47 protein-coding genes, 1 rRNA gene, 1 pseudogene and 2 riboswitches (2 of these 51 only partly in view) are annotated in these 57,671 nt (G+C 44.1%); of the genes and pseudogenes, 3 read left to right on the top strand and 46 right to left on the bottom strand.

Annotation, left to right across the window (positions count from 1 at the left end):
* The 6 genes from ACIRUQ_RS01495 to ACIRUQ_RS01470 form a co-directional block, all read right to left on the bottom strand.
* Window positions 1–806: the 5' portion of an O-acetylhomoserine aminocarboxypropyltransferase/cysteine synthase family protein gene (locus tag ACIRUQ_RS01495; RefSeq protein WP_055290478.1), read on the bottom strand. The gene continues 478 nt to the left of window position 1, outside the view; only the first 806 of its 1,284 coding nucleotides appear in the window; its start codon is at window positions 804–806; its stop codon lies beyond the left edge, outside the window.
* Between the two features lie 27 nt (window positions 807–833).
* Window positions 834–1,448, bottom strand: a complete 615-nt coding sequence (locus ACIRUQ_RS01490; RefSeq protein WP_021740381.1) for an ECF transporter S component — start codon at window positions 1,446–1,448, stop codon at window positions 834–836.
* Window positions 1,449–1,470: 22 nt separating this feature from the next.
* Window positions 1,471–3,057, bottom strand: coding sequence for an AarF/ABC1/UbiB kinase family protein (locus ACIRUQ_RS01485; RefSeq protein WP_055290477.1), 1,587 nt, complete (start codon window positions 3,055–3,057; stop codon window positions 1,471–1,473).
* 43 nt (window positions 3,058–3,100) lie between these two features.
* Entirely contained in the window at window positions 3,101–3,421 is a 321-nt protein-coding gene (locus tag ACIRUQ_RS01480) for a phasin family protein (protein WP_055290476.1), read from the bottom strand.
* Window positions 3,422–3,581: 160 nt separating this feature from the next.
* A complete protein-coding gene (locus ACIRUQ_RS01475) occupies window positions 3,582–4,691 on the bottom strand; it encodes a sulfotransferase (protein ID WP_022035109.1) in 1,110 nt (369 codons plus the stop codon).
* A gap of 21 nt (window positions 4,692–4,712) precedes the next feature.
* Window positions 4,713–5,891 carry a transglutaminase domain-containing protein gene (locus tag ACIRUQ_RS01470; protein ID WP_172679896.1) on the bottom strand — a complete coding sequence of 393 codons (1,179 nt, stop codon included), beginning with the start codon at window positions 5,889–5,891 and terminating at the stop codon, window positions 4,713–4,715.
* A gap of 175 nt (window positions 5,892–6,066) precedes the next feature.
* Between ACIRUQ_RS01470 and ACIRUQ_RS01465 the strand changes: the two genes are divergently transcribed.
* Window positions 6,067–6,573, top strand: coding sequence for a DUF5721 family protein (locus ACIRUQ_RS01465; protein ID WP_055290474.1), 507 nt, complete (start codon window positions 6,067–6,069; stop codon window positions 6,571–6,573).
* Here the strand turns inward: ACIRUQ_RS01465 and ACIRUQ_RS01460 are convergent.
* The 11 genes from ACIRUQ_RS01460 to ACIRUQ_RS01410 all read right to left on the bottom strand — a co-directional run bounded on the left by ACIRUQ_RS01460 (window position 6,566) and on the right by ACIRUQ_RS01410 (window position 19,050).
* A complete protein-coding gene (locus tag ACIRUQ_RS01460) occupies window positions 6,566–7,024 on the bottom strand; it encodes a signal peptidase II (RefSeq protein WP_055290473.1) in 459 nt (152 codons plus the stop codon). The two genes, ACIRUQ_RS01465 and ACIRUQ_RS01460, sit on opposite strands and share 8 nt — an antisense overlap.
* Window positions 7,021–8,436 carry a nickel insertion protein gene (gene larC, locus ACIRUQ_RS01455; RefSeq protein ID WP_022035113.1) on the bottom strand — a complete coding sequence of 472 codons (1,416 nt, stop codon included), beginning with the start codon at window positions 8,434–8,436 and terminating at the stop codon, window positions 7,021–7,023. The genes ACIRUQ_RS01460 and larC overlap by 4 nt, the downstream gene beginning before the upstream one ends.
* A 326-nt stretch (window positions 8,437–8,762) precedes the next feature.
* On the bottom strand, window positions 8,763–10,451 hold the full coding sequence (locus ACIRUQ_RS01450; protein ID WP_022035114.1) for a S8 family peptidase: 1,689 nt from the start codon (window positions 10,449–10,451) through the stop codon (window positions 8,763–8,765).
* A gap of 150 nt (window positions 10,452–10,601) precedes the next feature.
* A complete protein-coding gene (locus ACIRUQ_RS01445; RefSeq protein ID WP_022035115.1) occupies window positions 10,602–11,528 on the bottom strand; it encodes a PhzF family phenazine biosynthesis protein in 927 nt (308 codons plus the stop codon).
* Window positions 11,529–11,572: 44 nt separating this feature from the next.
* A complete protein-coding gene (locus ACIRUQ_RS01440) occupies window positions 11,573–12,448 on the bottom strand; it encodes a DMT family transporter (protein WP_022035116.1) in 876 nt (291 codons plus the stop codon).
* 3 nt (window positions 12,449–12,451) lie between these two features.
* Window positions 12,452–13,237 carry an OAM dimerization domain-containing protein gene (locus ACIRUQ_RS01435; RefSeq protein ID WP_021740393.1) on the bottom strand — a complete coding sequence of 262 codons (786 nt, stop codon included), beginning with the start codon at window positions 13,235–13,237 and terminating at the stop codon, window positions 12,452–12,454.
* A 3-nt stretch (window positions 13,238–13,240) separates the two neighbouring features.
* Window positions 13,241–14,794 carry a lysine 5,6-aminomutase subunit alpha gene (locus tag ACIRUQ_RS01430; RefSeq protein ID WP_022035117.1) on the bottom strand — a complete coding sequence of 518 codons (1,554 nt, stop codon included), beginning with the start codon at window positions 14,792–14,794 and terminating at the stop codon, window positions 13,241–13,243.
* A 141-nt stretch (window positions 14,795–14,935) separates the two neighbouring features.
* Window positions 14,936–16,192: a lysine 2,3-aminomutase gene (gene ablA / locus ACIRUQ_RS01425; RefSeq protein ID WP_021740395.1), complete on the bottom strand. Its 1,257-nt coding sequence runs from the start codon at window positions 16,190–16,192 to the stop codon at window positions 14,936–14,938.
* Between the two features lie 68 nt (window positions 16,193–16,260).
* Window positions 16,261–17,301, bottom strand: coding sequence for a hypothetical protein (locus ACIRUQ_RS01420; protein WP_021740396.1), 1,041 nt, complete (start codon window positions 17,299–17,301; stop codon window positions 16,261–16,263).
* A 226-nt stretch (window positions 17,302–17,527) separates the two neighbouring features.
* Window positions 17,528–18,346 (bottom strand): 3-keto-5-aminohexanoate cleavage protein, encoded by an 819-nt coding sequence (locus ACIRUQ_RS01415; RefSeq protein ID WP_022035118.1) that lies wholly within the window; start codon window positions 18,344–18,346, stop codon window positions 17,528–17,530.
* A gap of 84 nt (window positions 18,347–18,430) precedes the next feature.
* Window positions 18,431–18,607, bottom strand: a riboswitch (Lysine riboswitch).
* 62 nt (window positions 18,608–18,669) lie between these two features.
* The gene (locus ACIRUQ_RS01410; protein ID WP_055290498.1) at window positions 18,670–19,050 is read right to left on the bottom strand and encodes a hotdog fold domain-containing protein; all 381 of its coding nucleotides are present in this window, start codon (window positions 19,048–19,050) and stop codon (window positions 18,670–18,672) included.
* A gap of 211 nt (window positions 19,051–19,261) precedes the next feature.
* A riboswitch (Lysine riboswitch) is annotated at window positions 19,262–19,436 on the bottom strand.
* 318 nt (window positions 19,437–19,754) lie between these two features.
* On the opposite strand from ACIRUQ_RS01410, the gene ACIRUQ_RS01405 reads away from it, so the two are divergent.
* Complete coding sequence (locus ACIRUQ_RS01405; RefSeq protein ID WP_021740399.1) at window positions 19,755–21,335, top strand: Na+/H+ antiporter NhaC family protein; 1,581 nt, start codon at window positions 19,755–19,757, stop codon at window positions 21,333–21,335.
* Between the two features lie 159 nt (window positions 21,336–21,494).
* Here the strand turns inward: ACIRUQ_RS01405 and ACIRUQ_RS01400 are convergent, their stop codons facing one another.
* The 10 genes and pseudogenes from ACIRUQ_RS01400 to aspS all read right to left on the bottom strand — a co-directional run bounded on the left by ACIRUQ_RS01400 (window position 21,495) and on the right by aspS (window position 32,493).
* Window positions 21,495–23,021 (bottom strand): MutS-related protein, encoded by a 1,527-nt coding sequence (locus ACIRUQ_RS01400; protein ID WP_022035120.1) that lies wholly within the window; start codon window positions 23,019–23,021, stop codon window positions 21,495–21,497.
* Complete coding sequence (locus tag ACIRUQ_RS01395; protein ID WP_022035121.1) at window positions 23,018–24,058, bottom strand: hypothetical protein; 1,041 nt, start codon at window positions 24,056–24,058, stop codon at window positions 23,018–23,020. Before ACIRUQ_RS01395 ends, ACIRUQ_RS01400 begins: the two co-directional genes overlap by 4 nt.
* Window positions 24,059–24,075: 17 nt before the next feature.
* A complete protein-coding gene (locus ACIRUQ_RS01390) occupies window positions 24,076–24,600 on the bottom strand; it encodes a cob(I)yrinic acid a,c-diamide adenosyltransferase (RefSeq protein WP_021740402.1) in 525 nt (174 codons plus the stop codon).
* Between the two features lie 619 nt (window positions 24,601–25,219).
* A complete protein-coding gene (locus ACIRUQ_RS01385; protein ID WP_404856519.1) occupies window positions 25,220–25,318 on the bottom strand; it encodes a hypothetical protein in 99 nt (32 codons plus the stop codon).
* Between the two features lie 125 nt (window positions 25,319–25,443).
* Window positions 25,444–26,970 (bottom strand): ATP-dependent Clp protease ATP-binding subunit ClpX, encoded by a 1,527-nt coding sequence (gene clpX, locus ACIRUQ_RS01380; RefSeq protein ID WP_022034973.1) that lies wholly within the window; start codon window positions 26,968–26,970, stop codon window positions 25,444–25,446.
* Window positions 26,971–27,252: 282 nt separating this feature from the next.
* Window positions 27,253–28,686: an Asp-tRNA(Asn)/Glu-tRNA(Gln) amidotransferase subunit GatB gene (gatB, locus tag ACIRUQ_RS01375; RefSeq protein WP_022034974.1), complete on the bottom strand. Its 1,434-nt coding sequence runs from the start codon at window positions 28,684–28,686 to the stop codon at window positions 27,253–27,255.
* A gap of 15 nt (window positions 28,687–28,701) precedes the next feature.
* Window positions 28,702–30,165: an Asp-tRNA(Asn)/Glu-tRNA(Gln) amidotransferase subunit GatA gene (gene gatA / locus ACIRUQ_RS01370; protein WP_022034975.1), complete on the bottom strand. Its 1,464-nt coding sequence runs from the start codon at window positions 30,163–30,165 to the stop codon at window positions 28,702–28,704.
* A 17-nt stretch (window positions 30,166–30,182) separates the two neighbouring features.
* Window positions 30,183–30,479: an Asp-tRNA(Asn)/Glu-tRNA(Gln) amidotransferase subunit GatC gene (gene gatC, locus ACIRUQ_RS01365; RefSeq protein WP_336302969.1), complete on the bottom strand. Its 297-nt coding sequence runs from the start codon at window positions 30,477–30,479 to the stop codon at window positions 30,183–30,185.
* 222 nt (window positions 30,480–30,701) lie between these two features.
* Window positions 30,702–31,022, bottom strand: a pseudogene (locus ACIRUQ_RS01360) (GNAT family N-acetyltransferase); the annotation flags it as partial.
* A gap of 139 nt (window positions 31,023–31,161) precedes the next feature.
* Window positions 31,162–32,493, bottom strand: coding sequence for an aspartate--tRNA(Asn) ligase (gene aspS, locus ACIRUQ_RS01355; protein ID WP_022034977.1), 1,332 nt, complete (start codon window positions 32,491–32,493; stop codon window positions 31,162–31,164).
* An 898-nt stretch (window positions 32,494–33,391) separates the two neighbouring features.
* On the opposite strand from aspS, the gene ACIRUQ_RS01350 reads away from it, so the two are divergent.
* Window positions 33,392–35,641 (top strand): LTA synthase family protein, encoded by a 2,250-nt coding sequence (locus ACIRUQ_RS01350; protein WP_055290471.1) that lies wholly within the window; start codon window positions 33,392–33,394, stop codon window positions 35,639–35,641.
* A gap of 285 nt (window positions 35,642–35,926) precedes the next feature.
* Here ACIRUQ_RS01350 and ACIRUQ_RS01345 read toward each other — a convergent pair whose 3' ends face one another.
* The 19 genes from ACIRUQ_RS01345 to ACIRUQ_RS01255 form a co-directional block, all read right to left on the bottom strand.
* Window positions 35,927–36,625, bottom strand: a complete 699-nt coding sequence (locus tag ACIRUQ_RS01345; protein WP_156330984.1) for a hypothetical protein — start codon at window positions 36,623–36,625, stop codon at window positions 35,927–35,929.
* 28 nt (window positions 36,626–36,653) lie between these two features.
* Window positions 36,654–37,562, bottom strand: coding sequence for an XdhC/CoxI family protein (locus ACIRUQ_RS01340; RefSeq protein ID WP_055290469.1), 909 nt, complete (start codon window positions 37,560–37,562; stop codon window positions 36,654–36,656).
* Between the two features lie 69 nt (window positions 37,563–37,631).
* Window positions 37,632–38,273, bottom strand: a complete 642-nt coding sequence (locus tag ACIRUQ_RS01335) for an NTP transferase domain-containing protein (protein WP_070103973.1) — start codon at window positions 38,271–38,273, stop codon at window positions 37,632–37,634.
* Between the two features lie 7 nt (window positions 38,274–38,280).
* A complete protein-coding gene (udp, locus tag ACIRUQ_RS01330) occupies window positions 38,281–39,051 on the bottom strand; it encodes a uridine phosphorylase (protein WP_022034982.1) in 771 nt (256 codons plus the stop codon).
* A gap of 339 nt (window positions 39,052–39,390) precedes the next feature.
* Window positions 39,391–39,534, bottom strand: coding sequence for a FeoB-associated Cys-rich membrane protein (locus tag ACIRUQ_RS01325; protein WP_021740424.1), 144 nt, complete (start codon window positions 39,532–39,534; stop codon window positions 39,391–39,393).
* Between the two features lie 73 nt (window positions 39,535–39,607).
* A complete protein-coding gene (feoB, locus tag ACIRUQ_RS01320; RefSeq protein ID WP_055290467.1) occupies window positions 39,608–41,767 on the bottom strand; it encodes a ferrous iron transport protein B in 2,160 nt (719 codons plus the stop codon).
* Window positions 41,768–41,848: 81 nt separating this feature from the next.
* On the bottom strand, window positions 41,849–42,070 hold the full coding sequence (locus ACIRUQ_RS01315) for a FeoA domain-containing protein (protein ID WP_021740426.1): 222 nt from the start codon (window positions 42,068–42,070) through the stop codon (window positions 41,849–41,851).
* Between the two features lie 28 nt (window positions 42,071–42,098).
* Window positions 42,099–42,311: a FeoA family protein gene (locus tag ACIRUQ_RS01310; RefSeq protein ID WP_021740427.1), complete on the bottom strand. Its 213-nt coding sequence runs from the start codon at window positions 42,309–42,311 to the stop codon at window positions 42,099–42,101.
* 427 nt (window positions 42,312–42,738) lie between these two features.
* The gene (locus ACIRUQ_RS01305) at window positions 42,739–45,261 is read right to left on the bottom strand and encodes an HD domain-containing phosphohydrolase (RefSeq protein WP_055290466.1); all 2,523 of its coding nucleotides are present in this window, start codon (window positions 45,259–45,261) and stop codon (window positions 42,739–42,741) included.
* 9 nt (window positions 45,262–45,270) lie between these two features.
* The gene (locus ACIRUQ_RS01300; protein WP_021740430.1) at window positions 45,271–46,890 is read right to left on the bottom strand and encodes a GH3 auxin-responsive promoter family protein; all 1,620 of its coding nucleotides are present in this window, start codon (window positions 46,888–46,890) and stop codon (window positions 45,271–45,273) included.
* The gene (locus tag ACIRUQ_RS01295; protein ID WP_021740431.1) at window positions 46,887–47,489 is read right to left on the bottom strand and encodes a hypothetical protein; all 603 of its coding nucleotides are present in this window, start codon (window positions 47,487–47,489) and stop codon (window positions 46,887–46,889) included. Before ACIRUQ_RS01295 ends, ACIRUQ_RS01300 begins: the two co-directional genes overlap by 4 nt.
* Window positions 47,490–47,763: 274 nt before the next feature.
* On the bottom strand, window positions 47,764–48,366 hold the full coding sequence (locus ACIRUQ_RS01290; RefSeq protein ID WP_022036134.1) for a TIGR04100 family radical SAM protein: 603 nt from the start codon (window positions 48,364–48,366) through the stop codon (window positions 47,764–47,766).
* A 120-nt stretch (window positions 48,367–48,486) separates the two neighbouring features.
* Window positions 48,487–49,323 (bottom strand): pyridoxamine kinase, encoded by an 837-nt coding sequence (locus ACIRUQ_RS01285; protein WP_055290496.1) that lies wholly within the window; start codon window positions 49,321–49,323, stop codon window positions 48,487–48,489.
* Between the two features lie 119 nt (window positions 49,324–49,442).
* Window positions 49,443–49,907, bottom strand: a complete 465-nt coding sequence (locus ACIRUQ_RS01280; protein ID WP_022036136.1) for a small multi-drug export protein — start codon at window positions 49,905–49,907, stop codon at window positions 49,443–49,445.
* A gap of 224 nt (window positions 49,908–50,131) precedes the next feature.
* Complete coding sequence (locus tag ACIRUQ_RS01275; RefSeq protein WP_022036137.1) at window positions 50,132–51,625, bottom strand: TrkH family potassium uptake protein; 1,494 nt, start codon at window positions 51,623–51,625, stop codon at window positions 50,132–50,134.
* 16 nt (window positions 51,626–51,641) lie between these two features.
* Window positions 51,642–52,988: a Trk system potassium transporter TrkA gene (gene trkA, locus ACIRUQ_RS01270; RefSeq protein ID WP_242853618.1), complete on the bottom strand. Its 1,347-nt coding sequence runs from the start codon at window positions 52,986–52,988 to the stop codon at window positions 51,642–51,644.
* Between the two features lie 346 nt (window positions 52,989–53,334).
* Window positions 53,335–54,216, bottom strand: coding sequence for a DMT family transporter (locus ACIRUQ_RS01265; RefSeq protein WP_022036138.1), 882 nt, complete (start codon window positions 54,214–54,216; stop codon window positions 53,335–53,337).
* 24 nt (window positions 54,217–54,240) lie between these two features.
* On the bottom strand, window positions 54,241–54,789 hold the full coding sequence (locus ACIRUQ_RS01260; protein ID WP_022036139.1) for a prolyl-tRNA synthetase associated domain-containing protein: 549 nt from the start codon (window positions 54,787–54,789) through the stop codon (window positions 54,241–54,243).
* A 399-nt stretch (window positions 54,790–55,188) separates the two neighbouring features.
* Window positions 55,189–57,671, bottom strand: a 23S ribosomal RNA gene (locus ACIRUQ_RS01255) (it continues 411 nt past the right edge of the window).

Below are 57,671 nucleotides of genomic sequence, written 5' to 3'. Positions count from 1 at the left end.
ATCAGCTGTGCCGTACATTTTGTGATAAACGCTCCAGCCTGTCCGAATTTTTCTGCATAAGTGATTCCATGATAAGATTCATCCGGTGTGCAAAGTCCCGGGAATTTGTCCGCATGTGCCATCCAGTCAAAATTACCGGAATCTACGATGGCTCCACCTACTGCAGCACCGTGCCCGTCCATATATTTTGTCGTGGAATGAGTTACGATATCTGCCCCCCATTTGAACGGATTACAGTTTACCGGTGTCGGGAACGTATTATCCACGATCAGCGGCACTCCATGTGCATGTGCTGCTTTTGCAAATTTTTCGATATCCAGAACTGTCAGTGCCGGGTTTGCAATCGTCTCACCAAATACAACTCTTGTATTATCCCGGAATGCTGCATTCAGTTCTTCTTCTGTGCAGTCTGGTGCTACGAATGTCGCTGTAATCCCCATTTTTTTCATTGTCACTTCGATCAGATTGAACGTTCCTCCATAAATAGCGGAAGACGCTACAATGTGGCTGCCACACTCGCACACATTAAATAGTGCGAAAAAGTTTGCTGCCTGTCCGGAAGATGTCAGCATTGCTGCGGTTCCACCTTCCATCTCTGCGATTTTTGCTGCTACCGTGTCATTGGTCGGATTCTGCAGACGGGTGTAAAAGTACCCGGTATCTTCCAGATCAAATAATCTGCCCATTGCCTCACTGGTTTCATAACGGAAGGTGGTGGACTGAACGATCGGAATCTGTCTCGGCTCACCGTTTCCCGGACGATATCCCCCCTGTACACAAGTTGTGTCTAATCTGTACTTACTCATTTTTTTGTTCTCCTTTTTCTATACTGTTTATTCGCTGCGTTTGTTCATCGTTAGGATCGGTACCAGATGATTGTATACCAAAAACGTAATGACCACGCTGATCATCGCCTTTACAAAAGTAAATGGCATATTGAAGACGATCAGACTTTGCAAGATGCTTTTTACTCCCGGAAAGATTGCCTGATAAGCGGCCAGGATCGTGTCTGCCGGCATGAAGTTATAATATACCGGATAAACCACAAAATAGTTCGATACCACACTGACCAAAGCCATTAAAATGGCACCCAGGACTGCTCCTCCACAGGCACTCTTTTTTGATTTCTTTTTCTTATATAATAATCCTGCCGGCAGGATAAATACTGCATTCAGAATAAAATTTGACAGTTCTCCGACTCCACCGGTAGATGTGACAGTCAGATGAAGCAGATTTTTGATCAGTGCGATGATAATACCACCTGCCGGACCAACTGCGAGACTTCCGATCAGTGCCGGGAAATCAGACAGATCCATTTTAATAAATACCGGCATCAGCGGAACACTGAATTCCATAAACATCAGTAAATAGGCGATTGCAGACAATACGCCCACGATCGCCATTTTCGCAATATTTGATTTTGCCGGTTTATTTGCTTTTGTTTTCATAACTTATAAATCTCTTTTCTCTCTATCGTTTTTTCTTTTTGGACCGAATATGACTGATAAACACCAGCGCAGTAAAAATAATGGCGAGGAAATAACCGATTGCGCCTAATGCCGGAATTCCCAGCAGTTTCGGTTCCATATTTGTGGTGCATATAATACTGGAACTGATCAGCAATGCCATAATCAGAAATCCCATAACCAGGCGCCGCACCAGTGCATTCAGCATCAGTGTCAAATCATCTGTGGCATGCAGATCCAGATTGATACTGGTCTGCCCATGCATATAACTGCGCAGCAGATCGGAAATATAGGACGGGATCTTAATCCCCTTCTGCAATGCCTGCCACACTTCCTTCGCACCAATGTGCAGTTCCTCTTTCATATTAGAAGTGGAAAACCGGTTTCCTGACATCCGTGCCGCCGCCACCTGCACCACATTGATATCCGGGGCGATTTCTGCAATGACACCCTCTATGGTTGTCAACCCGCGTACGAGCATGGTCAGACTGTGAGGCATGGATACTCTGTTTTCTTTCATAATATCCATCAGATCCTGCATCAGCGTTCCCATGTTCAGTCCGCCAAAATTTGCATTGCCATATTTGGTCAGCCAGTCTCCGATATCCGAATACAGCAGTTTCTGATCCGGCTTGTCATGAAAATCTCCCAGTGAAAGTACGGCTTCCACGATCAGACTCACATCATTCGTAGCCACTCCTTTGATCACTTTTCCTAACAACACCTGATCACGCTGAGAAAAACGTCCCATCATCCCCATGTCGATCCAGACAATTTTTCCGTCCCGGATACGCATGTTACCCGGATGTGGATCTGCATGGAAAAATCCGTCTTCCATTATCTGCTTCACATAGTTGTCTGCCATTTTAGATCCAATCTCATCCAGATCATAGCCCGCTTCCAGAAGTTTTTCTTTTTCATCTACTCCGATACCGTCAATGTACTCCATCACCAGCACCTGGGTGGTCGTATATTCCCGATACAGCATCGGGCTTGTGACAAATGCCACATTTTTGTTCAGTCGCGCAAACTCTTCCATGTTCGCAGCTTCTGCCAGGAAGTTCATCTCATCCTGTGCTACTACCCACATTTCATCCAGCACCTGATTCATATCCACCAGACCGGCCATATTGATTGGCGGCATCAGTTTGACAGCCCGATGCAAAAATGCGATGTCCCGGGACATGGTCTCGTAAATGCCCTTGCGTTGCACTTTTACTACTACTGTCTCACCGCTTTTCAACTTTGCTTTATGCACCTGTGCAATGGATGCCGAACCGATAGGAGTTTCCTGAATTTCTTCAAACACGTCCTCCAGCTTCGTACCGTAAGCATGCTCAATGACCTCACGGACTTCTGAAAATGGCATCGGTGTCACTTCCGATCTCAGACGCATAAATTCGTCACAGATTTTTTTCGGAAAAATATCAGAGCGCATGGACATAATCTGGCCCAGCTTAATATAAGTTGGGCCAAGATCCTCCAGGATAAGGCGCAGCTTTTCCGGCGTTACCCCCCTGGCAATTTGATGTTTGTGTATGACTGAAATTATTTCCCGTAAACGGGTTCCGTTTGATTCTTTTTCACTCATATTTTCCTATTATTTATTCCGGTAAAGCTGTCAAAAACACTCTCTACGCTTCGTCCGGTGCTTCCTCTTCATCATCCTGCGCTGCATCCGCAGCTTCTTTCTGGGCAATTGCTTCTTTCAGAGCTGCGATCTGCTCCGGGGACATTCCTTTTAATACATCAGCCGGATCTTTCTCTTCATCTTTTTTGAATGTCTGTTTTACATTATGCTTTAACTCCTCATTGAGCACTTTTCCCTGCTCAACCGTCAGTTCGCCTTTTTTAACCAGATCATCCAGAATTTCTTTGGATTTTTCTGCAGTTGTAGCTGCTGCGCCAATACCTGCCAATAAGATTTTTTTCATGCTGTCACTAATTTTTTCCATAATGAAATTCTCCTTTCTATCATACCTGCGGAACATCCCGCAACGTATCTTTTGATCCTAGAATAAAAGTATACACCAGATACTGTTATTTTGCACCTGTTTTATCTTATTTTTTTGTGATGGGTCAGCCCTGTTACTGTTCTCACGTAACACTGCAACGTTACTTCTGCATCTCGTATCCATAATGTTCAAAATAAAATCCGAGTTTTGCATTGATCTTATCCCGCAGCCGCGGTGTCAGTTCAAATTTGTTCTTTTTGTAATTCTTCTGACTCTCCAGATATGCGTCAAAGTAAGGTTTTGCCTCCTCAAATCCGTCAATCCCCAGATGTTCATAGATCAGCTTTACATATCCCTTCGGATCCTTGCAGAAATCCTCATATTTGATATCGATATGATCCTCCGGCGGCATTTCTTCCAGTTCCCGGAATGCTTTCTTATAAATGCGTTCGAACAGATCAATCGTCACGTCCTCGATCACTTCATATGGTGCCGGATCATTCAAGCAGAACAGCCCCATCTCCTTGGTAAACATATTGATGGTGGACATGACAACAGTGTACGGATTTCGGTAAATATTGATGAATTTTGCACCCGGATAGCAGCGCTTCAGGGCACCGATCCTGCAGGTATTCTCCGGGCTTTTCAGTAAAAGCTGTCTGCCGCCATACAGATATGTGACCTTCTTCAGAATGTAATCATAGGCTTTACGCCATTCCTGCTGCCGCTTTTCATCCTGTTCATCAATAAAAGCTGTTTCAATGTATTTGACACCATTGCCGCCATCCGGGAATACCAGCATATGGCTGATGGCCTGCGTAGAAATCGTTGCCTGGGCAAATACTTCCTCCATCGGAAGATCCAGTGTATATTCCAAATTATCCATCGGCCGCGCTCCCTGCAGCAGTTTTTTCTGAGCTTTTGCAAGGATTCCTTTCATGAAAATACAATTGCTGAACGTCACGGTACGCACCGGATCAAACCATCCAAACTGTGGATCCCTGGTCAGCAGATTCTGTAAAAATGTCGTTCCGGAACGCCAGTAACCAACGATATATACCGGATCTTTTTTTATCTTTGTCCGCTTGATCGGAACATAAAACACCAGCCATTCCAGAAATGCGGGAATTGCCAGAATGGAAGAAACCGCCGTGATCAGCCGCACCTGGCCTTTATTTTCCTCTGTGATCGGATTGCTTCGCTTCAGGCGGATCCAGTTGTCCAACCGGCAGCCCATCAGATTGTGTGATAGATTGATCTTTTTTCCCATAGTATCTTGCACTTCCTTTTTCTAATAATCATATACAATGAAAAGAACACAGCCCTCGATATCTTCCATATAATGAAAACTCTGAAGTCCCGGACAGTATTTTGCGATTCCGTATTCTTCCACAAAATACTGCATGGCCTGTTCATACAGATCTACACTGGCAAATTTTACCTGCATCATTTCTTCTCTGTTATTATATGCAGTTCCAAACAAAGCCCCGATAACATCCTGATTCCATTCGGTAATATAACGGCCTTCGTGCACATAATAATTATCTTTTACCGCTGTACATTCCGGCAGCGGAATCCTGCTGTCCGGTGTATGGGACTGCATAATATCTGCTGTGGCAGCCCCGAAATAATTGTAGTCCACATATTTGGAAAGCACAGATTCTTTCTGTTCCGACTGCCGGGACAGATACTGGGAATTGCCCCAGGTAGTATCCATATAATAATATGCTCCGTCCAGCTGCACCAGATTCCATGCATGCGGTCCGTCACTGACATTTCCGATGACTGTCGTACAGGAAACCCCCAGTTTTTCCAGCAGATACTGCGTCGCATAGGCATATCCCTGACAGATGGTTTCATGATTCAGAAAAGCACTGATGATGTTCTGGTTATCTGCGGAATCTTCCACATAATCCACTTCGTCGATGAGTTTTTTAAACACATACAGCGCTTTTTCATAATCACTGCCCTCTTTCGGTGCATCCGCCAGCATCCGGTCCGCTTCCTTATCAATCGCCTTCTGTGTCTTTTTCTGTTCTGCCGCTGTCATGCTGTATTCCGGTGTGATTTCAATGGCTGTGATCTCATCGTCCCTGCTGTATGTCACATAGGAAAACTGCTTCAGCCAGAACAGATCACAGTAATCATACCGCACCGCCAGATATGCAAGCTCCATCTGCTCCACATCTGTGGTAGCAATCTGTACTTCCTTTTTTCGATGTACGATCGCATATAAGATTTCGTCATATACAAGTTTCGTCGCATCATCCAATGTGTTGTACGCATATTTGTCCTGCGAAACCGTCTTTACCTGCAACGGATTGTTCCCGGTAACCATTTTTTCCACCCGGTCTGCCACTTCCGTCATATCCGTTTTTTTGCCTCCGCAGCTTCCAAGCACCAGTACCATACAGCTGATGAGCAGCACAATGCCCATCCGTCTGTAAACACACATTTTTTTCTTTCTCACTCAGTTGTCCCCGTTCTTTCTATCATAGACAGCACAGACACTCACGATGTTCACACGCACCATGAGTGAACTGTAACCCATCTTTGTTATTGCTTTTTTTTCTGTTCACTTTTATAATAGATCTTAAATGGTTATCATACCACAATCATACATTTTTGTGAACAGGAGATTCCGCATGATTGCATTGAAACTCACCGAGATCGGTACTTTTATCAATAAACTGTTAAAGGACGGCATGTGTGACCATTTTCTGCTTCAGGAAGCAGTGATCACCCAGGCTGCCACTTATACCATCGATGGCTCGTTCCATCCGGATTACTATGAACCGGAAGAACTGGACACGCTGCATCTGCAGGATCTGTCCTACCTTCCGTTTTCCCTGCTGCGGCCGAGCTGCCTGAAAATAATGCAGGGCAAAAAGAAACCCTTGTTTTTTAAGTTCGTATTTCTGCTTTCCCCGAAAAACCAGGAAAAGACTATCACACGTTCCGGCACCGATTTTACATCCAAAGATATCAGCGGTATGTATGTGCATTTCACTTATAAAAATGAAGTGCTGACCTGTACCACAGGTATATCCTACCGGCTGTTTTCCCTGGACAAGTCTTTGGAACAGGAATGGGACCGGCTCGTTCAGGTATTTCTGCGTCAGAATGGCATCGCTGCGGAAGCGGTCAGCTGACCGCTTCTGCCAGCTCCCGGAAAAATAAGACTGCTGTTCCGGCAAAGATACACAGATCCGCGACGTTATAGATAAGTTTTCTCAAACAGGCCAGCGGCACACGAAACTGCAGGTAATCTGTCACATATCCATGTACAAACCGCTCCAGCAGATTAGCCAGTCCACCGCCAAGAATCAGGGCAAGACCCCATTTTCCTGCCTTTTCTCCTTTCAATGTCAGCAGGAACAAAAATACCACCGCAAGAAAACTCACCACCACAACGCCAATGATTTTTACCAGCATCGGACGTTTTCTTAACGTATCATTTGCCATACCATAATTGTGATATTTTCGCAGACGGACACCACATTTTCCCCATTTCTGTCCATCTTCTTCCACATTTTGATTGATGTACCGGCGGATCAACAGCTCCGCCAGACAGATTGCCACAATCACAGCTACATAGATCATGTCGTCTCTTCTCCTTTTTCATTCTTTCCGGATAGTTCCAGTTCTATACTGCGATATACGTCACGGAATGGCAGTCCGGTGCTTCGTGCAATCGCTGCCACACTGTCATATTCCAGTGTCAGCACCTTTCCCTGCTCTTTCTGCAGACGTTTTACTGCCACTTTGCCAAAGGAACTTTTTTTCTGGTCAGTCTCCCGGTGCAGGATGCTCCGCTGCATAATTGCATGTCGGATTCCGATAGCTGTCGTTTCCGCAAAAATGATCTGCTCCATCCGTTCCTGGTCATCCGGATGGCACAATACCGTCAGCAGATACGCCGGCCGGTTTTTCTTCATATAAATTGGCATATAGCTGACATCCCGTGCCCCTTCCCGCATGAGACGTTCCATCGTATAACCAAGCACTTCTCCGCTGCAGTCATCAAGATTGCATTCCAGTTTGCAGATCTCATCTGCGGAAGTCCATGCAGATACATCCATTCTTCTGTACCTGTCAGCGTCTGTACACACTGCTCCCTCAGAATATACCGCAAAATCTTCTGATACTGTTTTTACCTGTCCTGTTTCATGATCCGGCTGTCCTGATTTCACAGCTTTTCCGGGTACATTTTGATCTGATCCTGGTTCTGATCTTTGTTCTTCCTTTTCCACAGATTTGAGTGGTATGAATTTGGGCTCTGCCGAATCCGGCGTCAGTAATTCCAGTTCCGCCCTCTTTGGTGTCAGAACCTCCGGTCTCATCTGTCTGGCCACAGAATTTCTGCGGAGCAGGACGACACGAAGGCGGGCCGGCTCTCCTTCCGAAGATACACCGTTTCCGACTCCCTGACTGATCATCTGATACTGTTTCGGCAGATGACGTACAATTTTACACGCTGCCAGCAGTGCCGCTGCTTCCGGTGTTACCCAGGCTCCATCCCGCTCCATCCGTTGCAATGCAATACCTGTATCCATCAGAATGTACAGTGTCTCCGGCAGCGGCACCTGTTTTTTGCCATCCTGCGTTGTGATACATTCAAATCCTTCATATAATACCGGGCAGATCACCTCACCGATCTGCAACTGTTCCATTCCGATTGCTGTGGTCATCATCGCGATCACACCGTCAAAATCTCTTTTGGAAAAACGAAGTTCTTCCGGTTCCACATGTTCCACCGTTGCTTTTGCATTCAGCCAGATCCCGTATGCACGGGCAAATAGTCGTTCCGCATCCGCAGGCAGGGCAAACTCATGGATCCGTTCCTGCATATTGTGAAGCATCTCCTGTCTTGCTGCTTCGGAGCAGGACAGTTTCCGCAGTCCGACCACCAGTTTTCTCGCAGCTTTTCCCTCCGGCATCAAATCCAGCAATGCTTCTGTCAGCATCCGGGCACTCAGCCCCTCATAACATTCTATATAAATACTCTGTTTCATTTGTATAACCTCGCTTCCACCATTTATTTCCGGTTTCTTATGCTGCTTTTAGTATAAGATAAAATGTAAAAAAACGCTAACATTTTTTGTACACCGGCACAATACCCAAGCAAAATTGTATGATTACCTTTTGGTGATGGATAAATTGCATAATTTCGCAAGAAAAATTTATGAATCATTGTGAACACTTATGCACGCACATTTGCTATTATAATAACTCTAAAAACCCCCAATACATTATAAGTTTTTTGCTACCCCCATAGTAAAAAATACCTTCTCCTTAAAAGACAGCCGTTCGGATTTGGCTGTCTTTTTTTTGTATTTTTTCAGAGTTCTCTCAACCGCAACAGTGCATCATACACGTTCAAGGTACCATATCCATACACGGGGCTTGGATAAACACGTTCCTCGTCCCGTCCGGCACCACGGATCAGCAGGTTTTTCAATTCTGTCGTATTCAGATAGCGCATATTATTTTCCACGATCCCCCACTGAAACATCTGAGCACAGGCTCCTGCCGTCAACGCTGCACTGATGCTTGTTCCGCTGCGCAGTTCATACTGATCTGGCAGCACCGGACCGGTCACATTTACACCGGGAGCGATCAGATCCGGTTTTACGGCATTCAAACCGGAAAATCCCCGTCCGGAATCCGGATAAATACTCCCGCCCACTGCCTGATAAGCCCCTGCTGTAATCGCTACCCGGGACATGCCTGGCATCGTGATCGTTGTATCCGGACTGGAGCGCAGGAAAAATACCTCACCACTTAAAAATGCAGACAGAGGCAGCCAGCAGCATATGTTTCCGCTGAGTACCAGATCCCCCTGTACTTCCACACTCCAGATTCCGGCAAGTGGGTTTTCAAATCGCAAACTGATCAGCTGCATGCTGTTTCGTGTTCCAACGATGGCATATTCCACCGTCAGCCGTGTCTGTTCAAATAAAAATGTATACGCTTGCCTGCTTCCGGGGTACACCACAGTCTTCGGAAACCGTTCTCCCGTAGGTGAAATGACGGAAACCTGATAAATCTCAGGAACCGTGCTCCACATTTCCATCTGAAACCCGCGCACCCGTTCTTCCACAGACAACTCAATGATTTCTGATCCGCCCTGTATCACATTCCGCTTTTCATGGTGTCTCTGGTTTGCCTCATTCCCAGCTGCAACCACCACCGCCCTCTGCCGTCTGCGTCCCAGTTCATCGCACTGTACCGACAATGGCTCCTCTCCCGTATGATTTCCAAGACTGCCACCCATTCCGATACAGACCACCAGCGGAAGCTGTCGTTCATAAGCAAAACGATTCAGCCAGGCGAGTCCCAGCATCAGATCATTTTCCTGATAGCATTCCACGCCATCTGCTATAAAATAGTAGTCCCGCAGATACTTTTTTGCCTGCTTGCACTTTACAACTGCGATGTGTGCCAGCGGCGCCGCTCCGGAAAACTCTGCCCCTGCATCCGCACTTCCACAGGCAACCCCTGCCAGAAAAGTTCCATGCCCACTTTCGTCCCGCTCCGGTACAATGCTCTGCGGCTGTTCCGCCTGCAGCGCGGCATTGATCTCCTCTTCCCCATAAAAAGCACCATACACCATTCCATTTGGCGGAGGACCTTCCATCTGTGTCTGATCCCAGATACCAAGGATTCGTGTACTTCCATCCACATTTCGAAAAGCCGGGTGTTCATAATTGATCCCGGTATCCACAAACCCGACCAACACACCCTGTCCCTGCAAATCCAATGCTGCCGGATTCTGCAACCGTATCATCCCACTGACTTCCAACGCAGTCATATCCATAGGTGTCAGGCAGTGCGGTATCGTCAGATACGGATAATCCTGCAGATTCAGCTCCGGTGCCCGTTCCCTTCTGTAAAAGCCAATATCATAAGTGTCATCCACTTGTTGGATACACTCCGGGGCTCCCATAGAATAACCGCCGATATAATCCAGGATCAGATCATAATACTCATTTGAATAGACTGCTTTTTTACAAAGTTCCTCGTCCAACCTGTGTCTCCCGAAAACTTAATTGCTTATTTTTAATAAAATATGCAATGCCAGTGAAAACGTTTCTCTCAAAATCCTATCAAATGAAAAAGAACGTACCAAGGGAAAATTAGTTACTTTTCCTGGTACGTTCTTTTGAAGATTTTACCTTTATATATTCAAATGGATTCCTTCCCGGCAGATCACTCCACAACCGCCAACCCATATGGTTGGTTTTCCATCTGCCATCCGCACTTTCGTATAGACTTTTGACGGACGATGCATGTGCTCTCCCTGAAGGAAACAATTCATCTGATTTACCTGAATCATTCCTTTTTGATACAGATAATAGGTCAATCCACCGTTCGATGTTCCGGTCGCACATTCCTCCGGAATATCATACAACGGTGCATAATTACTGCAATATGCTGTAATTTGTTCTGTTTTCGGCAGATTCAGACAGGACATATGTACCCCTACCACATCCAGTTCTTCTGAAATTCTGCTGATTTCTTCTTCATGCTGCACAGCCTGCAGCAGGTCATCCCTGCTTTTGACGCACACATGAATATCTCGCAAACCTGATTTCACGATACGGACTTCCATCGTTTCATCCAGAGCTGTTACGTCAAGCTCATACGCATCACAGATACGTTGCACCATCTTTGGTTCCAGCTTCTGCTGAAGCTCCGGTGCATCCATTTCCATCCAGATGATTCCCTCCGAAACTTCCACCGTCAGCTGCGCTTCGGTTGTGACCAGCTCATACACACCATCTCCAATCACACCTTTCTGATACAGATACGAAAAAGATGCGATTGTTGCATGACCACACAACGGAACCTCCGCTGCCGGAGTAAAATACCGAATGGCAAAACTTCTGTCATTCAGACGAGTGATAAATGCGGTTTCAGAGAAATGCAGCCTGGCTGCGGCCTGTTGCATCTGTTCATCAGTCAAATGCTCCGGCTTTTCCCCGTCGTAATCCTGATGCCGGTTCTGTTCTTTTAAACAGAGCTCTTCATTCAAATATACGACACCTGCGGGATTTCCTCCCTCCGGATGTTCCGAAAATCCATTGACTACATTTACTCTCATGGTTTCCTTTTATCTTCCCTTTCCATTCTTTTCTTCCGGAGTTCTCACCTTTTTTTGCTTCCCCTGCTGGCAAAAAACTCGGAAATAATCGAAGAAGCTACAATCACTGAACCACCGACAACCAATTGCCAGTATAATGGATCTCCCAACATAAGCACTGCCAGCAATGTGGCGAATACACTCTCAAAGGATAATAATATACCGCTTGTTGTGGTAGATACCCGCTTCATACCGTACAGACACAGGAAATATGGAATGATAGAGCAGAAAATTGCCAGGAAGAAAAATGCACCAAATGGCAATGCTATGGTACCGATCACCTTAAAGCTTCCGCTGAACAGTGTTGCAATCCAGGCAAGTACTGCCACCGTTCCCATCTGTGTCAGATTCAACAGCCAACCATCATACTGTTTACTGAATTTCGACGAGTATACAATATGTACGGCATAGGAAAGTGCACATCCGGCACTGAGCAGATCACCTTTATTAAAGGAATCCAACCCATTTGCCAAGAGAAGACAGATTCCAACCATACAGATTACAGATGCAAGTACATCGCTGCCTGTCGGTTTTTTTCTTCTTATAATAAGATACACGATCGGAAGTATTATAATATAAGAAGCTATAATAAACGATGACTTGGAAGCCGATGTATACTGAAGTGCAACTGTAAATAAAAAGAATTCAAAAAACATTGCGGTTCCCATTTTCATTCCTGAAAACAGGAGATCTTTTGTGTAATGTTTGAATTTAGGTATACATATTACTGCAAGTATGATTGCAGCAAATGAAAATCGAAATGCAAGTAATACAGAAGGTGGCACTTCGGCCACCAACTGTTTTACGGCTATGTAAGCGGTGGCCCACAGAAATGCAGAGGCCACGAGGGCCAAGCACCCTATGAGACGACCTTTTTTCATGATTTATTTAAATCCTCTCTTAACCATGTCTGTTACTGCAAATGTTGCAACATCATCTGCATATTTACCAGCACCAAAACCGGCATCATAACCAAGTTCTTTTGCAAGTTCATGTGTAATACGTGCACCACCACAGCAAACGATATATTTATCACGAAGTCCCTCAGCCTCAAGAAGCTCGATCAGATTTGTTAAGTTCTGAATATGAACATCTTTCTGAGTAACAGTCTGAGATACCAGCAGTACATCTGCATGTAACTCTTTTGCTTTCTCGATAAATTCTTCGTTTGGAATCTGAGATCCAAGGTTATATGCCTCGATCATCTCATAACGCTCCAGACCATAATGTCCGGCAAATCCTTTTCGGTTCATAACTGCATCGATACCTACGGTATGAGCATCTGTACCTGTGGAAGCACCTACTACTACGATCTTTCTGCCGAAGTGCTCTTTGATATATTCATTCACTTCATCCATAGACATTGTCTCTTCTTCTACTGTCTGTACATGGATATCCGTGTAGTTTACTGTGTGAACGCAGCTGCCGTAGCAAACGTAGAATGTAAATTCTGTATCCAGAGCATGGTGATATGCTACGTTGACATCTTCCAGTCCCATCAGTTTGCAAAGCTGTCTTGCTGCTTCTTCTCCGCGCTCATCATCTTTGATCGGTAATGTAAAGCTTAACTGCATTTTACCATCATTCATGGTGTCGCCATACGGTTTGATTTTGGTCAGATCCAGAGTTGTATCGAAATCTGCCTTGCTCATATTGTAAAGTCCACTCATCGCTTAGACCTCCTTTTTCATCAGAGTAATAAACGGGTTGAAGTAATTATCATCTTTTACTACAACGCCATCCAGACCTTTTCCGCCATCTTTCGGACGTTTAATGTCTGCGAAAATACCCTGTTCCAGTGTTGCAAACAGACCCTGATGCTCAATCTCTACAAGCAGGTCAGTTGCTTTCTGAAGTACTTCATTAGCACGTGACTGAATGATTCCGCCCTCTTTGAATTCAAGCTCTGAGCCGAAATCTTTCATTGTACGGAAAATATACTGTGCATTCTCGATAGCCAGTGCACGGTCTGACATAAACGGTGTATGGATTGCTTCTGTCATCATACCAAGTAAGTGAAGTCTCTGTCCTGTCATAATGGTTACTGCATTAAATAATGCATCCTGTACATGACCACGGAAAATATTACCTGTCATAAACTTTGTAGGCGGCATGTATTTTAACGGTGCTTTCGGGAAGATCTCTCTAGCCATCTGCGCCTGTGCTAACTCATACAGGAATCCATTCTCTACATCCGGTGAAATCTCGAATGCATGTCCAAGACCCTGCTGTTCTTCCGGCAGACCAGCCATTAATGCAAACTGCTCATTCAGGAACTGAGAAGCAAGTACAGTATGTGCTTCTTCTACAGCATCAGCAGTTGTCAGGTAGTTATCCTCACCTGTGTTAATGATAACGCCGGCAAAACCATTGATGATACGTGAGAAATACTGGTCAACCAGTGTTCTCTGCATGTTGATATCACGGAACAGGATACCATATAAAGCATCGTTCAGCATAACATCCAGACGCTCTAAAGCTCCCATTGCTGCGATCTCCGGCATACATAATCCGGAACAGTAGTTACAGAGACGGATATATCTGTTTTCTTCCTCTCCTACTTTATCAAGGGCTGCTCTCATGAGACGGAAGTTCTCCTGTGTCGCATAAGTACCACCAAAACCTTCTGTAGTTGCACCATATGGTACATAATCCAGTAAGGACTGTCCGGTTGTACGGATAACTGCGATGATGTCAGCTCCCTGTTTTGCGGCTGCAACAGCCTGTGTAATATCTTCATAAATGTTACCTGTAGCAACGATCAGATAAAGGAACGGACCCTCTTTATCTCCACCGAAGGACTCCAGATACTCATTTCTTTTTGCTACATTTCCTGATACTCTCTCTGTGGTAGCTTCTGCGATCGGCCAGATAGCCGCTTTGATTTCGTCTAAGGAAGCAACCGGAAGTTTTGTCAGATCTACTTCTCCGCTGCTTACTTTTTCAGCGATTTCCTGTGGTCCTACACCAAGTGCAACCATTGCATTTCCTACATAAAATGCAACACCACCGGAAAGCACTCCTTTTTCTTTCAGATGATCCACTACTACGTTTGGAAGTGGAACCTCTACTTCATTAACACCGTCAATTCCTAACAGACGGCAAACAGCTCTTTCAACTGTAACTGTTGTATGTTCATCGATAAAAGCCTGAACATCTGCAGCAACCTTATGTGCACTTGCTCTTGCTTTTGCGATTAATTCCTGGTTTAATCCAAGTTTGCTCATACTTGAAAAACTCCTTTCATCTCGGTATTAAGTATCATGTCAGGCTATTTTTCACGCCATCTGTACTTAGGGTGAAAAGCAGGGAAACCCGAAGGTCTCCCGCTCTTCCATTGTTTTATGGTTTTATTATTCTATGAATGCTTAGTGATGATCACTGTGACGACGAACACGTGCCAAATCAGCCGGTTCAATTGTCATCTGCAGACCCTGCTCAAGTGCTGCTACACCAACAACGTTTGCTTTTCTCTTTCCGGTACATACATCACATGTGCAATGTGGCTCATAATGTGCCGGCTCTGTATATGTTGTAATAACACCTTCGTAGTTACGAAGAATAACTTTACCAGGTGTCTGAGAAATAACGTAGTTCGGCATAACTGGTGTTTTTCCACCACCGCCCGGTGCATCAACAACGAATGTCGGTACTGCATATCCGGATGTATGACCACGAAGTCCCTCAATGATCTCGATACCTTTGGAAACCGGAGTACGGAAGTGCTCTAATCCAAGAGAAAGGTCACACTGGTAAATGTAGTAAGGACGTACACGAATCTGTACTAATTTACGAACCAGGTCTTTCATTACATGTACACAATCATTGATGCCTGCTAATAATACAGTCTGGTTTCCTAACGGGATACCTGCGTCAGCAAGTCTTGCACATGCAGCTGCAGACTCTTCTGTAATTTCGTTTGGATGATTGAAGTGTGTGTTTAACCAGATTGGATGATATTTTTTCAGCATGTTGCACAGTTCCGGAGTGATACGCTGTGGCATAACAACCGGTGTTCTGGAGCCGATACGGATAATCTCAACATGAGGAATCGCACGTAACTGGGAGATGATATACTCAAGTCTCTCATCACTGATCAGTAATGCGTCACCACCGGATAACAGTACATCACGTACTTCCGGATGATTACGGATATACTCTAAGCACTGCTCTACCTGATCAGTCGGTACGGAACCATCTTTCTGTCCTGCGAAACGTCTTCTTGTACAATGACGGCAGTACATGGAGCACTGATCTGTTACAAGGAACAGAACACGGTCCGGATAACGGTGTGTCAGTCCCGGTGCCGGAGAATCTGTATCCTCATGCAGCGGATCTTCCAGATCTGCAGCAGAACGATGAAGCTCTTTCTCTGTCGGGATTGCCTGTTTACGAACCGGATCTTCCGGATCAGTCGGATCGATCAGAGATAAGTAATACGGTGTAACAGCCATACGAAGTGTGCTTAAGCATTTTGCAACGCCTTCTTCTTCTTCAGCTGTCAGTGTCATGTATTTTTTCAGGTCTTCCACAGTCTCTACTCTGTTTTTTACCTGCCAGTGCCAATCATTCCATAATTCGTCTGGAACATCTTTGAATAATCCGAATTCTCTGCTTTTTCTCATGGTTTTATATCTCCTCTTGATATTTACAATATAGTTTTTGTTTCCCCAATTTTTTTATTTTCTTTAAATTATACATATTTCTGATCGAACAAGTTGCGGATTGCTTCGTTCTCTCTTAACTCCTGAAGTGTGATCTCTGCATGGCCTTTTGTATATCCATTACCGATGATCATATCAACGTCTTTTCCAACACCCTCTGCACCAAGAGCTGCTTTTGTAAAGCTTGTAGCCATGGAGAAGAAGTATACAATACCACCGTCATGAACCGGAAGGATTGCGGACATCTCGCAGTTATTTACGTTTACACAGCAGATAGATACATCATACTCTTTGCCGTCATTTGCTGCTAAAGCTTTCTCTAATACGTCTACCGGAAGTGCTGCACTTGCCTGGAATGCTTTGTGGCAAACACCGAGTTTTAATAACTCATCTACACCATCCTGGCTGTAATCCATAGCTACAACACGGCCTGTCGGTCCAACACGTTTCATAGCTTCGTAGCAAACCAGTGTACCGGATTTTCCAGCACCACCAAGAACCAGAACGCTCTGACCCGGTTTTACTAATTTAGCTGTCTGAGCAGGTGCTCCAGCTACGTCTAATGCTGCCAGTGCAAGCGGCTCGCTGATGTCATCCGGAAGTTTTGCATATAATGCGCTCTCGAATAATACAGCCTGGCCTTTAATATCAACACGATCGATTTCCGGATGGATCTCGATGATCTCATCAATTTTCAGTGGTGTCATGGATAAAGATACTAAGGAAGCAATTTTATCGCCAACTTTGATATCCAGATCTAAGTCTTCACCGATATAAGCAACTTTACCGATGAACATTCCGCCGGATCCTGTTACCGGATTCTGCATTTTACCACGCTCGTTAACGATTCCCAGAATCATCTCTTTGATTTTCTCTATATCACCACCACATGCCTCTTCGATCTGTGTGAAGGAAGCAGAGTCGATATTTAAAGAAATAACATCACAGATAATCTCGTTAGAGTATTTTTTTGTCATGTCGTTATCAATTTTCAGAGCTGCCTGTGTCAGAACGCCCTGCGGCTCAATTACACGATGAATTCCGTATTTGTCACCTACTAATTTTCCCATTGTTTTCTCCTCCTAAAAATCATTCTTTCCTTATTATAATGTTACATGAAAAACAATTTCCCCAAACTGTTTTTCAGTTTGAATCACGTTTTGTTTATCTGTAAAAGGATCCAGTTGCTTTGCAATCGTATGTCAGGGTTTTTAACATTTTCATAACCGAATCCCTTTTACATTCCTTCTAACATGAATTCCCGGATATATACCGGTCTTTTTCATTCCTCTCAGATTATTTCAAACCTAAGATTTCTCTTGCTTCTGCCGGAGTTGCTACCGGTCTGCCAAGCTCTTTTGCAAGTCTTACTACTTTCTCAACCATCTCTCCGTTGGAAGCTGCAAGTTTGCCTTTTTCAATATAAACATTATCTTCGAAGCCGACTCTTACATGTCCGCCCATCAGAATTCCCATTGTTACCATCGGATACTCAAATCTGCCGACACCGGATACAGTCCATGTGGAACCTGCCGGAATACTGTTTGCCATAAAAAGCAGATCTCTTGGTTCTCCGGAGATACCTCCGTTTACGCCCATTACAAAATCAAAATGCATTGGTGCTTTGATGTATCCTTTTTTATGAAGACGGATTGCCATGTCAACCATGCCTTTGTCGAATACTTCGATTTCAGGTTTGATTCCGTACTCGTTCATTGTATTTGCAAAATCAATGATCATATTTTCAGTATTTACGAAAATCTCATCACCGCCGAAGTTACATGTTCCGCAGTCAAGTGTTGCCATCTCCGGTCTTAAAGTTGTCGGAGCCAGACGTTCTTCGTTACTCATACCAACTGCGCCCCCAGTAGATGGCTGAATGATCACATCCGGACAAACTTCCTTAATTGCATTGATGCAAGCTTCGAAACGTTCCTTGCTCTGTGTCGGTGTTCCATCATCTTCTCTTACATGAAGATGAATAATGGAAGCTCCCGCATCGTAAGCGCTTTTTGCTTCTTTTGCAATTTCCTCTACTGTATATGGAACTGCCGGGTTATGCTCTTTTGTAACCTCAGCGCCACAGATACAAGCAGTGATAATTAATTTTTCCATAGCGTTTACCTCTCCTCTTCTTTTTCCCAATACATTATATAAAACATAAAGGGCGCTATTCACCGAAGTGCTTTTAACTGACTTCTGATGAATAGCGCCCCACGTTTTCACATGACAGTGCAAAAGCTGTCCGCCTTTGCCCCAAGTCCTTCTCCCATTACAGATCCGGTCTTTCGGCGATCCACCCCTTCACAGACAACCTTGGAAATAATGTTCCTTATCATTTGCTGCTACCCGGTAAACCGCGCCTCTATTTGATATTATGTAATTTTTGATATTATGCTGAAATACTGATTTTTTCTGATTAAAAGTTCTTCTGTAAATTACTTACGCTGTTTGTCTTTCGGAACAACACATGTTCCGCTTGCGCGGCATACAACGATCGGCTCTTCCAGAACGTCACATGCGGAATCATTGATGTCAGGTCTCGGAGCGATCACTTTACGTGCCTCGAATACCATTTTTCTAGATGTGTTTCCAACAGATACGATCTCACCGACAGCCTCGATATAATCGCCTGCAAATACAGGTGCCATGAACTCTACTTCATCGTAAGCTTTGAACAGTCCCTCATCTCCATCATTTAAGATAAGAAGTTCTGTAGCTACATCTCCGAATAAACCAAGCATTCTTGCTCCGTCTACCAGGTTTCCGCCGTAGTGTGCATCATGTGCGCTCATTCTCAGTCTGATTACTGATTTCATGTTTTCCATTTTTCTTCCTCCTATAATACCTTCTGATGTGTGTTTTATGTTTCTTGCGAAACCGTCAACCATTAATAAGTACCTGCTGCAAATGCAGCTAATACATATTGTATAGCGCTCCACGCATCATGGATATTTAGAAAAAAGAGTGGTTTTAGGTAAAAAAATACTATTAACAAATCAATTTCCGCTTTTAAATTAGGTGCTCCGATTTGCTAATAGTGCTCCATGATATCATGACAGTACAGAAACTGTACGTCTCTGTCCCAAGCAAAGACTCAATCACGAATCATTGCTTTCGGCAACTTACTCCTTCATCTACATCATTGGAAGTGATCTTCCTTGGCATCTGCGATTACCCAATAAGCTGCGCCTCTATTGTCTGCAATATGTTGTTGTTTGTTGATATATGCATGTTACCACCTGGTAACCCCTCCTGTCAACTAGTAGTTTTGCACAAAATCAGACTTTTCCCTTTGTTTCTTTTGTATATTTCGCCGTTTTTTGTATGTCTACAACGAACAGTCTTCTTTCTTGCAAAGACTTTACCTGGTTAGTTATTCATATTAGACAGTATGAACCGGTGACTTTTTGGTAACCTTTCCCAGTTTTTTTTTTACGCTTTACAAGCAGTTTTTTTTATGATACAAAGATATTAGCAATCGTAATGTCAGGCAAATATAATACGTAGGAGGTATTTTATTATGGTAGATGCGGGGTTTCTATCTATTATTCCACCGATTGTAGCAATTGTACTTGCCTTAGTTACTAAAGAGGTTATTTTCTCTCTTTTATTAGGTGTATTCTCTGGTACGATCATTTATTCAGCACTTGCAGGACTTGGTCCTTTCGGTGTCCTTTCTACCACAGTAGAAATCATGATTGACAAATTTGGAGCAAATGCGGACATGATCCTGTTCCTTTGCTTCTTAGGTATTCTCGTAATTCTTATTACAAAAGCCGGCGGAGCCAGAGCTTATGGTGAATGGGCTTCCAGTAAGCTGAAAAACAGACGAAGCGTTCTGTTCGCAACAGCATTACTTGGTATCTTCTTCGCTATTGATGATTATTTCCACTGCCTGGCAGTTGGAACAATCATGAGACCTGTAACAGACAGAACAAAAATCTCTCGTGAGAAACTGGCTTACCAGATCGACGCTATCGGCGCTCCTCTCTGTGTAATCATGCCAATCTCTTCCTGGGCTGCTTCCGTTATTTCTTATTTCCCGGAAGACGGTTCTGTATCAGGTATGGAGACATTTATTCAGGCTATTCCGCTGAATCTGTATGCAATGTTATCCATCTTCATGGTTCTTTTCTTAACACTTAAGAAAAAATCTGAATTTGGTCCGATGCTCGTAGCTGATAGACTGGCTGAGCAGGGAGTATTCTCTTCTCCGGAAGGTGATGTAACAGAAGACAACTTATCTGACTTCGAAAAAGAAAACCAGAGCGGACGTGTATGTGACCTTGTTATTCCGATCGTTGTACTGGTTATCTCCAGTGTACTCTGCATGTTATATGTAGGTGGTTTGTTCTCAGGCGAAGGTCTTTCCATCATGGAAGCATTTGGTAACACATCTGCTGCTACTGCTCTTGCACTTGGTGGTTTCTGTACATTAGTATTTACATTTATTTATTACATGTGCCGTCGCGTTCTTACTTTCAAAGAATTATTCGGCAGCATTGGTCAGGGTATCTTCACAATGATCCCGGCATGTACGATCCTGACATTCGCATGGACAATCTCCAGCGTATGCCGTGATTACCTTGGAACAGGCGAATTCGTAGCAGATGCTGTTGCTAACTCCGGTATTCCGATTATGACACTTGCTCCAATCATTTTCATCATTGCAGCATTACTTTCATTTGCAACCGGTACAGCTTGGGGTACATTCGGTATCCTTATTCCGATCGTAATCTCCATCTGTTCTGTAGCAGCTCCAAGCTTTACAATTACATGTCTGTCTGCAACATTAGCTGGTTCCGTATTCGGAGATCACTGCTCACCGATTTCTGATACCACGATCCTGTCCTCTACAGGTTCTCAGTGTAACCACTTGAAACACGTTGGTACTCAGATTCCATACGCAGTTATCGTAGCTGTATGTTGTGCAATCGGTTATGTAGTTGCCGGTGTAACAAACAGCCTGGGTCAGGGCGTAAGTACTGTTATTTCCTTAGCAGTAGCTATTGTACTCCTGACTATCGTTCTTCTGGTTGCTCCGAAGGTTTGGAAATATACACCTGAGCAGAAGGAAATCATCAACGCTGCAAAGGAATAATGTTTATAAACGAACACTTCAAATTCTCTTAACAAAGCAAAAAGAAAGAACCGATGTAGAAATACATCGGTTCTTTCTTTTTCGGAGATTGAACTCTCACTGAGAATATTTGCTATTACTCTCCACTTGCAGAAGTGGGAGTCTCAACTCAGACTGAGATCAATCCTGTTCATCCAGTAAATTCATCACATCGCTTTGCAATCCCAGTAAGCGACAGATTCGGAACGCATCCCTCGGACAATTTCCCTCATTCTCAACACGATACAGGCCATAATTCATATGGGACGCGATTACCGCTACTCCCTTTTGCACACCTGCATTCTGAATCTCATTTTCAACCCTGGATTCATCCATATCTTTCAGTCCTACAACCTGATAATGCGCTTTTCCATACTCAGCCACATGATCAAAATGTGTAACCAGAAGTGCCACTACATGCTTATGATTCAGATATTTTGTCACTGCACGCACCAGCGCAGCTCCCTCATGCGGATTGGTACCTCTGGAAAACTCGTCCAGCACTACAAAACAGAATTCTTTTTCGACATTTTCAATCACATCCTTCATCTGGATAATCTCTGCACCAAAACTGGAGAGTCCTTTCTGTACGGACTGCAGTTCCTCGGAAATCATCTGGATATTCTCAAAAAATGGAATCTCTGCATAATCTGCATATACATAAAAACCACACATAGCAAGCACTACATTTAGCACAATGGTCTTCAGGGAAATACTCTTTCCACCCATATTTGCACCGGTGATCACCGTAGCTCCCTGTGTCAGTTCAATGGACAATGGCGTAAACTCCAATCCACGGTTCTTTAACACAGAAGCAACCCACGGATTCGTCACATTTTCCAATTTAAATGAAATGTCAGAAGCTGTATTTGCTTTTTCATTTTCTGTATTTTTATACATATTTTCAGCATTTATACCTGTCATTCCGCTGAACACCGGTTTCACTGCTTTTCCGAAATAAGTAGCGGTCAGCTTCTCCAGCAGCAAGTCCAGACGCCCTGTTACATTGGCATTATAGAGCATGGCATCCAGATACGGCTGCAGGCGCTTTGTGAGCTGTTCCCGGATGATCTGTTCTTCTTCTTCCTCTTCCAGAACAACCTGATGCCGCAGATTCTGATACTCTTTCTTTGTCTCTTCCGCCGCAATCTCCATGGATTTTTCCAGTTCCCGCTTGCGTTTCCGGATATCATCCAATTTCTCCGAATATGCTTCATAAATATAAAAACTTGGAATCCGGCGTCCGTCCGGATCCAGAATATCCAGGGCTGCTTCCAGATCCATATAGCCAAGACCCGTCATCTTTGTCTGCCCATTTACATAATTTGCTTCACTTCTGGCCTGCTCCGAATAAATCAGAAAATTCTTCATTTCAAACAGTTCAATGTCATTCAGACACATTTCCCGTGCCTTTTTTATCGTTGGCCGTACATCCTTCATCTGCATAAATATACGACGCAAATGATTGATTTCCTGCTTCAGATCCTCCTTTTTATTCATCAGCTTCTCCAGGTTGGAGAGTTCCTCCATCAGAAGATCTTTTTCTTCTGATGTATACGGTGTCATCCGACGCACCCGTTCCTGTCCGTAAGGTGACGATGGATTCAACCGGTCCAATATATATTGCAGTCCGATACTGTTTTTCTGTTCATATGTCAACTGAATCATGCTAATTCCCCCATACTTTTTCTGTACTCGTCCCTGACATTATAGACAGGCACATCAATCGCTGCAGACATCTTCTGCATAAATTCATCCTTGTCAAAATGAAATCCATAGGCCGAAAACGGATTGATCGTAACTCCCAGCAATTGCAGCGCATCCGCTACTTCAAAACGCAGCCCCTTGATCTGCAGTTTCTCATACATATCGCTGGAAAGAAGTATTTTGCTGCCATCCAGCAGCACCATCTTTTTCCCTTTCAGATCTGTATTTGACATGATGAGTGTCTTTACCATGGCATCTGTCAGTCCGCCCTGGACTACCATATATTCCGGCGGGTTTTCTGCCCCTCTCCGCCATACCTTCTCCGGTGTTATCCGCTCCTGTGGCAACACAATGTGCTCCGGATCCGTCACCGGTATATATTTCATATCATTCTGATTCCACAGTTCCTCCGGTACTTCAAACGGTGCCTGAGGCAGCTGCAGGATTTCACAGGTATATGCGGTATCCCGCACTACCGTAGCCATACTCTTGTGATAAGATGCACCGGTACACAGAATCGTACTCTGGCTGACTTTTCTGGAACAAAGACTTTTTCGTCCAAGTGCCCCGTCGATCAGAATCTTGTCCACACCATAAGGGCGGATCAACTCCGATACTTCCGCCAGCTGACTGGTCATGGATGGTCCGGCAATCTGCACAAACCCGTCTGTCCGGGCCCGGAAGATAATAATCTCTCCCATCGGTGTATAAATCCCGGTAGAACATAAAATCTCCCGCGTCGTATCACAATATTTCAATAAATCTGCTGCCGTTGCAACAATCGTTCCCTTATAAACAAAAATGCCCGGTTTCACCGTATTGGTAACCAGATCTGTGCTTTCTCCATCTCTTCCTACTGATGTAGCACCAAAAGAAACCCCGTTGCGTTTCAGCTCAGCGATCAGCTGATTCAACGTGGTTGTCTTTCCGGCATTTTTACACATTCCGATCAGGGAAACAGAATCGTAAGGTGCTACCAGTTCGTATAATGATTTCATACTTTCCTCCATAACAACTACATTTCAATCCCTTTTCTTGCCGGTACCCCTTTTTCAAATGGATGCTTCACTGCATTCATATTTGTAATATAGTCTGCCAGTTCTACCAGTTCCGGTTTCGGATTACGTCCTGTCATAACGACTTCCAGCTGCTCCGGTCGGTTTTTCAGAAAATCAACCACCATGGCCGTATCAATCAATTCTGCATTACACAGATCCAGCATCTCATCCATAACCAGCAATCTTGCATTCTGCTCCACCGCTGCCGCTTTCACCTTCTCAAACAACGCCGTATAAGCAGCCTTTGCCTCCACTTTTTCTTCCGGTGTCATCAGAAAAGAAAATCCAAAATGATGTTCTTCCACCAGTACTGTAATATTCGGAATCTTCCGTAAAATATTCATCTCACCGGTTGTACCATCCTTCAAAAACTGAGAATACACCACCGGAAATCCATTTCCTGCACAGCGGATTGTAAGACCGACCCCCGCCGTTGACTTTCCTTTGCCTGTTCCTTCATAAATGTGAACAAGTCCCTTCATGTTTCTGCTTCCTCCTTATATACCTTTCTTTCTGTGTTTTCACACAAAGACTCCTCTAAAACCTTCTCTTTTTACTACCTCAATGATAGCATGACCACACCTGTTTTACAAGGAGTATCATCTCGAAAAGAATCTGTTATGTTACAGTTCACTCATCATATGTATTCAAATATTGATCATGCTTGCATGAGGAAATATTTGGATACATAATGATGAAGGGAGCGCCTTTTTATGAGCAAAAGTAGTAGCGTAGCTACGGAGAAGTCCTGAAAGGACGTTTTGCGAATGGCGCGTGTGAACAGTAACTCTGTTATCATGCAGATTTACAAGACATTTTTCAGTGATTACTTTTTGGTCTTATAAAAATTGTACAATTTTCGAATGATTTTTTATGAATGATTGTGAACACTTATGAATGAATATTTGCTATTATAATAACTGTAAAAACCCCCAATACATTATAAGTTTTTTGCTACCCCCATAGTAAAAAATACCTTCTCCTTAGAAAAGACAGCCGTTCGGATTTGGCTGTCTTTTCATTTTTCTTATTATTTTAATCTTCATTCTTTTCAGAACCGGCTATATCCGATCCTGTCCATTTTTTTCAGATATTCTTGAGCTATTCATTCTTTATTGCTTTTTCTATTGCAGTCTTCTTAATATGTTTTCCAATAATCTCAGACACATCACTAACGGTAATAAATGCAGAAATATCCACTTCTTTGATACAAAGAAAAACAGGGAACTTATTTCATTGGTCTAAAAATGGCAGGGGAAATAAGCACCTTTGCTTTTTCTCCTGCCTTGTTTCCTCCCTACTTGCAATGGAAGCTGGAAGCTTTCTTAATTTGTTCCGGATTTATCCTCCAGTTCCGGCGTTCCACGCATCTGAATCAGCGGGCCGCCTGTTTTTTCGATATAAGCCTCTGTAATGGTAACCGCACCAATATTGTCATCCTTCGGAATCTCATACATGATATCCAGCATGAATTCCTCAATGATGGAACGAAGTGCACGGGCTCCTACGTTTTTCTCTTTGGCACGTTTTGCAATGGCACGCAGTGCACCATCATCAAATTCAAGTTTTACTTCATCCATAGCCAGTAATTTCTGATACTGCTTGATGATCGCATTTTTCGGCTCTTTCAGAATCTGTACCAGCATATCCTCGGACAATGCATCCAGTGAAAACAGGATTGGCAGACGACCGATAAACTCCGGAATCATACCAAATTTGCGGATATCCTCTGTAGTCACCTGACGGAGCAGATTCTCTTCCTTGTCATATTTATCTTTCAGATCTGCCTGGAAACCGATGGAAGCATGCTCATTCAAACGTTCTTTGATGATATCTTCCAGTCCCGGAAACGCACCACCGCAGATAAATAAAATATTGGATGTATCAATCGTTGTCATCGGAACCATCGCATTTTTACTGGTCGCACCGATCGGTACTTCCACTTCCGCACCTTCCAGCAGCTTCAACATACCCTGCTGTACGGACTCACCGCTGACATCACGCTGTGTCGCATTTTTCTTCTTTGCAAGTTTGTCGATCTCATCAATAAATACAATACCGCGTTCTGCTTTTTCTACATCATTATCTGCTGCGGTCAGAAGCTTGGACAGCACACTTTCAATGTCATCGCCTATGTAACCGGCTTCGGTCAGAGAGGTCGCATCAGCGATGGCAAGCGGCACATCCAGAAGTTTTGCCAGGGTCTTAACCAGATACGTCTTACCACAGCCTGTCGGACCAACCATCAGCATGTTGGATTTCTCGATCTCTACTCCATCTGCATTTGCCTCAGTACCTGCTGCCACACGTTTGTAATGGTTGTAAACAGCCACAGACATAACCTTTTTCGCGTAATCCTGTCCGACTACATAGTCATCCAGACTTGCTTTGATCTTATGCGGTGCCGGAATCTTGCGGATATCCAGAATCGGCTCCTCTTTCTTTTTCTCTTTTGGTTTTTTCTTCTTTACTTTCTGCTGGTTGCCAAATGGCAGATCGGACATGTTTACAAACTGGATATTCGGCATCTTTCCACTTGACAGCATATCTCCGATATTGATATCTCCCAGACCCGGGATTCCAGGCATCTGCCCCATGGTATCAAAGGTCTTCTGCATGCAGTCCTGACAGATTGCCATATTCGGAGCCACATGGATCAGCTTGCCTGCCTTGCTGGCCGGACGTCTGCACATTGCACAGAACTCATCAAAATCATCTGTTTTTTCATTGTCCTCTGTGGAATCGTCCGTCACTACCTCACCGGTCTCCACCGGAGTCCCTTCCTTTGTTTCTTCTACATCGGATACATTTTTTTCATCTGTATCCACTTCTCTGTAATCGTTATCTATCATAAAAAAATCTCCATTCGTCTTTCATGTACGTTCGGAATCATTCAAAACAAATCATTCCGATCCTACATTTTATTTTCCTCAAAAATGCCGTTGAGACTTTTCTATCTTACCATAGATTGAAGGCTATTTTCAACTGTACGACTCGCATTTAATAAAAGGTTTATGCTTTTTTCGAGAAAAACATCCTCATACAAGGCGTCTCAGCCTGCATGAGGATGTTTTTTCAAACGTATTCAATAACCTGGCAGAACGCCCGGCCACACGACCTAAAATGCCGCCACTCTAAGCAAGAAGTTCCTGGAGAATTGCATTTACCATAGCCGGATTTGCTTTTCCTTTCATAGCCTTCATCGTCTGGCCAACCAAAAATCCCATGGCTTTCTTTTTACCATTATGGTAATCTTCCACAGACTGCGGATTGTCTGCAATAACTTTTTCAATGGTCTCGCGCAGTGCACCTTCGTCATTGACCACTTTCAGTCCTTTTTCTTCCACATATTTCTCCGGATCAATGTCTGACCGAAACATCTCTTCAAAAACTTCTTTTGCCACGGAACCATTGATGGTGCCTGCATCTACCAGTTCGATCAGAGCAGCCAGATGCTCCGGTGCAAAGCAGATTTCCTCTGCTTCCATACTGTTCTCTTTTAAGAGACGCATGGTTTCGCCCATGAGCCAGTTGGATACTTTTTTCGGTTTGTCACAGATTTTCGTGGTTTCCTCGAAAAGATCTGCCATATGTTTTGTTCCGGTAATGATCTGTGCATCATACTCCGGAATATCGTACTCTCTGCGGTAACGCTCCAGCTTCTGCGGACGCAGTTCCGGCTGGCGACTGCGGATCTCATTGATCCACTCCTCCGAGATAACGATCGGTGCCAGATCCGGTTCCGGGAAGTAACGATAATCCTGTGCATCCTCTTTGGAACGCATTGCATGAGAAGATTCTTTGTTGTCATCCCAGCGACGGGTTTCCTGCACAACTTTTCTTCCCATCTCAAGAAGCTCGATCTGACGCTCCCGCTCTCCTTCGATGGCATGTGCGATCGCCTTGAACGAGTTCAGGTTTTTCATCTCAGTACGGGTTCCAAACTTCGGTGAACCAACCTCACGGACGGACAGGTTGACATCGGCACGCATGGAACCTTCGTTTAGTTTACAATCGGATGCTCCCAGATACTGAATCGTCTGACGCAGTGTCTCGAGGTAAGCGATCACTTCATCGGCAGAACGCATATCCGGCTCGGATACAATCTCGATCAGCGGCACACCGGAACGGTTGTAGTCCACGATGGATACGTCCTCCCATTCATCATGTACCAGTTTACCGGCATCTTCCTCCATATGGATTTCATGGATGCGCACCTGTTTTTTGCCTGCCGGAGTCTCAATTTCCACATATCCGTTGCGGCAGATTGGCAGATACAGCTGTGAGATCTGATAGTTCTGCGGATTATCCGGGTAAAAATAGTTTTTCCGGTCAAATTTACTGTATCGGGTAATGCTGCAGTTTGTAGCCAGACCAACGGCCATGGCATATTCCACTACCTGTTTGTTCAACACCGGAAGGGAACCCGGCATACCGGTACAAACCGGGCAGGTGTGTGTATTTGGTTTTCCTCCGAACTCCGTGGAACAGGAGCAGAAGATTTTTGTTTTGGTTGCAAGCTCTACATGCACTTCCAGTCCGATGACTGTTTCATAATTCTTACTCATCTCTTCTTCTCCTTCCTACGCCTGACTCAGCGGGCTGTGCTGATATGGACGTGTCTGTTCAAAACTGTATGCTGCCTGAATGATCTTTTTCTCCTGAAAACAGTCTCCGATCAGCTGCAAACCGATCGGCAATCCCTGACGGTCCGTACCGCACGGAAGGGAAATTCCGGGAAGTCCCGCAAGGTTCACGGAAATTGTATAAATATCGCCCAGATACATGCTGATCGGATCCTGCAGGCTCTCGCCAAGCTTCGGTGCTGTGGTCGGTGCTGCCGGTCCAAGGATCATGTCATATGTTGCAAATGCATCGTCAAATGCTTTTTTTATCAATGCTTTGACGCGCAATGCTTTCAGATAATAGGCATCATAATATCCGGAACTTAAAACGAAAGATCCAAGCATGATTCTTCGTTTTACCTCAGGACCAAATCCTTCGGAACGGGATTTTTTATACATATTATGAAGGCCTTCATATTCTTTCGTACGGTAGCCGTATTTGACACCGTCAAAACGTGCCAGGTTGGAGCTTGCCTCCGCGCAGGCAATGACATAATAGGCCGGGATCGCATATTTTACGAGACCAAGGTCGAATTCTTCCACGATAGCACCTTTTTCTTCCAGTACCTTTGCTGCTGCAAGTACCGCTTCCTTTACTTCCGGATTTAACCCTTCTCCGAAATAATCTTTTGGGATACCGATGCGCATGCCTTTGACATCGTCTACCAGGGCAGACGTAAAATCGGTGTCTTCTCTTTTTACGGATGTCGAATCCTTTTTGTCATAGGAAGTAATTGCTTCCAGGATCGTTGCGCAGTCTGTCACATCTTTTGCTACCGGTCCGATCTGATCCAGCGAAGAACCGTATGCGATCAGTCCGTAACGGGAAACGGTTCCGTACGTCGGTTTGATACCGGTTACTCCACAGAAAGAACTCGGCTGACGGATGGATCCGCCGGTATCAGAACCAAGGGCAAAAGAACACTCCTCTGCTGCCACAGCTGCGCAGGAACCGCCGGAAGATCCTCCCGGAACGTGCGCGGTATTCCATGGATTTTTTGTCTCGCCGTAAGCAGAAGTCTCTGTCGTACTTCCCATGGCAAATTCATCCATATTTGTCTTTCCGATAATGACTGCTCCGGCTTCTTCCAGTTTTTTCACTGCTTCTGCCGTATAAGTCGGTATAAAGTTATATAAAATCTTTGAAGAACAGGTCGTCAGCAGTCCTTCGGTACACATATTGTCCTTGATGGCCACCGGAACACCTGCTAACGGACCTGTCAGCTCTCCGGCATCAATTTGTGCCTGTACTTCTTTTGCGCGGGCCAGCGCACCTTCCTCATCGACTGTCACAAAACTGTGCACCTGCTCTTCTTTTGCGCGTACCGCATCCAAAGCTTCCCGAACGGCTGCTTCCACGGTCACTTCTTTTGCTTTTATCTTTTTTCCCAGCTCTACCGCTGTCAAACTCATCAAACTCATTTCCATGTCCTCCGTTCTTATTCGCCGATTGTCTTCGGTACTTTGAATCCGCCATCTTTCTGCTCCGGAGCATTCTTCAATGTATCTGCACTGCCATCTCCGTTTGTCACAACATCCTCGCGGAATACATTTTCAATCGGGAATACATGGGACATCGGCTCGATGCCTGTCGTATCAAGCTCGTTTAAGAGATCGATGTAATCCAGCATATCTTCCATATCTTTTTTCGCTGCTTCTGCTTCTTCCGGACTCAGTTCCAGTTTTGCCAGAATGCCGACATATTCCATGGTGTCATCGGAAATGACATTTTTCATAGTTCCGTCCTCTGCCATTACTTTTGTGACGGATGCGCCGCTGGTCTGTTCTTCTGCTTCCGGCTCTTCCTCAAATGCCACATGGCTGATTTTGGCATAAACAGCAGCATCCACGATCCCCTGATTATTTCTTGTGGACTGACGCAAGGTTCCTTCATAATCCATACCGGCTTTTTTCATCACTTCACCGGAATTTGGATTTGCCACATCATGCTGTGCCCAGACACGTCCTGCACCGACTTCTGCCATCAGGAAACGGATGACTGCCTCCACAGCCTCTGTGGTGTAACCCTGATGCCACCAGGATTTTCCGATGCAGTAACCAAGTTCTGCACTCTGGACATCTTCATTCAGTGATACCACGCTGATACTTCCGATTGGCTGCTCGATGTCATTTAACTCGATGGCCCACTGATAAAACTCATTTTTGCTGTAACCTGCTTCCCACTGCTGCAGAATCTCTGCGGTCTCTTCCACACTTTTGTGCGGCTGCCAGGTCAGGTATCTGGTCACTTCCGGGTCGCTCGCCCAGTTGTAATACATATTTTCTGCATCTTCTATGGTAAAACGCCGTAATGTCAGGCGTTCTGTTGCGATTGTCTGTGTTCCTGTATGTCTCACGTTTCTCTCCTCCTACATCTGGATCGCACTTTGTAACGGTTTCGGGGTCTGCCATAATCTGTTACGGCTCTAATCTGCTCAGATCTCGCGGGAACAAGGTCGCTTCACGGACGTTATCTTCTCCGATCAGCTGCATGGTCAGACGTTCCATTCCGATACCAAGTCCACCATGTGGCGGCATGCCGTATTTGAATGCGGACAGGTAATGCTCCATGCCTTCGGTTTCCATGCCCCGCTGCGCGATCTTTTCCATTAATTTATCATACTGATGGATACGCTGTCCACCGGTTGTGATCTCCAGACCTTTGTAAAGCAGATCAAAGCTTAAGGTATAGGTCGGGTCTGCCGGATCATCCATGGCATAAAACGGACGTTTCTTGGATGGATAATGTGTGACAAACACAAAATCACTGCCGAATTCTTCTTTTGCATACTGACCGATCAAATGCTCCTCCTCCGGCTCCAAATCGTATGGATTGCGAAACTGTCTGTCGTATTTTTCAGCCACGCGCTGTTTTGCTTCATCAAAACGGATGGCCGGGATCCGGCTCACATCCGGAAGTTCGATCTGTAAAATATCTAACTCTTTCACATAGTCTTTTTTCAGTAACTCCATGGTATACTGCAAAAATCCGGTTTCCATAGCCATGATATCTTCGAATCCGTCAATATAACCCATTTCGAAATCAAGGCTGTTATATTCGTTTAAATGGCGTTTTGTGTTATGTTTTTCCGCACGAAAAACCGGTGCTGTCTCAAAGACTCTGTCAAACACGCCCACCATCATCTGTTTGTAAAACTGCGGACTCTGCTGTAAGATCGCAGGTCTGTGGAAATACTCCAGTTTAAACAGGTTGGCACCGCCCTCAGCACTTTTTGCACCAAGTTTTGGTGTATGGATCTCTGTAAATCCCTGGCTGTAAAGGAAATCGCGAAAGCCTCTCACAATGCCTTCCTGAATCCGGAAGGTTGCACGCTCCCTGATGTTTCTTAACGCTACTGCACGGTGGTTTAATCTGGCTTCCAGGGAAGTTTTCATCTTCCACTTTGCGATTGGAAGCGGCAGACTCTCTGCAGGCTCGGAAAGAATCTTGACCTCTTTCATGCGGATCTCGAATCCTCCCGGCGCACGCTCTTCCTTATTTAATACACCGCTCACCTCAATGGCTGCGCCTTCCTTGAGTTCCTTCAGATCAATAGCGGTCACACCTTCTTCATACACGCACTGCAGGAGACCTTCTCTCTTTCGCAGGACCACAAAGGCTACCTCACCCATGTCACGCACCGTATGGACGGCTCCATTCACGCTGATCATCTGACCATACAGGTCAGAGGCAAGGATTTCACTGATTTCCATCGTCTCTTTTGGTATTACACCAGTCATCATTTTCATTGTTTCGTACACTCCTTTTGCATAAAATGTTGTAAGGTGCGGGACGGAATTATTCTTATTTTTGTCTTTTTCAGAGCCATCTCGATTACGCTACGCTCCATCTCGATGTGGCTTCTCGCCAAAGAAATTCTTAAAAATATATTCATTCATGCAAGCATGATTCGCATATTTTTTCGAATTGCCTTGGCTCTGAAAAAGACAAAAAAACGCCCTAAGGATACTTCTTTGTATCCCAGGACGAAATAATGTTCTTTTATTATTCCGCGGTACCACCCGCATTGAGAAAAACAATACTACAAAACACTCATGATCTGTGTCTTTCCCCACTCAGGCACGTAACGTGTGCGAACCGTACAGACCTACTGAAATCTATTTCCGATTTCCCATTCAATCTGTCTGCTCCAGAGTGTTCCCTTCCTCTCCTCCGCCAAACAGCGCTCTCAGTCGGTGACGCCGTATTCCTGTCAGTTTCTGAAGATAAGAGTCTCCTTCTACGCATTTACTCATGATTTTGTATCTTAGCACAACGTTTTTCGCTTTGCAAGTCTTAATTGACCGACATATTAAGAAATTATTTCCTTTTTCTTTCAAAAATTTCCTTATTATATGATTTATGATATGAATCATGATTTTTGATACAGTTTCCTACGCATTCTGCAAGTTCCTCATTCAGGCATGATTGCTTTTTAAAACGTATGTAATGTGTGAACTGTAACGCTGTAATATTCACAAAAGGAAACGGCAATATGAATTTTTTTTGTTCATATCGTGTATTTTATACTTTTTTAATTGACTTTTTGTAAATTTAGGTCTAATATCTGTACGGTTATGTAAAATTCTTTTAACTTAATAGTAAAGTTTGCACTTTCGACACCACGTTTTGAGAGAAGGAGTTTATATGAAATCATTTAGAAAAAATGGGAAAGAAAAACCGATCATCATCGGTGATAATATCAAAAGAAAACGACATGGTTTTTTCCGTTTTCTGAAAAACTTTAAATTTCCGGATCTGTCTGACAATCCAAAAGTACAGTTTATGAATAAATTTTCACTGCTGTTCCACGGACTGCTGGCCTGCATCCTGGTCTTTACAATTGAATGTGTATCCAGACATTCCTTTACATCAGCAGTAAGTTTCTGTATCAGCTCACCGCTGACATTCCTTTATAATGCACTGCTGATTTTTGCAACGTTGCTCATCGTATATCTGTTCAAGCATCGTGCACTGGTCCGCATTGTGATATCCATATTCTGGATGCTGCTTGGTGTTATCAACGGATGCGTACTTGCCTCCCGTGTTACACCGTTTAACTTTGCAGACCTGAAGCTGATCGGAGACCTGCTCTCCATGAAAAACAGCAAATATCTGTCTGCAGGACAGGAGATCGCAGTGGTCATTCTGCTGATCGCACTTGCAACTTTCCTGATTCTTTTTGCATTCAAGGGACCGAAATTCAAAGGAAGAGTTCATCTGTTCCGCAACCTTGGTTTACTGGTACTGTGCGTAGCAAGTATTCCTTTTATCACAAAGGCAGCGATCCACTCCGATATCCTTTCCGGATACTTCGGAAACCTGGCACAGGGATATAAGGATTACGGTTTTGTATACAGTTTTTCTGCCAGTGTGGTAGATACCGGCATGAGCAAACCTGCCAATTATACGGAAGAAACCATTGACACGATCAATGACAATGTAACGACAGAGCCGACAACGGTTGATTCTTCTGATATGCCGAATATCATTTTCATGCAGCTTGAGACATTTATCGATCCGTATGAATTAAACTTTTTGAGCTACTCCGAAGATCCGATCCCGAACTTCCATAAATTAATGGAGAATTATACATCCGGATACCTTACTGTTCCGGTTGTCGGAGCCGGAACCGCAAATACGGAATTTGAAGTTCTGACCGGTATGGGCATCCGTTTCTTCGGTCTGGGTGAGTACCCATACAAAACCGTTTTAAAAAATACTACCTGTGAAAGTGCAGCTGATGACCTTGGTAATATCGGTTATGCCACTCATGCCCTGCACAACAACGGTGGTAACTTCTACGGACGTGCAAAAGTATTCTCCCAGATGGGATTTGATACATTTACCAGCAAAGAGCTGATGAATATCACAGAATATAATGAAATTGCTTCCTGGCCGACAGACAACATTCTGATTGATGAGACAACCAAGACACTGGATTCTACTCCGGATCAGTCTGATTTCCTCTACACCATTACGGTACAGAGTCACGGAAGCTACCCGGATTACAAAGTATTTGATAACCCTGAAATTCAGGTAACCGGAGGAGATACCGAAGCTGAGCATTATCAGTGGGAGTACTACATCAACGAACTTCACGAAGTTGACAAATTCATCGGAAACCTGATCGATACCTTATCCAAACGTAACGAGAAAACAATCGTTGTCATGTACGGCGATCACCTTCCGACCCTTGGACTGGAAGAATCCGATATGAATACCGGAAACCTGTATGACACTACATACGTTACATGGAATAACTTTGGTCTTGAGAAACAGGATAAAGATGTGGCTGCTTACCAGCTGATGTCTTACATCACAGATCAGCTTGGTATTCACGAAGGAACGATGTTCCGTTATCACCAGTCTGAAATGAACGCAGACGTATCTGCTGACGATGCTTCTTACATTACAAACTGGGAATTACTGCAGTACGATCTGCTTTACGGAAACCGCTATTCCTATCATGGGGTAGACAAATATCCGGCTTCCAACCTTGTAATGGGTGTTCAGGATGTTGTAATTGACCATACATCCATGAGCGCGGATAAGACAAAGCTGACCATCTTCGGTGAGAATTTCACTCCTTGGAGTAAGGTTTATGTCGATGGCGAGAAAGTTTCCACAGAATATATTTCCGGAAACTGCCTTGAGATTTCTATGGCAAACCTGTCTGATGGTTCTGAGCTGGTGGTAAATCAGGTTGGCTCAAGCAATACGATCTTCCGCAGTTCCAACACGGTTACCTTCCATGCACCGGCTGATTTTGATGAGCATGAAGCAGATAACGTAGAAGTTCCGGATACATCCGGAGATGACATGGGTGTGCCGGTAGTAATTCCGCCTGAGGAACAGACCACGGATGATGCGGCAGCTACAACTACCGCACAGTAATAACTTGTCTGGTGGCTTAACATTCAGAAAGTAAAGCGGACATTCGCAATCCGCTTTCGCTACTTGCTCATGAACGCAGTCGCTTTGCGACCTGTCAGTGGGAGCTTTTAACTCCCACTGACATAAGCATTCCCCCGCTTAGTGCTCTACGCACTTGAAGCGGGGGAATGCTTATTCTGCGATCAAAAAGTGACAGAAGTTTTTGACCTCTGTCACTTTTTTCATTGTTACATCCTGTTTTTAACTGCTTTACTTCTACAATTATCTGTTCCGGATTTCTCCTTATTAATTTGCGATCTTAAAATTCTGTTCATCTGCCAGCTGATGCTTCATTTCATTGAATACTTCTGTGTCTGAATTATAATTTCCATGTTCAGATATTACATTTACCCCCTGCTGAAGTGAAGACACATAATTCTGAATCGGCAAATCAACACGATATACTTCATACTCATATGCCCAATATGCTTCCTCTGAATCAAAACCATCCAAAGCCGCCTGATATACACCTGTTGTATCGTTCTCCAACATTGTGCGAAGTTCCGTCAACCATTCCTGAATTTCTTCATCGGTAACACTAAATCCATTCTGAATAGCTGCAACATATAAAGCATTTCGTTCCATGGCATCTTTTACTGCCAGCTGATGAGCATTGGCTTCACTTTCACCATCATGCAAATAGAAATCAGTATACTGCTGAACTTCTTCTTTTGAAATAACGATATTATTTCCTACAGCATATACATCATCTCTATTCAAATATTCTTTTTTCTGGTTGTCAGAAAGGCCATCTACAGATAATGTTTCGATGTAATAGTCGTTCACAGACTGATAGTTATCTGCTAACATTTTACTATATCCAGATACTTTTCCGTAGTCATTCAAACCAGCCTCTGCTGTGTTTCCCCCAAACATTGAACCCGCAAATAACACTGCACCCAAACAGGAAACGCCTATTATTGATAATGCCTTCTTATTCATCATCAAGATCTCCTCTCTATACCAAACATACTTAAATATCCACCACATAGACCAGCATCCGTCCCCCGCACACCATGCCCTGGTCCGCTGCTACTTCGTTACTCATATCGAGTGAAAAGACCTTTTCCTCTCCGGTGCCGATCATACGGAAAGCTTCCCGCAAAACTTCATTTTCGGTACAGCCTCCGCCAATCGTTCCTGCGGTCTGTAGATTGCTGTTTACCGTCATCAGAGCACCTGATTTTACCGGTGTGGAACCGCTGGTGTCATATACCAGCAGCATGGCTTTTCCAACATTTGGATCCCCCAGCATTTCAATCACGCGGGGATCTGTATCCGTACAGGTCAGCAGCTGACTGTGGGAACGGCGCGGTGTTCCTTTCCGGCGTTCCTCGATAAGTTCTGCCACAATGGAAATTGCAATCTCCGGAACGGTGAGTGCACCGATATTTAATCCAATTGGCATATGGATCTGAGCTACTGTTTCCCCGGAATTTCCCTCTTTCTGCAGCAGATCAACAATTCCTGCCACCCGGCGTTTGGATCCCATCATTCCCAAATAACGTGGAAAAATACCACTCAATACTTTTCTCAGACAGGTCAGATCAAACCGATGTCCTCTTGTTACAACAGTGACATAATCATTGCCACCAATCTGAATCTGATCGATCGCTTTTTCAAATTCCTCACAATAAATTTCTTCCGCATCCGGAAAATAAGTGCGGTTTGCAAAAGAAGGTCTGTCATCCACTTCAATGACGTAAAAACCAGCCGCAGACGCAAATTTGCTGATTGCCTGCCCCACATGACCTCCACCGAGAATGATCAGTCGTTCCGGTCTGTAAAATCTCCGCTCATATACGATATTTTCTATTTTTAATTCAAGAGATCCCTCTCCGGTCTGTTTTATATCTTCTAACAGTTTTTTTATTTCCTGCATGTTTCTGCTCCCAATATACTTGTTATTATTCGCCACTTATAGAAGTGGGAGTCTCAACTCAGACTGAGATCAATATCTCATGTAGTTTTCTGCTTCCTGTAATTGTTCTTTTGTATCCGTATCCATAATGCAGCCACGATCATCCACCGGAAGTTCCATCATGGCGTCGCCTAGCTGCTTCCAAAACCCCCGCAGACCACCACCGCCGGCACTCCCTTCATAAGCGAGAATGTCTGCCAGCAAATCCATCCGGATCAATGCCGGGTGTCCACGGCGTCCGTTCACCGTTGGAAGGACTGCTTTTTTCCCATTCACAAGCATCGCTTCCAATAGTTTTTGATAAGTTTCCGACATGATACAGGGCAAATCTACCAGCTGGATAAAAACCAATTCATAATCCGTCAGTTCCGCCAAACCTGTTTTGATAGAGGTCAGAATACTTCCATTTCCGTAATTTGGGTTCCAGATCGTATGAATGTGGTCTGACGAATAATTGTCCTGTAAATAAGCTTCAACCCGTTCATGTTCGAACCCTGTTACAATCTGTATATTATCTATCCCGGCTTCCTGCATCGTTTTTATTGTCTGGTCAATCAATTTTTTATCCAGAAACTTTGTCAGGGGTTTGGACTGTCCCATGCGGGTGGACAATCCTGCTGCCAGGATCAGTCCGCCCACACTACTTTCATCGTTATTTATTCTGCTATACATCTGTCTTTTATGCCTTTGTATCTTTTATCATGCATCGAATCGCATCCACTGCCGTTTTGATCGCTGCCTGAGTGTCATGTGCCACCGGATTTTCCAGCTGCAGTTTTTCCCTCTCCTGATTAGCTACCACAAGGAAAACAGAACCGATTCTTACATGCAGATAACTCGCCACCACGAACAATGCTGCCGATTCCATCTCGGAAGCCAGGCATCCCAGCCGTTTCCATGCCTCCCATTTCTGTGTCAGTTCATAACTTACCGGCATTTTTTCCGGCTCATGCTGACCGTAAAAGGAATCCTTGCACTGAACGACACCGATATGGCAGGGATATCCGTTTGCTTTCGCTGCCATTTCCAGTTTCTGCACGATATGATAATCGGCTACCGCCGGAAATTCAATCGGTGCATACTCCCGGCTCGTTCCTTCCATGCGGATCGCTCCCGTGGCGATCACCAGATCCCCGCTTTTGACATCTGTCTGGATGCCACCGCATGTTCCGACACGGATAAATACTTCCGCACCGCAGCGTACCAGTTCTTCCATTGCAATGGCCGCAGAAGGCCCTCCAATGCCCGTAGAAGTCACGCTGACCTTCTCCCCGTCCAAATATCCGGTATAGGTCGTAAACTCCCTGTGATCGGCCACCAGACGCGCGTCATCAAAAAGTGCCGCGATCTTTGCACACCGCTTCGGATCCCCCGGCAAAATGACATATTTTCCAACGTCTCCCTGTTTTAAACCGATATGATACTGAATTCCATTTTCTGTATACTTCATTATGCTTCCTCCCACAAATTGCCAATGCCAATCATCTGATATAATCTTATTGCTCACCACCTAAAATGGTGGGAGTGATCTCACATCTGATGTAATGCTCTCCTCTGTGTGTTCACATTATAGCAGAATTTCCTTTGTTTGAAAACACGATTTCCCTTTCCACCGATGCAGGTAAAAAGCTCACTTTTTTCACATCCTCTGCCAACACTATACTCCCCGAGAAGTATAATACAAATCAAAGAAAAAATCGCCTCGATGTGGTATGTGTCCAGGATTCTGGGGACCTATCACTTCGAGGCGATTTTTAAACAAGTATTTTTTTAATCACAGTAAGGAAATTTATTTCTGTGAGTGGCATCCGCCACCGCAGGATGAGCAATTGCAACCGCAACCGCCCTTATGGTGTTTTTTATCATAAATGCCTTTACCGATAATCAGACCAACCAGTCCAAATACAATGATTGCTACAATTACAGTTGCCATTAGAACTCCTCCCTTAAATTTTTAATAAATATGATATTAACTATTTTAGTACTATATTAGCACATATTTCGACTTATGCGATAGATTTTTTTGCCATACCGGTTGCTTCATCAACATACGGATTTTTGCGAGCAAGCATATAAATGATAAATACTAACTCGATAATAGCAACGATCAGTCCTACCGGATGAACGTTTCCTGTGAACAGGGAACCAAACTGGTAGATCATCATAGATACGATATATGCAAGACCACACATATATCCGATTGCTGCCCAGAACCATTTCTGATTGTTCATTTCTCGTTTGATCGCACCCATAGCTGCGAAGCACGGAGCACACAGAAGGTTAAATACCATAAAGCTGTAAGCGGTTAACTGTGTATAATGAAGTGCTACCTGGCCCCATACTTCATCGCCGTTTTCTGCTACTTCGGAGAAACCACCGAAGAGGACACCAAATGTAGATACAACGTTCTCTTTTGCGATCAGACCAGTGATTGTTGCAACTGTTGACTGCCAGTCACCGAAACCAAGCGGTGCGAAGATCCAGCAGATTGCTCCACCGATCGTTGCCAGTAAACTGGAGTTATTGTCTTCCACCATGCCAAATGCACCATCGACGAAACCAAATCCCTGTAAGAACCAGAGAACTACGGAAGAAGCTACGATAACAGTACCTGCACGTTTGATGAAGGACCATCCACGCTCCCATGTAGCACGTAAAACGGAACCTGCAGTTGGAATATGGTAAGCCGGAAGCTCCATAACGAATGGTGCTACTTCGCCGGCAAATGGTTTTGTCTTTTTCAGCATGATACCGGAGATAACGATTGCTGCTACACCGATGAAGTAAGCGGAAACTGCAACCAGTCCGGAGCCACCGAATAATGCTCCTGCGAAGAGACCGATGATCGGCATTTTTGCTCCACAAGGAATAAAGCAGGTGGTCATAATTGTCATATGACGATCTCTCTCATTCTCAATGGTACGGCTTGCCATAACACCTGGAACACCACAACCGGAACCGATCAGCATCGGGATAAAGCTTTTTCCGGAAAGACCAAATCTGCGGAAGATACGGTCAAGGATAAATGCAACACGAGCCATGTATCCGATCTGCTCCAGAATGGAAAGCATGAAGAACAGTACTAACATCTGCGGTACGAAACCGAGTACGGCACCGACACCACCGACAATACCATCATTGATCAGACCAACTAACCAGTCAGCACATCCAATGCTCTCAAGCGCCGGTCCTAAGTTTCCACAGATCCACTCACCAAAGAGTGTATCATTTGTAAAGTCAGTAACAATTCCACCGATGGTTGTTACAGAAATCCAGTAAATCAGGAACATGATACCTGCAAAGATTGGTAACGCGAGAATACGGTTTGTTACGATACGGTCAATCTTGTCAGAGATTGTCAGGTTGTGTACTTCTGCTTTTTTGCTTACAGACTGATCACACACTTTGCTGATGTAAGCATATCTCTGGTTTGTGATAATACTCTCTGCATCATCATCCATCTCATTTTCACAGTCAACAATGTGCTGCTCGATATGTGCTTTTACATCTGCCGGAATATTTAAGTCTTTGACTGCTTCCTCATCACGCTCAAAGAGTTTCATTGCAAACCAGCGAAGATATCTGTGGTCTACCGTCATCTCGATGGACTCCTCGATATGTGCGATGGCATGCTCGACACTTCCGGTAAATACGTGAAGCGGAGTTGCATCCTGTTTTTTCTCTGCTGCATCTACAGCTTTCTGTGCTGCCTCAAATCCGCCCTCACCTTTCAATGCACTGATTTCAATAATCTCACATCCAAGTGTCTCAGACAGTTTCTTAACGTTGATCTTGTCACCGTTTTTACGAACGATATCCATCATGTTGATTGCAATCACAACCGGGATACCAAGCTCAAGGAGCTGTGTTGTCAGATACAGGTTACGCTCAATGTTTGTACCGTCTACAATGTTTAAAATTGCATCCGGACGTTCATTTACCAGATAACCTCTGGCAACTACTTCCTCCAGTGTATATGGGGAAAGGGAGTAAATACCAGGTAAATCCTGAATGATCACATCTTTATGTCCCTTTAATTTTCCTTCTTTTTTCTCAACAGTTACACCCGGCCAGTTACCTACGTACTGAGAACTACCGGTCAATTGGTTAAACAATGTTGTTTTTCCACAGTTGGGGTTGCCCGCAAGTGCGATTTTGATACTCATTTATATCTCCTCTCTACTTTTATTTTCTATAGTTTTTCATAACCATTATTAGAGTCTTCTAATCCATGTACAAAAAAATTTTTACTCTACTTCAATCATCTCTGCATCAGCTTTACGAACACTCAGTTCGTAACCGCGGACGTTCAATTCGATTGGATCACCAAGTGGTGCAACCTTACGAACTTTGATCTGTACTCCTTTTGTGATTCCCATGTCCATGATACGACGTTTGATCGGGCCTTCACCATGCAGACGTTTTACAACTACTACATCATCAACTTTTGCGTCTTTTAATGTTTTCATAAAACTCTTCCTTTCTTGTCTTCTATGCTTAAACCATAATTCTGGTTGCCATACTTCGATCCAGCGCAATCCGGCTGTCCTTTACCTGAAGGATGATGTTTCCTCCCAGTTCACTGACAACTGTCACAGATTCATCCACTACCAGTCCCAGTTCAGCAAGATGCTGACGTATAGAATCTTTTCCGGTAATTTTCCTGATCACTACTGTTTCTCCACTTTTCGCCATCGCTAAAGGCATCATCACATATCCCTCCTGTGTCAGTAGATTTGATTCTCTTTGGTATTAGTAAAACATAACAACATACATAGCTATGTATCTTTAGAAGCATTCACCATATAATAATCAAAACCACTTTTATTAACATCGATTAATTACAGGTGTACATGGCTATATATCATTAGTATATAGCAATCTTTACTACTCGTGGCTACATTTTATTAGTAGATAACAATTTATGCTACTTGTGGCTACATTTTGTTAGATTTTCCTAACATCAGCATACGAAGTTTACCACCGCTAACGTTCATTGTCAACCCCTTTTTGGAAAAAGTTATCAAAAAGATTAAAGAAAAGATTTGAAAAGAAAAAAATATTGCGATCATGGAATGGATTTTGCTGTATTCCTTCCAGATCACAATATTTTTATCCGAAATTCTATCTTTGATTTTTACTGTAATTCTTCTGATTCTACCAAAGTAATCGTACCATTGTCCAGACACTCCACAAACTTGTAAACCAGATCCGGATCAAACTGCTTTCCGGCGTCTAAAAGGAGCTTTTCTCTCGCCACCTCCAGCGGAAATGCCTTCTTGTAGCATCGTCTGGATGTCATAGCGTCAAAAGAATCTGCCACGCATAAAATACGCGCCGTCAGTGGAATATCTTCGCCTGCGATTCGCCTTGGATATCCTTTTCCATCATACCTCTCATGATGACCGATGACCGCAGGGATAACATAATCCAGCGACGGAAGATGGCGGATAATGTCAATGGATGCTTCCACATGCCCTTTGATGACCTCATATTCCTCATCTGTCAGACGTCCCGGTTTATTCAATATATATTCCGGAATTCCGATTTTTCCAACGTCATGAAGCAAAGCTGCCTGGCGGATGATCTCGATCATATCCTCATTCATGCCAAGTGCTGCTGCCAGAGCGGTCGCATAATAGAGCACGTTATTAGAATGACTGAACGTATAATGATCTTTCACATCGATGGCTGCAGTCAATGCATAAATCGTCGTTTCATATTCCCGGTAAATATGTGCACGGTCTTTGGTATACCCCTGCTGGTTCGTATTGCGGAACATCGTATCAAACACCTGGATTCCGTTCTTTCCGCTATGCTTCACATGGTAAACAGCAAGATCCACATTCTCCATCAATTCCTTGACAGTTCTGGCTGCATATGGTGCTGCACTGATTCCGGCACTGACTGTCACCGCCTTCAGCTTCATATCCGTCCGTCGGTTATTCATCACAAAAATCTGCTTTGCGATCGACTCTACCAGATTTCTGGCTGAAAACAGATCATATTTTGGAAGCAGGACTGCAAATTCTTTTCCTCCGTGGCGGGCTATATATCCACTGTCACCCACACTGCTGCGAATGATCGCGGCAATATGCTGCAGGCAAACATCTCCTTCCTTGATTCCGTACAACTGATTATATAACTTAAAGTCATCCACATTAATGATGGCAAGTGCCAGGGAAGAATCTTTATTTTTTTCAAACTCTTCATTCAAAACTTCATAAAAATACTTCCGGTTCAACAGTCCGGTCATTTCATCCGTCCGTGCCTCAATGCAGGCTTTTTCATACATTCTCGCATTTTTAATAGCAATGGACGCTACGGATGTAACAGAAGCGATCAACTGCGCCTCATCATACACAAGCCCCTTTTTTGAAGAAGGTGATGTGATCAGAAGCACTCCCGCCAGACAATCCCCGTCTTTTAATCCCGCACAATAGCGAATACGCTTTTTATCCAACTGATGCTTTTCGCTTTCCCACATGGATTTGTATTCCACTGTATAACGAAATTCCCGGTAGATCAGTGGCTCCTCATGAACTGACAGCCACTGAATCATCGGATTTTCCTCCTCCAGAGAAAAAGCCAGGTCGTTTAATGGCTGATCACTGGCAAATCCGCGATAAGGCTGACCCGGTGCATCCTGCATACAGATATAGATATTTCCCACATCCATCAATTCTTTCAACACATGAATGGTTTCATTCAGAATTTTCTGCAGATCCAATGTCTTAGAAATTGCTGAACTAAATTCTTTGATTTTTTCCGCTTGATGAATTTCTTCCTTTACAAACACATTTCTCACCAATAATTTCCATAAGAATGTAAACAGTGCATAAATAACAAGAAATGCCACTGCAAATACAAGTGCATATATTGTCATATTTGTATCCATCTGCAAATGAAGCATTTTCTGCAGATATGGAACAACATTAAAAAATACAATCACAGAAAACAGGAATCCGACGCCATAGCATAAGCTGGAAGAGGCCAGCATCTGCAACTGAAATAATCGTCTGCGGGTCAGCGCATAAAATAATAGAAATACATTAACGACACCACTCAGAACATCGATCGGAAATCCGGAAAGCAACGGCAGACTGATCAGAACGTTTCCGGCAAAAAGTACCACAACGCCAATCATTACCGGATCATATTGTGCTTTCATATTCGGATTTGCTTTGCAGATATGCACCAGGATTACAAACAAGTGTAACAGAAAGGCTCCAACAAGAAAGAATAATACCAGAATCGTCGGTTTAATATCGTATACAAAGGTTGGTGTTCCATTTTTTTCCACCAATTCCGGGCACGCCAGAAAAAAACCATTCCATATATTTGCCACGAGACAGGTCAGGATGACTGCCAGATAGAGTTTACCTACCATACCTTCCCTGACACCGCCAAAAGCCAGAATAAAACGGTAATATGCGTACGGAAGCAGTAAGATTCCAAATAACGAAACCTGATACCAGAATGCGTACTGCGGCCAAAGCTGCGCACGCATAAAGGCAGAACCACCGGTCCATAAGAGCAGTCCGGTCAACACTACCAGAAAACTGTTTACAATTTTATTTCTCTTTGCTGCCAGAAACATCAGCAACATAAATGCATAGCACACCATGGCTATAATTGAAATATATCCGTAGGTTCCCATATATCCCTCTTATCTCACTCTGTTCATACTCGCCTGCACCTCAAGAAGCCCCATAAGATCATAGTGCGAAGGGCTCATATGGTACAGTTTTTTTCCTGTCCGTTTCTCATAAGTTTCAAATGTTCCGCAAGTAAGAATCGTCACCTGCAGAGGATCCATTCCCAGAATCTTTTTCAGATCACGGTAATCCTGATCAATATATTTAAAATAGGTACTGAGCAGATCTTTCAGAATTGTTGCACTCATAGCATTGTTCAGCAGTGCATCACGCTCCAGTTCCACGTACATGTGCAGATATGGCCGGTTCTGCTCATTATATTCCTTCGTTGCCACCCAGTTTGTGATTGGAAGTTTGGAAAGACCAATGACATTTTGGATTCCATTTTCCGAAATTCGAGTAAATCCGGCGATGTCAATGATCCAGGGCACACGATCCACATATTCAAACCGTGGGATCCGCGTCTCATCTTCCCGGTTTTCCAGTCCAACGCAACGGTACATATCACCACAGCGATATCGTGCAAACGCTCCGCCTTTCAAAATGGTAAATACCAGTTCATATTTTTCCCCCGGCCGCACTTCATCCATGAGATATGTCGGCGGAATATAGGACGGATCCGCATGATTTTTCAGCATATCTTCCTCTGTAATAAACTCATAAAATGCGTTATCCGGAAAGAAATACATGCCTTTACGCGTCCATGTCTCTGTTCCCATCATAGAAGGCTCCGTACCGGCAAACAACTCCATCGGCCGGATTCCCCAGAGTTCTTCCAGATCATCCTTATAACACAGATTGTCTGTGCCGGCTACCATAAACCCTTTCAGATGGAACAGATCCTTTGGCAGCAGCTGCCGCTGTTCTTTCTTGCACCGGTATTTTGCTTTCAAAAGCCGTATGATCATCTGCGGTTTACATTTTAGCAAGCTGGACAACTTTATTCCACCACCGGAACTGGTCAGAGATGAGAGACTCAGACTGACTGCATAAGCAACGCTTCCCAGACCGAAGAAAAATCCCAGATCCTTTTGCATCGCCATCTTAAATCCGAGTTTGTTCCGCTCACTGAAACTCATATTCACGGCGTCTTTGATCGCCGGTAAAAACTCAATATCGATTTCTTCTCCCAATGCCAGCGGAAACAATCCCGTAGCATAGGGCAACGGTGCCAGCGCATATAAAAATTTATCCGTAGAAGCCACATCAAAAGAACCTTTTTCACGGCTTGTAGACAAAATCAGGCAGGCCATAACATTATTTCGATAGGTATCCAGCATGCTTCTGGTATACGGTGCTACCTTGATCGGGTGCTTGCCACCCTCCCAGGTCGTCTGGATCCAGATTACAGGATTTCCCGGGAGCATATCCGGCTGCTTGGTCAACAGAATATCCGCATAATCTTCATACTCTGTCAACGGTACCATTTTCCGGAATTCCTCCAGATTTTTCGGATGCTTTCCCTTCAGAATGGACTGCCCCAGTCCGCAGTTGCTCCAGAGCTGGATCTGCTCTTCCATCAACCGCCGCTGAATCTTCATGTATCCTTCCATGGACAGATCCAGGAATCCGCAATACTGCTGCCAGATTTCATTATATTGATGTTTTTTCAATTTTTCTTTTAGACTCATAGGTTGTCCGCTCCAGATTGATTGCTACGTTTTCTTATACTTTTCATACACACCCGGATGCTTTTTCCATTCGGAATTAAAAACGGCGTACTTTGTTGATATTCCCTGTAATTAAAAAATGTCCGTGGAAATGTCCACAGATCCTGAAAAATGATATACAGATAATTCCAGAAAATCATAAGTCCAAAATAGATTCCCGGTCTCCATCCGCCCAGCATTCCCCACATGCATAAAAAGGCACCTGCAAACCACAATACACCCGGATGACGGCACAGACCGTACACTCCTTCTGTGTATGCAGCACGCAGTTTATTTTCTTCACAATAGGTTTCTTCAAAGGGAAGGGCAAAAAACAAGGTATATATAAGCAGACCAAGAAAAAACAATGCTCCGATTCCAAATCCGATCACTGCTTCCACGCTCCGATGACCTTGTCCCCACGCAGAACAGAACTCTGCTACGACAGACGCCACGACAAGAATACTCCCCCATGCAAAAAATTTCTGCAAACATACATTCTTACTTAAAACACTGTTGATATCATATACAAAATACAGGACAAATCCTGCAGTTCCCAAAATCAGCTGCCACATCTTCATTCTCCTGCTTCCTGCTATAAAAATCCACAAAAAAAATATCTATGTATACATCATTCAAGAATGCCCTCGGCATTCTTGTTGCGAAATGCACATCATGCCATGCATGACATATTCTTCTGTGCATCTCTGCAAGTCTACACTGCCTTGAACAGGCAACCTAAATTATAATAAAGTTCTAGCTAAAATGCAAGGAAAAAAACACCGCCGGTCGGCCGACCGGCGGTATCATTATTCTTTTATTATCTTTTTTCGATAATATGTATTTTTTAATGTTTTAGTCTTCCCATGGACGGATGCGGTAAACAGCTCCGACTTCCTCACAAATTTTACTGCACTGTGCTTCTTCTTCTTTTGTGATCGTGGTAGCTACCGTAGTCATGACAACTTTAGGAACATGCTGCGTACACTTTTTGGCAAAACTGATCATTGCATCAAAAGACTGATCTCCGAATTTGCTGCGCACCAGTTCATGATAACGCTCTGCATTCGGTGTATTCAGGCTGATGGATACTGTATCGATCAAACCTTCAAATTCCGGTGTAATATCGCGGTTCCAGATCAGGTTTCCCATACCATTCGTATTGATACGCACTGGTTTTGAGAATGTCTCTTTTACATAGGCTGCCACTTTCAACAGTACAGGCAATGCCTCTGTCGGCTCACCGAATCCACAAAATACGACTTCCTCAAATTCATTCATATCAAACTTTGCAAATTCTGCGATTACTTCCTCTGCAGAAGGCTCACGCTCCAGCCACAGACTGTGAGCTTCCCCCACATGATCCATCGTCTGACGCAGGCAGAATGTACAGGCACATGGACATTTGTTTGTCAGGTTTACATATAACCCATGATGTACTTTGTATAAAATTTCCATTTTTCATTCCTTCTTTCTATTTATAATCCACTCTTTTTAATATTAATATAAGTTCTCCTTCACGCACTTTCGATGACTCTGCTTACCAGATATCTTTTTTAAGTAAATCATAAAGCAACATTATCTCGCCAGACTTCCAAGATGCTCCTCGAAGCAGACACCGTCCGTCAGCGGAATCTCCCGCTCGATGGAACTTAAAATGCACTTTTTGATAAATCCGGATGCCTTCTTTACAGACTCTTCAAAAGACACTCCGTTCACCGCATCTGCTGCCAGTATTGCCGAAAAAATATCCCCGGTTCCGGATCGGGAGGTACCAATTCTATGAGTGCGCAGTACCTTGCATTCCTTTTCTTTCTCATAACAGAGATTTGCCACAAAACTGCCCTGTGGAATTCCGGTGATCACTACTTTTCCCGGACCCATCCGGCTTAAAACTTCTGCCATCTGTTCAATCTCTGCCACCCGCCATTTTTCCTTATAAGGTGTGTCTGTCAGAATGCATGCCTCCGTCAGATTCGGTGTCAGAATGTCTGCATAATGCACCAGTTTTTTCATTTCCAGACACATTTCCATAGTATAAGTCGGATACGGCTTTCCATAATCTCCCATAACCGGATCGATCAATACGATCGTCCCCTCTCCGCCAAACTCCTGAAGGAAATCTCCTACAATCCCAATTTGTGCCTCTGATCCAAGAAATCCGGTACAGATTCCATTAAAATGCAGATCCAGTTTCCGCCATTCTGCAATATACGGACGCATTTTATTGGTATAGTCTTCAAAAAAATAGCTGTCAAACCCTGTATGATTGGAAAAAATCGATGTTGGTACCGGACAGCACTGTATCTTCATTGCTGATATGATTGGCAGTGAAACTGCAATCGAGCATCGTCCAAAGCCTGAAAAATCATTTATCACAGCAATCTTCTTCTGATTGTTATGTGAAACTATCATAAAACTTTCCATTCCCCATCTTTCTCTTACGTTTCTTATACATAACAAAAAAACTGACCTTTTTCAAGAGCCAGTTTTTTTCGTTATATCCATGCCAGTTTCTATACCACTCTGCACATTTACAATCGTGAAATCAAATGAATAACGCCTGAACTTGCCAGCATCACGATCATCCCCGCCACAGCATTTCCGCACATTACACAAAAAATGGTAATGCCCGGTCTCATGTTCAGCACCCCGGCAATGATGCTTCCGGTCCATGTTCCGGTTCCCGGAATCGGCACTGCCACATAGGCAAAAATTGCCAGTGGACCGTACTTGTGAATTTTATCTTTATTCTTCGTCACTATTTTATCGATCCATCCGATAAACCGTTTTAAAAATCCATGCTTTTTACATTCCACATAAAACCAATGTGTAAAAAAAGCCAGGAAACAAACCACAAAAAAACTCCCGCATAATGCCATCAGATACGCCTGCCACGGTGCAAGCTGCAGTGCCATACCAAAAGGAATGGCACCTTTTACCTCGACGGCCGGAATCATTGCTACGAAAAATGTATAAATCAACTTTGGAAAAATCACCTATTCTACCTCCAGACAATCTTTGTCGTACATTCAACTGCAGTTCACACGCGCAATTCACAAAACGCCCCTCAGGCTTCTGTGTAACTTTTCTACTGTTTTTGCTCATTTACACGCTTCACCTGCTATAAGTTAAGTTGTACCAAGATTTTCGTCCTCTGTAAATAGGATTCAGAAATTCTTAAAATTTATTCAAAAATCAACAAGAATATCGTTCTGTTTGATTATGATACGGATATATTCGTTCTGCTATTCTTTTTCCGTTTGATCCGGCGCTTCAAAAGTCCACGCCAACTCGGTGGATACAAAAGGATCAGTACCGGGAATATTTCCAAACGTCCTGCCAGCATATCAAAAATGTACACACATTTACTGAAAGTTGACGCAGCACCGAAATTGCAGGCCGGTCCGTATTTTGCAAGACCCGGTCCGATATTGTTAAAAGTGCCAAGCACGGAAGAAAATCCACTGACCAGATCGGTTCCATCTATGCACACCAGAAACGTAGACAATATAACAAGAAGCATATATGCCGTAAAATATACGTTGATACCACGGATTGCCTCTTCATCTACCGTCTTTCCATCCATCTTGATCTTTTTTATACTCTTCGGAAACAGATAGGAATTTAATTCCCGCAGAGCTGATTTCACGGATAACAGGAATCGGCTGACTTTCATACCGCCGCCGGTACTTCCGGCACAAGCGCCGATCATCATCAGAAACAGCATGACATATCTTGACAGAGAAGGCCACTGGTCAAAATCCACGGTCATGAAACCGGTAGTTGTAATGATCGAGCCAACCTGGAACGATGTGTTTCTGAGATTTTCCATCACATTACCGACCCAGCCATATGTATTTGTCATAATGATCAGGATTGCTGCCACAATAACGCCGAAATATGCCCAGACTTCTTCCATGTGAAAAAGCTGTTTCCATTTTCGCAGTAACAAAAAATAAAAGGCATTAAAATTAACACCAAACAAAATCATAAAGATTGTTACAATCCACTGAATGTAGGGGGAACAACTTGCCAGACTGTCGTTTCGAATGCCAAAACCTCCGGTTCCTGCCGTAGAAAATGCAGTCGTCAGTGATTCAAATACCGACATTTTCCCACACACCAGTAACACAAAAAGAATCACTGTCATTCCAAGGTAGATCACATATAAAATTCTTGCTGTATGCATCATTCTTGGCACCAGTTTTCCGACCGCCGGTCCCGGACTTTCTGCACGCAGCAGATTCATGTTGGAACCACCTGTCATCTGAATAACCGCAAGTAAAAATACAAGTACTCCCATACCTCCGATCCAATGTGTAAAACTACGCCAGAACAACATACAATAAGACAGACTTTCCACATCACTCAAAATCGTGGATCCCGTTGTCGTAAATCCGGACACAGTTTCAAACAATGCATCTGTAAAAGACGGAATTTCCCCACTCAGGAAAAATGGCAGACAGCCGATCACACTCATGATAAACCAGCTCATTGCCGTGGCGATACAACCCTCTCTCATGTAAAACACATTACTTTCCGGTTTTTTATGCGTAACAACTGCTCCAAATACCAGTGCACAGACTGCCACGATGGCAAACCACACGCCATTGTGTTCCCGATAGATCAATGCCACCAGAACCGGAATCAGCATAAAAAGCCCTTCCAACTTCATAATCCAGCCCAATATATAGGCTATCATCGACTTATTCATCTAATGTGACCTCCACCTACCGTAAAATATCTTCTATATCATGAAATCCGGTATTTGTTGTAACAATAATTACCGTGTCTCCCCCCTGGATTTTATCATTTCCACCCGGGATAATGATTTTTCCATCACGATTGATACATGCTACCAGGAGATTTTTTTTCAGTTTCAGCTGTGCCAGCGGCAGATTAACAATCGGAGACTGATCACCCACAACAAACTCAATCGCTTCCACACGTTCATCAAACAGATGGATCATGGTTTCGATATTGTTATTCATTGTCGCTGTCTTGGAACGTACAAAAGCAATGATTGCCTCAGATGTAATATATTTTGGGTATACCACACTGCCCAGATCCAACTGATCGATCACTCCGGTATACGTGATACGATTGATCTTGGTAACAACCTTGGCATTGGATACTTCCTTTGCATACAAAGTCAGCATGATATTTTCCTCGTCGATTCCGGTCAGTGGAACAAGAGACTCTGTCGTTGTAATACCAATCTCATTAAGCAGTTCCTCGCTGGTACCGTCTCCGTTTACGATAATTGCCTGCGGAAGCAACACACTCAGCTCCTCACAGCGTTCTTTCTTATTTTCAACAATCTGTACAGAAATTCCGAGTTCGATCAGACGTTTTGCCAGATAATAAGCCGCACGCCCCCCACCTACGATGATACAGCTTTTTGCCTGATGTGTCTGAAATCCGTTTTTCTTCAAAAATTTTCGTCCGTCGCGCACCGGCGCAATAAAACTGATGACATCTCCGGCTGCCAGTTCAAAATCACCACCCGGAATGTATACTTTTCCGCTTCGCTCAACAGCACAGATCAGAACTGCTCCGGAAAGTTCCTTCACCAGATCTGCGATTTTCTTTCCTGTCAGTACGTTTCCCTGCGGCAGTTTGATACGAACCATTTCCGCATGACCTCTGGCAAAAGGGGCTACCTCCAATGCCGTCGGCATATATAAAATACGAGAAATTGCATTTGCAGCTTCCTGCTCCGGATTGATCATCATGGCCAGTCCGAGTTTTTCCTTCAGATATGCTTTTTCCTCACTATAATCCGGCGTACGCACTCTGGCAATGACCTCGCAGTGTCCGGAACGTTTTGCAACCAGACAGCAAAGCAGATTCAACTCATCTGAATCTGTCACCGAAATCAGGATATCTGTGTTTTCAATTCCTGCTTCCTTTAATACAGTAAAGCTTGCTCCGTTGCCAACTACCCCATATACATCATGCATATGGGTCACACTCTGCAGACGGGCAGCATTTTTGTCAACGACAGAAATGTCATGCCCCTCTTTACTGAGACGGTCTACCAAAGTCATACCAACTTTTCCACACCCAACAATCATAATGTTTAATCCCCCACTGTGAGGATTCTTTTTTCCCTTTTGAAACATAATACCCCCTCTTCATCTTATGTGAATTACGAATTATTTTTTCCCATGCTCAAACATTTATACTATATCTATAGCGAAAAAGCAAGGGAAACGCCACATTTACAAAAAAAAGAACAGCCGGTCGATCAGCTGCTCTTTCAAGAGAAGGTATTTTTTACTATGGGGGTAGCAAAAAACTATATAATGTATTGGGGGTTTTTACAGTTATTATAATAGCAAAACCTTCCGTGTAAGTGTGCACAAACTTGTTTTTCTATTTCAATATTTTTTGTTCAATCCTCACATTACTTTTTTGTAACTAACTCTTTGCCAGTATAAAAACTGTCGCAATGATGAATCCAAAACCAATAATATCCATTGGAAGGAACACAGTATCCAGAAAAACAGCTGAGCATACCGTTGCCATCAGCGGCTCCACACAACCAAGCATATTTCCGCGAGCCGGACCAACCAGACTGGTTCCCTTCAGAAACATAGTAAACGCCAACACCGTACCAACCATTACGATCAGCACCGTAATTACCACCGTTGTAAGATCGAGCTTCACAGATATTTTCCAAACCCGCATGATAAAGAAAAATGCGATTCCTCCGGTCAACATACCGATTCCGGTTGGGATGATGCTTCCCCAGTCTGCCAGAAGCTGCTGTGGTATTAAAATGTAGAGTGTTGCTGCCACTGCAGCCAAAAATCCCCAGAATAATCCTTGCTTAGATATATATAATGAAGTAAAACTTCCATGCGTCGCTACTAAAAATGTACCTACGAGACAGGAAACGATTGCAATATTTTCCCGCAAAACAGGTAATTTTCTCTTTCGCAGACAGACAATCAGCAAAACAAAGATTGCCGATAGATACTGTAGCACGGTTGCTGTTCCCGCATTTGTTTTCGCTATGGCTGTCAAATATGCGTACTGCGTAAACATCAAACCGCCTATTCCAAATACGATACAATGCAATACCGCATTCGGCGTTTTCAAAAACAGTTTCACATTCGGGCGATATCGCCAAAACATGAACAGACACAAAACCAGACCCGCCCCAAGCAGTCTGATATCTGTTAAAAGTCTGGTATCCATTCCTTTGAACGTACACAGATATTCTCCACACGTTCCGGAAATTCCCCAACATGCACCGCCAATAATTGTATAAATCACACCTTTTTTATACTGGTTCATAATATTGCTTTCTCCTAAAGTAATTTATTCATTCCTATCTCCAAGATGTACTGCGATATAGTCATGATGCACTGCATTCAGGTATGTAGTAAAAACATCTCTTGTCCGCAATTTCAGACTGGATGTATTGATACATGGATGGCATCCAAGGTATTCTCCCTCCAGTACATCCGCATCCACCAGAAGTTGCACCTGATTTTCTGTATCATTCATCAGACCCATTACACTGACAGAACCAGGGGTAATATCCAGAAATTTCTCCATATATTCCTCCGGAGCAAAAGACAGGCGTGCACTCTGGATCTGTGCAGACAATTCTTTTGTCTTAAACGCCTTATCTCCCGGCATCATGAGAAGATAAAATTTTGTTTTCTGACGATTACATAAAAACAAATTTTTACAGATGACAGCATCAAGAATTCGATCTACTTCCTCACAATCCTCCATAGTCTGTGCTACTTCATGATCTATCCGCCAATATTCAATGTCAAGTTCATCCAGAAGATCATATACACGGACCTCTTTTTTCAGACGTTCTTTCACATTCAATGGTCTTCCTTTTACTATTTCCATTCAAAACTCCTTCTTTCCTGTCTTTTATGCATGTGTTTATTTTTTCTTTATACTTTTAATATGATTCTTTTAGAATTGATTCTGTTTCTTTTAGAATTTTGACATATTTTGCTCACATTTATTGAGTATCATAATACTTGTCAAAAGGAAATCTACTTTATTTTTGATAAACATTTTCATAACTCAATCTCCCTATGTGGAAAACAGCAGTCGCATGGCTGCTGTTTTTCTGTGTCTGCAATGTAGTTATTATCTACTTCTTTACCATGCTAAAATAATTTCATACATATCAAAAAGGATGTTCCTGACCAGGAACACCCATTTTGATTATATTTATTTATATACCTTCAAAACTTCATACAGGTGAGATCTTAGCTTCTTTTATTCAATCTCGTGTTCTTGGTCAAGCCCTCAAACGATTAGTAACAGTCAGCTCCATGTGTTGCCACACTTCCACCTCTGCCCTATCTACCTCGTACTCTTCAAGGGTTTTTACTCCTTTATAAGGATGGGATATCTCATCTTGGGGGGGACTTCACGCTTAGATGCCTTCAGCGTTTATTCCTTCCGGACTTGGCTACCCGGCGATGCCATTGGCATGACAGCCGGTACACCAGTGGTCCGTCCAGCCCGGTCCTCTCGTACTAAGGCCAGCTCCCCTCAGATATCCTACGCCCGCGCCGGATAGGGACCGAACTGTCTCACGACGTTCTGAACCCAGCTCGCGTACCGCTTTAATGGGCGAACAGCCCAACCCTTGGGACCTGCTACAGCCCCAGGATGCGATGAGCCGACATCGAGGTGCCAAACCACTCCGTCGATGTGAACTCTTGGGAGTGATAAGCCTGTTATCCCCAGGGTAGCTTTTATCCGTTGAGCGATGGCAATCCCACTTTATGCCACCGGATCACTAAGTCCTACTTTCGTACCTGCTCCACCCGTCGGTGTCGCAGTCAGCCTCCCTTCTGCCTTTGCACTCTTCTAATGGTTTCCGACCATTATGAGGGAAACTTTGAGCGCCTCCGATACCCTTTCGGAGGCGACCGCCCCAGTCAAACTCCCCGCCTGGCATTGTCCCACCGCCGGATCACGGCGGCTGGTTAGAAACCCGATATTGCAAGGGTGGTATCCCAACAGCGCCTCCTCAGAGACTGGCGTCCCTGATTCATAAGCTCCCACCTATCCTGTACATGCAATACCAAGCTCCAGTACCAAACTGGAGTAAAGCTCCATGGGGTCTTTCCGTCCTGGCGCGGGTAACCAGCATCTTCACTGGTACTTCAATTTCACCGGGTGCATTGTCGAGACAGCGCTCAAATCATTACGCCTTTCGTGCGGGTCGGAACTTACCCGACAAGGAATTTCGCTACCTTAGGACCGTTATAGTTACGGCCGCCGTTTACTGGGGCTTGGATTCAAAGCTTCGCCGAAGCTAACCTCTCCTCTTAACCTTCCAGCACCGGGCAGGCGTCAGCCCATATACATCACCTTACGGTTTCGCATAGACCTGTGTTTTTGCTAAACAGTTGCTTGAGCCTATTCTCTGCGGCCCACTTGCGTGGGCACCCCTTCTCCCGAAGTTACGGGGTCATTTTGCCGAGTTCCTTGACAATGCTTCTCCCGCCGGCCTTAGGATTCTCTCCTCATCCACCTGTGTCGGTTTACGGTACGGGCGCATGGCAAACAATAGCGGCTTTTCTCGACAGGAGAGGGCACATGCTTCACTACTTTAGTTCGCTCCACATCACGGCTTCGTCTCATGCACAGCGGATTTGCCTGCTGTGCGACTACCCCGTTTGTACCGGACTTTCCATTTCCGGCCCATGTTTCCCTCCCGTGTCCCCACAGTTCTGTTACCATGCGGTACAGGAATATCAACCTGTTGTCCATCGGCTACGCTTTTCAGCCTCACCTTAGGTCCCGACTTTCCCAGGGCAGATCAGCTTTACCCTGGAGACCTTGGATATTCGGCCACAAGGATTCTCACCTTGTTCTCGCTACTCATTCCGGCATTCTCTCTTCTTAGCACTCCACAGCTCCTTCCGGTACTGCTTCTTCGCGTTAAGAATGCTCCTCTACCAATGACTATGTCATTCCCAAGCTTCGGTGGCATGTTTTAGCCCCGGACATTTTCGGCGCAGGACCTCTCGACTAGTGAGCTGTTACGCACTCTTTGAATGAATGGCTGCTTCTGAGCCAACATCCTAGTTGTCTTAGAGATCCCACATCCTTTTCCACTTAACATGCACTTTGGGACCTTAGCTGCGGGTCTGGGCTCTTTCCCTTTTGACTATCCAACTTATCTCGTATAGTCTGACTCCCGTTCATCATCTGTATGGCATTCGGAGTTTGATATCCCTTAGTAAGCTTTGACGCCCCCTTGGGAATTCAGTGCTCTACCTCCACCAGACTAAAACGAGGCTAGCCCTAAAGCTATTTCGAGGAGAACCAGCTATCTCCGGGTTCGATTGGAATTTCTCCGCTATCCACACCTCATCGCCACCCTTTTCAACGGATGTGCGTTCGGTCCTCCATTGCCTTTTACGGCAACTTCAACCTGGACATGGATAGGTCACCCGGTTTCGGGTCTGCACACACTGACTATCTCGCCCTCTTAAGGCTTGGTTTCCCTGCGGCTCCGGGACTTTATCCCTTAACCTTGCCAGTATGCACAACTCGCCGGACCGTTCTACAAAAAGTACGCCGTCGGGCATATAAAGCCCTCCGACAGTTTGTAAACACAGGGTTTCAGGTTCTCTTTCACTCCCCTCCCGGGGTCCTTTTCACCTTTCCTTCACAGTACTATGCGCTATCGGTCACTAAGTAGTATTTAGCCTTACGGGGTGGTCCCCGCTCCTTCCATCAAGGTTCCACGTGTCTCG

Origin of the sequence: Eubacterium ramulus (assembly GCF_045002895.1) — a bacterium.
Classification (GTDB): domain Bacteria; phylum Bacillota; class Clostridia; order Lachnospirales; family Lachnospiraceae; genus Eubacterium_I; species Eubacterium_I ramulus.
This window is presented reverse-complemented; position numbering and strand designations above follow the sequence as displayed.

Excerpts from the sequence above, each read along its gene's own strand:
- ACIRUQ_RS01480 (WP_055290476.1), bottom strand. The coding sequence starts at position 3,421 with ATGGAAAAAATTAGTGACAGCATGAAAAAAATCTTATTGGCAGGTATT.
- gatB (WP_022034974.1), bottom strand. The coding sequence starts at position 28,686 with ATGAGTAAGAATTATGAAACAGTCATCGGACTGGAAGTGCATGTAGAG.
- ACIRUQ_RS01260 (WP_022036139.1), bottom strand. The coding sequence starts at position 54,789 with ATGGAAATAGTAAAAGGAAGACCATTGAATGTGAAAGAACGTCTGAAA.
- gatC (WP_336302969.1), bottom strand. The coding sequence starts at position 30,479 with ATGAAAAATGTCATTTCCGATGACACCATGGAATATGTCGGCATTCTG.
- ACIRUQ_RS01460 (WP_055290473.1), bottom strand. The coding sequence starts at position 7,024 with ATGATCTATGTAGCTGTGATTGTGGCAATCTGTCTGGCGGAGCTGTTG.
- ACIRUQ_RS01435 (WP_021740393.1), bottom strand. The coding sequence starts at position 13,237 with ATGAGTGGACTTTACAATATGAGCAAGGCAGATTTCGATACAACTCTG.
- ACIRUQ_RS01265 (WP_022036138.1), bottom strand. The coding sequence starts at position 54,216 with ATGAACCAGTATAAAAAAGGTGTGATTTATACAATTATTGGCGGTGCA.
- ACIRUQ_RS01300 (WP_021740430.1), bottom strand. The coding sequence starts at position 46,890 with ATGAGTCTAAAAGAAAAATTGAAAAAACATCAATATAATGAAATCTGG.
- ACIRUQ_RS01440 (WP_022035116.1), bottom strand. The coding sequence starts at position 12,448 with ATGAAAAAAGGTCGTCTCATAGGGTGCTTGGCCCTCGTGGCCTCTGCA.
- ACIRUQ_RS01390 (WP_021740402.1), bottom strand. The coding sequence starts at position 24,600 with ATGAAGGGACTTGTTCACATTTATGAAGGAACAGGCAAAGGAAAGTCA.
- ACIRUQ_RS01400 (WP_022035120.1), bottom strand. The coding sequence starts at position 23,021 with ATGATTCAGTTGACATATGAACAGAAAAACAGTATCGGACTGCAATAT.
- ACIRUQ_RS01275 (WP_022036137.1), bottom strand. The coding sequence starts at position 51,625 with ATGAATAAGTCGATGATAGCCTATATATTGGGCTGGATTATGAAGTTG.
- ACIRUQ_RS01350 (WP_055290471.1), top strand. The coding sequence starts at position 33,392 with ATGAAATCATTTAGAAAAAATGGGAAAGAAAAACCGATCATCATCGGT.
- trkA (WP_242853618.1), bottom strand. The coding sequence starts at position 52,988 with ATGATTGTTGGGTGTGGAAAAGTTGGTATGACTTTGGTAGACCGTCTC.
- ACIRUQ_RS01340 (WP_055290469.1), bottom strand. The coding sequence starts at position 37,562 with ATGCAGGAAATAAAAAAACTGTTAGAAGATATAAAACAGACCGGAGAG.
- ACIRUQ_RS01325 (WP_021740424.1), bottom strand. The coding sequence starts at position 39,534 with ATGGCAACTGTAATTGTAGCAATCATTGTATTTGGACTGGTTGGTCTG.
- gatA (WP_022034975.1), bottom strand. The coding sequence starts at position 30,165 with ATGAGTTTGATGAGTTTGACAGCGGTAGAGCTGGGAAAAAAGATAAAA.
- ACIRUQ_RS01405 (WP_021740399.1), top strand. The coding sequence starts at position 19,755 with ATGGTAGATGCGGGGTTTCTATCTATTATTCCACCGATTGTAGCAATT.
- ACIRUQ_RS01465 (WP_055290474.1), top strand. The coding sequence starts at position 6,067 with ATGATTGCATTGAAACTCACCGAGATCGGTACTTTTATCAATAAACTG.
- udp (WP_022034982.1), bottom strand. The coding sequence starts at position 39,051 with ATGAAGTATACAGAAAATGGAATTCAGTATCATATCGGTTTAAAACAG.
- ACIRUQ_RS01295 (WP_021740431.1), bottom strand. The coding sequence starts at position 47,489 with ATGAAGATGTGGCAGCTGATTTTGGGAACTGCAGGATTTGTCCTGTAT.
- ACIRUQ_RS01410 (WP_055290498.1), bottom strand. The coding sequence starts at position 19,050 with ATGAAATCAGTAATCAGACTGAGAATGAGCGCACATGATGCACACTAC.
- aspS (WP_022034977.1), bottom strand. The coding sequence starts at position 32,493 with ATGAAAATGATGACTGGTGTAATACCAAAAGAGACGATGGAAATCAGT.
- ACIRUQ_RS01420 (WP_021740396.1), bottom strand. The coding sequence starts at position 17,301 with ATGGGAAAATTAGTAGGTGACAAATACGGAATTCATCGTGTAATTGAG.
- ACIRUQ_RS01475 (WP_022035109.1), bottom strand. The coding sequence starts at position 4,691 with ATGGGAAAAAAGATCAATCTATCACACAATCTGATGGGCTGCCGGTTG.
- ACIRUQ_RS01395 (WP_022035121.1), bottom strand. The coding sequence starts at position 24,058 with ATGAAATCATTATACGAACTGGTAGCACCTTACGATTCTGTTTCCCTG.
- clpX (WP_022034973.1), bottom strand. The coding sequence starts at position 26,970 with ATGATAGATAACGATTACAGAGAAGTGGATACAGATGAAAAAAATGTA.
- ACIRUQ_RS01485 (WP_055290477.1), bottom strand. The coding sequence starts at position 3,057 with ATGAGTGAAAAAGAATCAAACGGAACCCGTTTACGGGAAATAATTTCA.
- ACIRUQ_RS01430 (WP_022035117.1), bottom strand. The coding sequence starts at position 14,794 with ATGAGCAAACTTGGATTAAACCAGGAATTAATCGCAAAAGCAAGAGCA.
- ACIRUQ_RS01335 (WP_070103973.1), bottom strand. The coding sequence starts at position 38,273 with ATGTATAGCAGAATAAATAACGATGAAAGTAGTGTGGGCGGACTGATC.
- ablA (WP_021740395.1), bottom strand. The coding sequence starts at position 16,192 with ATGAGAAAAAGCAGAGAATTCGGATTATTCAAAGATGTTCCAGACGAA.
- ACIRUQ_RS01290 (WP_022036134.1), bottom strand. The coding sequence starts at position 48,366 with ATGGAAATTTTATACAAAGTACATCATGGGTTATATGTAAACCTGACA.
- ACIRUQ_RS01490 (WP_021740381.1), bottom strand. The coding sequence starts at position 1,448 with ATGAAAACAAAAGCAAATAAACCGGCAAAATCAAATATTGCGAAAATG.
- feoB (WP_055290467.1), bottom strand. The coding sequence starts at position 41,767 with ATGAGTATCAAAATCGCACTTGCGGGCAACCCCAACTGTGGAAAAACA.
- ACIRUQ_RS01285 (WP_055290496.1), bottom strand. The coding sequence starts at position 49,323 with ATGATAGTTTCACATAACAATCAGAAGAAGATTGCTGTGATAAATGAT.
- ACIRUQ_RS01310 (WP_021740427.1), bottom strand. The coding sequence starts at position 42,311 with ATGATGCCTTTAGCGATGGCGAAAAGTGGAGAAACAGTAGTGATCAGG.
- larC (WP_022035113.1), bottom strand. The coding sequence starts at position 8,436 with ATGAAACAGAGTATTTATATAGAATGTTATGAGGGGCTGAGTGCCCGG.
- ACIRUQ_RS01305 (WP_055290466.1), bottom strand. The coding sequence starts at position 45,261 with ATGGGAACCTACGGATATATTTCAATTATAGCCATGGTGTGCTATGCA.
- ACIRUQ_RS01345 (WP_156330984.1), bottom strand. The coding sequence starts at position 36,625 with ATGATGAATAAGAAGGCATTATCAATAATAGGCGTTTCCTGTTTGGGT.
- ACIRUQ_RS01415 (WP_022035118.1), bottom strand. The coding sequence starts at position 18,346 with ATGGAAAAATTAATTATCACTGCTTGTATCTGTGGCGCTGAGGTTACA.
- ACIRUQ_RS01445 (WP_022035115.1), bottom strand. The coding sequence starts at position 11,528 with ATGAGAGTAAATGTAGTCAATGGATTTTCGGAACATCCGGAGGGAGGA.
- ACIRUQ_RS01315 (WP_021740426.1), bottom strand. The coding sequence starts at position 42,070 with ATGAAAACATTAAAAGACGCAAAAGTTGATGATGTAGTAGTTGTAAAA.